Below are 45,435 nucleotides of genomic sequence, written 5' to 3' on the forward strand. Positions count from 1 at the left end.
AGTACCGGATTGGCGCCGGCAACAGAATCGGCCAACGCCGGAGCCACTTGGGCCAATAACAACATAAGATTCATCAGCGGAGACAGTTTTTATATTCCTGAATGGTACGTTCCAATCCCAGATACAAAGCATCGCTAATCAGCGCATGACCGATAGAGACCTCATCCAGCCAGGGTATGTTTTTATAGAAATAATTCAGATTTTCCAGACTCAGGTCATGGCCTGCATTCAGTCCCAGTCCCAGGCTGCGCGCCGTTCTGGCTGCTTCCACAAAAGGAGCTACCGCAGCTTCCGGATTTTTAGGGAATGCCGTAGCATAGGGCTCGGTATAGAGTTCCACCCGGTCGGCACCGGCTTTGGCGGCATACTCTATCATCTCTGCATCGGTAGACACGAATACCGACGTACGGATACCGGCGGTATTGAACGCTTCCAGCACTTCGGTCAGAAACTCCAGATTGGCTTTCGTGTCCCAGCCGGAGTTGGAAGTCAACTGAGTGGGGCTATCCGGAACCAACGTTACCTGATGCGGTTTCACTTTCAGCACCAAGTCGATAAATTCGGGTGCGGGATATCCCTCTATATTAAACTCCGTGCGCAACAACGGACGCAGGTCGTAAACATCGCTCTTACGGATATGTCTTTCATCGGGACGCGGATGCACCGTTATACCGTCGGCTCCAAAACTCTCGCAATCCAACGCCACTTTTACAACATTAGGCACATTTCCTCCACGTGCGTTACGCAATGTCGCTACTTTATTAATATTTACACTTAATCTAGTCATAATTCGGCTTATAGTTTGGGGCAAAAGTACAAATAATAGCAATATGTTGGCAGCATTCTGAGAAAAAAACTATTTTTGCATCTTACAAAAACAGAAAACAATTATGAAATTTGCCATATTCGGAAATACCTACCAGGCGAAAAAGTCATCGCATGCCGAAAATCTTTTCCGCCTGCTGGCTCAGCATCAGGCACAACTCTGTGTCTGCCGCGAGTTCTATAATTTCCTGACTTCCGACCTACATCTCAACATTCCGCCCGCCGAATTGTTCGACGGTAACGATTTCCGCGCCGATATGATTATCAGCATCGGCGGTGACGGCACGTTTTTGAAAGCTGCCAGCCGTGTAGGCAAGAAAAACATTCCTATTCTGGGCATCAATACGGGACGCCTCGGCTTTCTGGCCGACATATCGCCCGAAGAAATGGAAGAAACGATTGACGAAATCTACAACAACCACTATAAAGTAGAGGAACGCAGCGTATTGCAGTTGAAGTGCGATGATGAAAAACTGATGGAATATCCGTACGCCCTCAATGAAATAGCCGTACTGAAACGCGACAGTTCATCCATGATAAGCATCCATACCGCCATCAACGGAGCACACCTCACCACTTATCAGGCCGACGGACTGGTCATTGCCACCCCTACCGGCTCCACCGCCTATTCGCTAAGTGTGGGCGGCCCGGTCATCGTGCCTCACAGCAAGACCATCGCCATCACTCCCGTTGCCCCTCACAGCCTGAATGTACGTCCCATTGTCATCTGCGACGACTGGGAAATCACGCTCGATGTGGAAAGCCGCAGCCACAACTTCCTCGTAGCCATCGACGGACGGAGCGAATCGTGCAAGGAGACTACGCGGCTCACTATTTCACGTGCGGACTATTCCATAAAGGTAGTGAAACGTTTCAATCACATCTTTTTCGATACGTTGCGGAATAAAATGATGTGGGGAGCGGATGTGAGATAACTCCCACGAGGGTATGTCCAAAGATAGTAAAAACGCAAAAGCCCCGCGACTTTCCCTTTCCGGCAAAAGTCTGCGAGGCTTTACTTATTATATTCCAGGTCGTCTCCCGATTAGAGAGCGCCTACTTCTTTCAGAGCAGCATTTGTCTTGTGAACGGCAGCGGCGCTGGCAGCGAATTTAGCTTTTTCGTCAGCGTTCAGTTCCAGTTCAACAATCTTTTCGATACCGTTCTTGCCAAGGATAACGGGAACACCGATGCAGATATCCGATTCGCCGTATTCACCTTCCAGATATACCGAGCAAGGAATCATCTTCTTCTGGTTGTGGATGATAGATTCAACCACATAAGCACCTGCCGCACCCGGAGCATACCATGCAGAAGTACCCAGCAACTTAGTCAGCGTAGCGCCGCCTACCATAGTGGAAGCAACTACTTCGTCCAGTTTTTCCGCGCTCAACAGCGTGCTTACCGGCTGGCCTTTGTACGTAGCCAGACGAGCCAGAGGAATCATGGTAGTATCACCGTGACCGCCGATAACCATACCTTCTACTTCGTTGGCATTGCAGCCCAAAGCCTGAGACAGGAAGTATTTGAAACGAGAGCTGTCCAAAGCGCCGCCCATACCAATGATACGGTTCTTGGGGATACCCAGAGATTTCAAAGACAGATAAGTCATAGTGTCCATCGGATTGGAGATAACCACGAGGATAGCGTTGGGAGAATATTTCAGAATGTTCTGCGCAACCGACTTAACGATGCCTGCATTCACACCAATCAACTCTTCGCGGGTCATACCCGGCTTACGGGGAATACCGGAAGTGATTACCACAACGTCGGAGTTAGCAGTCTTCTCATAATCGTTGGTACAACCTACAACAGTGGTATCGAAGCCCAACAGTTGAGCAGTCTGCATCATATCCATTGCTTTACCCTCTGAAACGCCTTCTTTAACATCCAGCATTACCACTTCGTCAGCCACTTCATTAAAGGCTAACACATTAGCGCATGTAGCACCTACGTTACCTGCACCTACTACGGTTACTTTTGACATAATTTCTAAAGTTTTTGTTTATTAGTGTTCTATAAAGTTGCTACAAAAATACAACGACATTCCTGATTAAAGAAATATTTCCGTAATAATTTTAGTTAAATGAAGAATTTGATTGGGGTTAGTGATTAGCGATTAGTGATTAATGATTATTTTTGCGGCGATTTACGATTATAGAGGGAAGCACCCGTCTGTCAATCACCAATCATTAACCACTAAACACTATCAAAATGGCCAACAAGAAAAATACGCTTCAGGTTGTTGTCGGAAGCATTCTGATACTATTATTAATAGGTGTTACCGTATTGCTGATTTCAGAAAAACGCGCCAACAACGAGTTGGTGCAGGAATTCAACCTGGAAAAGGAAGACCTGGAAAACCAGTACACCGACTTCGCCAAGCAGTACGATGAATTGAAACTCACCGTATCCAACGACTCCCTTTCCGTCCTTTTGGAGCAGGAACAACTAAAAACGCAGCGTTTGCTGGAAGAGCTCCGTACCGTAAAAAGTACTAATGCCACCGAAATACGCCGCTTGAAGAAAGAACTGGCAACCCTGCGTAAAGTAATGATAGGCTATATCAACCAGATAGACTCCCTGAGCCGCCTCACTACCCATCAGAAAGAGGTGATAGCTGATGTTACCCGCAAATACAACGTCGCTTCGCAACAAATCAGCAGCCTTGCCGAGGAAAAGAAAAACCTGAATAAGAAAGTGACGCTTGCGGCCCAACTCGATGCAACGAACATCAACATCTTTGCCGCCAACAAGCGGGGCAAGAAAGCCAAAAAGGTAAAAGACGTCGTCAAGCTGAAAATCAACTTCACAATCGTCAAGAACATAACTGCCGAAACAGGCGAACGCACCCTCTACGTCCGTATCACCAAACCGGACAACGGCGTATTGAGCAAAAGCGATTCCAATACATTTCCCTATGAAAACCGCGAACTGGTATATTCCATCAAGAAATATATAGAATATAACGGCGAGGAACAGAACGTAACGGTGTATTGGGATGTCGAAGAGTTCCTGTACGCAGGAAGCTACCGTGTAGACATATTCTCGGACGGAACGCTTATCGGTTCACAGTCGTTCAATCTGGATTGATTCGGATGATTCGGATTAATTCGGACAGAAGAACAAAAGAACAAATTTGAGGTGTGTCAAAACTAAAATTTGTTCTTTTGTTCTTCTGTCTGAAAAAGATTGTTTTTCTGTTTCTTCCCCTCCCTTAAATCAAAAAATCCGCAATTTATTTTGTAATATCATTGAAACCCTATACATTTGCATCGTTGTTTATGCAATTATTGTTGCTTCATAAAACAATATTTCCACAACATTTACAATGTATAGATACAATGAAAAAGTTCTTCTGTTTCATCTACTTGACCTGCCTGATGCTGCCAACGAGCGCGCAGGGCATCCTGAGCCTGGATAGTTGCCGTGCACTGGCCGTAGCCAACAATAAGGAGTTGCTGATAAGCCGCGAGAAAATCAATGCGGCGCACTACCGTAAAAAAGAAGCATTTACAAACTATCTGCCCAAGATTTCCGCTACCGGCGGATATATGCGCAACCAAAAAGAGTTTTCCTTATTGAACGATGCACAGAAAGGTGCGCTCGGCAGTGTAGGAACACAGGTTAGCGGCGCGTTGCAAAACGGAATCCAGGGAATGATGACCCAATACCCGCAACTGGCACAGAACCCGCAATTCATGGCACTTGTGCAATCATTGGGCAATATAGACATTGCCACCCCGCTCAACGGATTGGGACAATCGCTCGTAGATGCCTTCCGCACCGACACACGCAATATGTATGCCGGAGCGCTGACGCTGACCCAACCTCTCTATATGGGCGGTAAGATACGCGCCTACAACAAGATAACCAGATATGCCGAAGAGCTGGCACGCCAGCAGCACAACAGCGGAATGCAGGAAGTAATTCTGAGCACCGACCAGGCATACTGGCAAGTGGTGTCTCTCGCCAACAAGAAGAAACTGGCAGAAGGCTATCTCGAACTCCTGCAAAAACTGGAAAGTGACATAGACAAGATGATTGCCGAAGGAGTGGCGACCAAAGCGGACGGACTGTCGGTAAAAGTCAAAGTGAACGAAGCCGAAATGACACTGACAAAAGTAAACGACGGTTTGAGCCTTTCCAGAATGTTGCTATGCCAACTATGCGGATTAGACCTTTCCACTCCCGTCACTCTGGCAGACGAGCAGGAAGACGACCTGCTCCCCACCCCGGCCGACAACAGCAGCATTGACATGAATAGTGTATATGCCACACGCCCAGAAGTGCGCAGCCTGGAACTCGCCGCACAAATCTATAAGCAGAAAGTGAACGTGACCCGTTCGGAATTCCTGCCGTCCGTAGCACTCATCGGAAACTATATGGCAACCAATCCGTCCGTATTCAACAGCTTCGAAAACAAGTTCAAGGGCATGTGGAACGTAGGCGTCATGGTCAGCATACCTGTCTGGCACTGGGGAGAAGGCATCTACAAGGTAAAAGCCGCCAAGTCCGAAGCACGCATCAGCCGATACCAACTGGACGATGCCAAAGAAAAGATAGAACTGCAGGTCAGCCAATCGGTTTTCAAGGTAAACGAGGCTGCCAAGAAACTTATCATGGCGGAGAAGAACCTGGAAAAGGCTGATGAGAACCTGCGCTATGCCACTCTCGGATTCGAGGAAGGAGTTATCCCGGCAAGCAATGTATTGGAAGCCCACACCGCCTGGTTGTCCGCCCAATCGGAAAAGATAGATGCGCAGATAGACGTGAAGCTGACGGAAATCTATCTGAAGAAAGCAACGGGAAGTCTGAATATCGAGAATTAGAAACTGAAATCATAAATTACAATAATGGATACAAAATCACAAAACAGTAACATGTTGCTGGCATTCCTCACTCTGACGGGAGTAATCGCCATCGTTGCCCTCGTAGGTTTCTTCATGCTGCGCAAAGGGCCGGAAATCATACAAGGGCAGGCCGAAGTAACAGAATATCGCGTATCGAGCAAAGTACCGGGACGTATCCTGGAGTTCCGGGTGAAAGAGGGACAGAGCGTACAGGCGGGAGATACGCTTGCCATTCTCGAAGCTCCGGATGTGCAGGCAAAACTGGAACAGGCCCGTGCTGCCGAAGCCGCCGCACAAGCCCAAAACGAAAAAGCCTTGAAAGGCGCTCGCCAGGAACAGATACAGGCAGCTTATGAAATGTGGCAAAAAGCCCGGGCAGGACTTGCCATTGCCGAAAAATCGTACAAACGCGTAAAGAACCTGCACGACCAGGGAGTGATGTCCGCACAGAAGCTGGACGAAGTTACCGCCCAGCGCGATGCCGCACAAGCCACTGAAAAAGCCGCACAAGCTCAGTACACTATGGCGAAGAACGGCGCAGAACGCGAGGACAAGGCTGCCGCAGCCGCCCTGGTAGAGCGTGCGAAAGGTGCTGTTGCCGAAGTGGAATCATACATCAGGGAAACCTGCCTGATAGCGCAGACTGCCGGAGAGGTTTCCGAAATATTCCCCAAAACAGGCGAACTGGTAGGCACAGGCGCCCCCATCATGAACATTGCCGTTATGGACGATATGTGGGTCACTTTCAACGTGCGCGAGGATTTATTGCAGGGACTGGGCATGGGAACCGAATTTGAAGCTTTCATCCCCGCCCTCGACAGGAACATCCGCCTGAAAGTATACTACCTGAAAGACCTCGGCACATACGCCGCCTGGAAAGCTACCAAAACAACCGGACAGTTCGACTTAAAGACATTTGAAGTCAAGGCATCTCCACTGGAGAAGACAGAAGGCCTGCGTCCGGGTATGAGCGTGATATTGAATAAGTGACAAGATTGCATAAGGTTGTAAAACAATAAGGTGACAGAGTGATAATGGAGAAGAAAAACAACAAATACATGGCCCTGCTGAATGTGATAAAACGCGAGTTGCGACGGCTCGTTTCGCGCCCGCTATACCTATTCTGCATGGTCATAGCACCTCTGTTCTGCTATATATTCTTCACAACGCTAATGGATTCCGGCTTGCCTACCGACATGCCCGTCGGCGTGGTAGACCGGGACATGACCGCCACTTCACGCCAATTGGTGCGCAACCTGGATGCTTTTGAGCAAACCGCCGTCGTAGCCCGCTATCCCAATATTTCCGATGCACGCATCGCCATGCAGAAAGGAGAGATTTACGGCTTCTACTACATCCCCGAAGGAACAGCCGCCAAAGCACAGGCACAACGGCAGCCTAAAGTATCTTTCTACACCAACAATACGTTGCTCATAGCCGGTTCACTGCTCTTTAAAGACATGAAGATGATGAGCGAACTGGCATCGGGAGCCGCCGCACGCACCGCACTATACGCCAAAGGCGCAACGGAAGAGCAGGCAATGGCATTCCTGCAACCGATTGTCATCGATACCCATCCGCTGAACAATCCGTGGCTGAATTACTCCGTATACCTGTGCAACACTTTCGCTCCGGGCGTACTGATGCTGCTTATCTTTATGATAACCGTCTACTCCATCGGGGTGGAAATCAAGGACCGTACCGCCCGCGAATGGTTGCGCACGGGCAACGATTCCATCTGGATATCCCTTGCCGGAAAGCTGCTGCCGCATACAGCCGTATTCTTCCTTATGGGAATCTTATACAACACATACCTGTACGGTTTCCTGCATTTCCCCTGCAACAGCGGGATACTGCCGATGCTGCTCGCCACGCTCTGCCTGGTGCTGGCATCGCAAGGAATGGGCATACTGATGATAGGTACTCTGCCCACCCTGCGTCTGGGACTCAGCTTTGCTTCCCTATGGGGCGTACTGTCGTTCTCCATGTGCGGACTGTCATTTCCCGCCATGGCGATGCATCCCGTACTGCAAGGCCTGGCAAACCTGTTTCCCCTGCGCCATTACTTCCTTATCTACGCAGACCAGGCCCTGAACGGCTATCCCATGATTTACTCGTGGATGAACTATGTGGCACTGCTTGTTTTCATGATGCTTCCTTTCCTTGTGGCCCGCAGGCTGAAAGAAGCATTGATACACTATAAATACCTACCCTGATGAAACAGATTACCTTCAAACAGAAAGTAGTACAAGGCATATACGACCTGTTCTATGTATGGAAGCAGGAATTACGCAACCTCTTTCGCGATCAGGGTGTGCTGATATTCTTTGTACTCGTTCCGTTGACATATCCTTTGATATACTCGTTCATCTATACCAACGAAACAGTCCGTGAAGTGCCTGCCGTGGTGGTGGACAACTCGCGCAGTTCCCTGAGCCGGGAATATCTGAGGAAAGTGGACGCCAGTCCCGAAACAAGCATCGTGGCGCATTGCGCCGATATGGAAGAAGCCAGACTCATGCTGAAAGAGCGCAAGGCATACGGCATCATCTACATACCCTCCGGTTTCAGCGATGACATAGTCCGGGGCAAACAGACGCAAGTCAGCATTTTCTGCGACATGAGCGGACTGCTCTATTACAAGGCATTGCTCACTGCCAACACCAACGTATCGCTCGCCATGAATGCGGATATTAAAATGGAACGTGCCGGCAATACTACCGCCCGCCAGGATGAAATAACAGCCTACCCCATCGAGTATGAGGACATAGCCATCTTCAACCCCACCAACGGGTTTGCCGCCTTCCTGATACCTGCCGTACTCATACTGATTATACAGCAGACACTGCTGCTGGGTATCGGTCTGGCTGCCGGAACAGCCCGCGAGCAAAACCGGTTCAAAGGACTGATTCCTGACGACCCTCATTACAACGGAACACTCCGTATCGTCATGGGAAAAGGATTGAGTTATTTTATGGTCTACTCGCTGGTAGCCGTGTACATACTATGTGTAGTACCGCGCCTTTTCAGCCTCAACCAGATAGCAATTCCCAGTGTGCTGGCTCTGTTTGCCCTGCCCTACCTGACAGCCTGCATCTTCTTTGCAATGACAGCATCCATTGCCATACGCAACCGGGAAACCTGTATGTTATTGTTTGTGTTTACTTCCGTACCGCTATTATTCCTCTCCGGCATCTCCTGGCCGGGCGCCGCAATGCCCGAATTCTGGAAGTATTTTTCCTATATCTTCCCTTCCACTTTCGGAATCAACGGCTATGTACGCATCAACAGCATGGGAGCCACCCTCAACGAAGTAGCCTTCGAGTATCAGGCCCTATGGATACAAACCGGAATTTACTTCCTCACCACCTGCCTCGTCTACCAGAGAAAGAGAGGTTAGCGATTAGTGTTATCACTAATCCCTAACCGCTAACCTATAGCATACCGGCACTGTGCTGTTGCCTACGCGATAGATGCCGAACTTGAAGTAGTAGCCGTCGTCGTCGTTGCGTCCTATCAGGATTTCTTCGTTATTCACGATATGCTCTTTAACGGTTTTCTTTTTGTCGGCATACTCCATCTGCACATCCAGCTTACCCGGTTTCACGATGGTTTCGGCTTCCTTGCCGTAGGTGGTCCAGTCGATATGAATGCGGAAAGTCACCCAGCAATCTTTGGGGAAGTCGGCAAAAGGCATTTTATAGGCTATCGTAGAAGCCTTGTATTCGGAAGTAACGGGCTTCATTATCGGAGTTTTTTCCGGATTGGCATTGCAACGGTCGTCTTTGTCGGTCAGCCAGCGGCGGTCCGAATTGGCCTTGATGTAGAACCAGCCGCCGGAAAATCCGAAAGCCAGCGGCGGATAACCACCCTGCTCTACCAGCCAGCCGTTTTTCTTTCCTGCCTTATAAACAGGATTTCCCTTTTTATCTTTCACCGGATTTCCCTGCTTATCCAACTTCGCCACCTTTTCATACCCGGTATTCTTCTTGAAGATAGTAGTCTTATCCAGCTCTATGAACTCGTCAACGGTCAGCTTCTTCACCTCACCCGCAGGAGTCTGCACAAGCGTGCGGTCGGGCATGCCGTGCCATTGGGCAAAAATGGTGGACACATTGCTGTCCAAATCAGACGGGATATATACGGAGAACTCATAGTCGCGCGAAGCCCCTTGCGGACAAATGCCTTTTCCGTGATGATATACGGTTTTCGTAATTTGCGCTTTCCGGTAAGCATCCGCCGGCAGTCCGTTAAAATCCGCCGAAGTGGCATAACAATAAGAAAGCTCGGCGCGGCCTTTGGTTTCTCCCTTGCCGTATCCCTCCAATGTATTGTCCTCCCGACGCAGTTCGAAACGGTAAGAAGGCTTGCCGTTGAACAGACATGTAAAATCCCGCTGAATCGCGTGTTTCTTCTTTGCACCGACAGCCACCCAGCGACCGTCTATAATCTGGTCGATACGTGCAGAGTCTGCCTGAACATTCACCCGTTCGGTCAGGGGAACCAACGTTTCAGCGCCTTTGGTTTGTGCGGTCAGCGTTGCCATGCACCCCGCTGCCGTCACCATGCAGATAGCAAAAATGTTTTTCTTCATCCTTATTTGATATTAAACTTAAAAACGATGCGGCAAAAGTACGAAAGCTGCGCCTCACACCTATCCCCTATTTGTTTCGGAAAACCCTATATTTGTGCAAATACTCCACAAGATATAGAAATTCTGAAAGATATTAGTATCTTTGGTCCATCATAAATTTTACGGTTCAATAATGAGTATCCTGAAAAAGATAACAACCATCCTGTTTATTTTATGTATAACGGGAGTCTCTAACGCTTATCCGGAAGCTTGGGGACAGATAAACTTTTCTTATATATCCATTAACGACGGTCTGTCACAAAGCACGGTCTTCTCCATAGCGCAGGACAAGCTCGGCAATATGTGGTTCGCCACCTACGACGGCGTCAACAAGTACGACGGATACACATTTACCGTATATCAGCACGATGAAAACGACCCCAACAGCATCGCCAACGACATCTCCCGCATTGTTATGACCGACAGCAAGGGGCGTGTATGGATCGGCACCCGCGACGGCCTGTCGTATTATGACGAGGAAAAAGACAAGTTCCAGAACTTCTTCCTCGAAAAGAACGGCAAGCACCTGCAAGTCAACGGCATTGTGGAACTTTCGCCGGAGCGGCTGCTTATCAGCACGCTCGAAGGACTGACTATGTTCGACATCCCCGCATCCCGTTTTGTAGACGACATATTCGGCACGGCAATGCACAAAATGGTTGCATCCGCCCTGTACAGACATGACGACCAAATCTATATAGGCACACCGTCGGACGGTCTGTACTGCTATTCCATTCCGAAGAATACACTCGAAAAACTCGCTTACATTCCAAGCAGCAAGCAAATCCAAAGCATCCTGCAGCAATCTCCTACCCGTATATGGGTAGCCACGGAAGGTTCCGGCCTTCTCCTTGTCAACCCCAAGACCCGGGAAGTCAAAACATACAGGCATTCCCCTTCCAACCCGCAATCCATCAGCTCCAACTATATCCGCTCACTGGCACTGGATTCACAAAACCGCTTGTGGATAGGAACTTTCAACGATCTCAACATCTACCATGAAGGCAACGACTCGTTCATGTCCTACAGCAGCAATCCCGTAGAAAGCGGCAGCCTGTCACAACGCTCCGTACGCAGTATCTTCATGGACTCGCAAGGCGGCATGTGGCTGGGAACGTATTTCGGCGGACTGAATTATTACCACCCCATCCGCAATCGCTTCAAGAACATAGAGCACATTCCGTTCAAGAATTCGCTGAGCGACAATGTTGCAAGCTGTATCGTCGAGGACAAACAGAAGAACCTTTGGATAGGAACCAACGACGGCGGCTTGAACCTCTACATCCCCGGCACTCAGAAGTTCATCCACTACGCATTACAGGAAAGCCAGCGCGAAGACGGCTTAGGCTCCAATAACATCAAATCCGTATACGTGGACGAACCGAGAGGACTGGTATACATCGGCGCACATGCCGGCGGCCTGAGCATCCTGCATCGCAACAGCGGACGCATGGAAAACTTCAACCAGCTCAACAGTCCGTTAATCAATGAGAACGTATATGCCATCCTTCCCGATGGAGAGAACAATTTCCTTTTAGGAACATTAAGCGCTCTGGTACACTTCAACCCGGAAAAACGGAGTTTTACCACCATCACTCAGGAAAATGACGGAACGCCAATCAACGTCCAGAAGATTACTACCCTGTTCCGGGATTCCAAAAAGCGTCTTTGGATAGGCGGTGAGGAAGGCGTGTCCGTATTCAACCAGCATGGAACCTCCATACAGAAAGCGGACATTTTACCCGAATCCACCGCTACGAAAGCATTCACCAATTACATCTACGAGGCAAACAACGGTTTGGTCTGGATAGGTACACGCGAAGGATTCTATTGTTTCGACGAGAAAGCCAAGCAGATTAAACGGTATACCAAAGCCGACGGACTGCCCAACAACGTGGTTTACGGCATTCTTGAAGACTCTTACGGCCGCCTGTGGATGAGTACCAACCGGGGTATCTCATGCTTCAATCCGGAAACGGAGAAATTCCGCAACTTCACCGAAGCGGACGGATTGCAGAGCAATCAGTTCAACACCTCTTCCTGCTACCGCACTTCCGATGGCGAGATGTACTTCGGAGGCATAAACGGCCTTACCACATTCCGTCCGGAACTGTTGCAGGACAATCCCTATACCCCGCCGGTAGTAATCACCAAGCTACAGCTTTTCAACAAGACCGTCCGTCCCGACGATGAAACCGGCATTCTGAGCAAGAATATCAGCGACACGGAAAGCATCACGCTGAAATCCTGGCAGACAGCATTCTCCCTGGAGTTTGTCGTATCGAACTACATCTCCGGACAACATAATACATTCGCCTACAAATTAGACGGTTACGATAAAGAGTGGTACTACCTCACGGACAGGCATCCGGTGTCCTACTCCAACCTGCCGCAAGGTACTTATCACTTCATGGTGAAAGCCGCCAATAACGACGGCAAATGGAACACCACGCCTACCGTACTGGAAATCGTTATTCTGCCCGTGTGGTACAAGACCTGGTGGGCTGTCATACTGTTCCTTGCCACTTTTGCCGGCTTTGTCACATTCGTATTCCGCTTCTTCTGGATGCGCAAGAAAATGGAAGCAGAGCTTGAAATCGAACGCCGCGACAAGGAACACCGCGAAGAAATCAACCAGATGAAGATGCGCTTCTTCATCAACATTTCGCATGAACTCCGTACACCGCTTACCTTAATCCTGGCACCGCTTCAAGAGGTCATCAGTAAAATCAACGACCGCTGGACCCGTAACCAACTGGAATACATCCAGCGGAATGCCAACCGCCTGCTGCACCTTGTCAACCAGCTTATGGACTACCGCCGGGCGGAACTCGGAGTTTTCGAACTGAAAGTAAAGAAAGGCAATGCTTATCGCCTGATACGCGAGAACTTCCTGTATTATGACAAGCTGGCACGCCACAAAGAGATACACTATGCTTTCCACTCCGATTTGGAAGAAAAAGAGGAACTTTTCGACCCTAACTATCTGGAACTGATTGTCAACAATCTTTTGTCCAATGCTTTCAAATATACGGACAACGGAAAGAGTATCGCCGTTACCCTGAAAGAGGAAAACAACTGGCTGATACTGCAAGTGAGCGACACCGGTGCCGGCATTCCTATCAATAAGCAGGGTAAAGTGTTCGAACGCTTCTATCAGATAGAAAGCCAGCATATAGGAAGCGGCATCGGACTGTCACTGGTACAGCGTCTGGTCGATTTGCACCACGGACGCATCGAACTGGAGAGCGAAGAGGGCAAGGGAAGTACATTCTCCGTCTATCTGCCGCAAGACCTGGCCGTTTATAAGACCACCGAGCTGGCAGGCTCCAACACTTCCAAGGAAGAAGAGCAGGTGTACTCCACCAACTCCAAAGAAATGTATTTCATCGATACGGAGAAAATGGAGAATGAAGCCATAGAGACGGGCGACAAGAAACGCGGAACCATCCTTATTGTGGAAGACAATCAGGAGATTCGCCATTATCTCAGCAGCGGTTTGGCTGCATTGTTCAACATACTGGAAGCCGGAAACGGTGAAGAAGCCTTGGAAAAACTGAAGAACCATGAGGCGGACATTATTATCACCGATGTCATGATGCCTGTAATGGACGGCATCAAGCTATGTAAGAATATCAAACAGAATATTCGTACCTGCCACATTCCGGTTATCATCCTGTCTGCCAAAACCGACATAAAAGACCAGTTGGAAGGCCTGCAAGTAGGTGCGGATGATTATATCTCCAAGCCTTTCTCCATCGCCGTCCTCACTTCCAAGATACAGAACATGATGCGTACCCGCCGCCACATGCTTGAGAAGTACGCCAAATCCTTGGAAGTGGAACCGGAGAAGATTACTTTCAATGCCATGGATGAAGAGTTGCTGAAACGCGCCGTAAGCATCGTAGAAGAAAACATTGATAATTTTGAGTTCTCTACCGATGAATTTGCGCAAAAGATGAATATGAGTCGCTCCAACCTGCATTTAAAACTGAAAGCGATCACCGGAGAGTCAGCCATCGACTTTATCCGTAAAGTACGGTTCAAAAGGGCTACCGAACTGCTGAAAAGCGGACGTTATACGGTAACCGAAGTCAGCAGCATGGTGGGATTTAATTCATCTTCTTATTTTGCAACTTGCTTTAAGAAGTATATAGGCTGTTTGCCGACGGAGTACATTAAAAAAGTAAAAGGATAGGCCTTATCCCGCAAGGCAATTTTGCTTTTCAAAACACCGCATGTTAGCGTCCGAAACACCGCGTCTTTGCGAGTGAAATGCCGCGCTATAACAGATAAAATCCCTGAGGTTTGCCAAGCAAATGCCTGCACTTTCGGGTGGTAAGGTGTGGAGTTTTAGATGCAACTGTGTAGCATTGCCAATGAAGCTCTACAACCGGGCTTCACCCGCTATCCCGCATGAATAAAGAGTTGTGAAGGGTGAAGGAGGTACAGGCTAACATTTTTTCTGATAAGATACTGATAGAATGCACATAAGAAAGGATGGTTCCTATTCATCCGAACACCCCTCTCAGAATACCCCATGCAGGCTTTTTAAACAAATACGATATTTCATTCAACAAATTTGATAATAAAATTCAGATTTCAAAGAAAGCATAAACAAGACAGATTAGCTCTTAGAAATCAATGTAATATATTTGCGGCAAAGAATTTTTAATTATTGTAACATTTTAGAAAGAGTTATGAAAAACACTGGACTTTTTGTTTTTTTGTTTTCATTGTGTCTCTGTACAACAAGTTGCGTAGATGATGAAGCTGATTTCTCAGGCGGTGGCAACATCGATGTGGAAATGCCGGCAGAACCAGATCCGGATGCAACTATTGACGAGAAAGTTTTTGATGTAATCAATCTCGACTACCCGGGATTAGAAAAGGTAAAAACAGCTTTTGAAGCAGGCGATAAATACACTGCTTTAGTTAAATTGCTGGACTATTATCGTACTCGAGTTGATGTGGTAAACCGAAATGTCAACTTGTTTAATCCTACTATCACAGAAGCCGACCAAAAGATAGCGGACTATGCGTTAGACTACAAATTCTATGTGAAAGGATTTGCGGATAAAGACGGAACACCCTACTCTTTTAAAGGCAAGGACGGACAATTGATTAATTGGGAGTTGGAAGTTGAAGGTGTCACCGACCAAGAATTCCGCTATCAGCGTCATCGCCACCAATGGATGTTACCACAAGCCAAGGCTTATGCTGTAAGTAAGGATGAACGCTACATTGAATCCTGGAAAACTGTTTATCAAGATTGGCTGAAAACCTATCCCTATGAAGACGGAACAAAATTTCCGCCTGAAGGTGGTAGCGAGAATGATAAAGACTATCAATGGAAAGGGCTACAAGTAGCCGAACGTGTCATTTCACAAATTGACATCATGGCTTATTTCATTCAGTCAAAAAACTTCACTCCTGAATGGCTTTCAACATTCCTGGCAGCTTTTGCCAAACATGTAGAATGCATGCGCATCAATTATTACCAAAGTGGTAATATCCTGTTGACTCAGGCACAAGCGGTGACTATGGCAGGCATCCTAATGCCTGAATTTAAAAATGCAGAAATTTGGACAAATGAAGGAGCTGCCAAGCTAACTGAACAGGTCGGAACACAGTTCCTTAATGATGGTGTGCAAATTGAATTAGACCCAAGTTATCACATCAGTGCTATCAATGACGCTTATGATACTTACCTGACCGCTGAAGATAACAATAAATCAGAGCTCTTCCCTGCAGCCTATTTAGCCCAATTAGAAAAGCCGGCTAAATTTGTTATGGATATTACTTACCCAAACTATTCATGGGACAATTTTAACGATACACGTTCTGCCAGTTACTCAGAAAGCGTATTAAAAAGAAACTTCCGTAATTACGCAACCATGTTCCCCGGAAATACAGATTTCCAATTTATGGCTAACGGCAGCGGAACACCACCCAACTATCTTATAGCATCGTATCCCGATGCCGGTTATTACATATTACGCAGTGGCTGGAGTGAGGAAGATGCCATGATGGTACTAAAGAATAACAATGATCCAAATAATTCTTGGCACTGCCAATCAGATAATGGAACATTTGGGCTATACTATAATGGACGTAATTTCTTCCCCGACGCTGGCGTATATGCATATAGTGGTTCAGATCGCACTAAGTATGAACAAACAACTTGGCACAACACACTTTCCATACAAAACAAAGGGATAGCAAAAGGTTTCAGGAATGGAGTACTAAAGCAACTAAAAGAAGATAACGGTATACAAACCCTTATAACTGAAAATCAAACGCAATACCTTGCTGGAGAGAATCCGAATATTCCACTTACTCACCGTCGTACTGTATTCCATGACATAGCAAAGAAAATATTCGTTATTATAGATGAAGCCAAAGGAGATGAATCATATAATTACAATACCAATATGAACTTCCATCCATGTCCTGGCGCAATTGTTGAACCGGCAAACGATAAAAAAACAGCAACAGCTTATACCACATTTGAGAATGCAAATATGAAAATACGTACATTCTCTGATCCTAATAATACTTCCGCTAGTTATAGTGAAAGTAAAAAGGTAAACACCAATGTATCTAATAATATAGGTAATGCAGAAGCACGCACCAGTTACCAAATCACAATGAAACCTGGTAACGGTAAAATCGTTCGTTTTATTTCTGTTATTTGTTTAAAAGATGGAGAGATCTCTGATACCACAATAGACGCTAAATTCGAAAATGATGCTCCAACAGATTTACCTAACAGTACTTCTGTTATAGTTACAGTGGGTGGAGAAGAAAAAACATATACTTACAATCTATAATTATTTAAAGATTATTAATCTTCAAAGACATGAAACATACATTACACACATTGGCATCAAGGTTCTTGGGAATCTTATGGCTTGTAACTTCCGTATGCATGTTCGTATCATGCTCCGATGATACAGACGAAGCCGGAGGAAATTTCAAACTTTATTATCCGGATATGACGGATATAGGTCCGTCTATGACAGACGTTAAGATTCCTGCTCCCACTTTTCAAGGAGCTACCCCTGGTGAATTTGAAATTGTAGCTGTTACTTTAAATGATGAAACAATAGAAAATACCTGTTTCGTAATTGATGCAGCAACCGGTGAAATCACGATTAACAGTACTGCAGACACTCCTGTCGGTGAGTATAAGCTAACAATCTCCTGCTCTGTAGGCGGACAATATTTCACATTCAAAGATATTGTAAAAGTCACTTTCTTGCCACGTGCACCGGAAGGGACAGTAGCAGAGCCTAATCATATATTAGTGATGTACAACGTTGTTAGTGATCCCAACAATATTACCAAATTACCTACTGCACAAGTTAAGACTGCCGGAGAACATGTATCCATTACTAAATATAGTATCGGTACAGTTACTGTAAATGGTGAGATACTTGATAAACCTGAAGAAATGTTTGAGGTATCTTCATCCGGAGAAATTTCTATTCTTAAAAGCGAAAGATTCGAACGCGGAGTAATCTACTCTATATCGCTCAAATTAGAAACAGCAGCAACCGGTGACACTCCCTGCATAGCTCCTGATATTTTAGCAGTAGAAGTAGCTTCGGAACCGTTCTCTTTGGAATATCCTGAATATAATACAGAAGAAGGGTGGAAAATATCCGAGGAAAAGGGTGAGCATAAAAGTAGTTTTGATAGCGGTGAACCCATCTTTATAGGTTCTAAAGATGATATTAAATATTGGATTAAAATAAAAGAAGAAGTAGAAGAAGGAAAGATTCTGATTGATGAAAAGACTGGTCGCATCTCTATTCCTGAAGGACATGGTTTTGCACAAGGTAGCATATTCCACATTTCTGTATTTGTAGCTAACAAATATTTAACAGAAGGGAAAAAATTAGCAGATATAAAATTAGCAGTTACTAAATATTATAAACCCCTGGAAGATACCTTTGAATTCTATATGCCCCAAACAATAGAACAAGCTAAAGCATATACTTTCGAAACAAATGATTGGATAGCTGCAGGATACGAAAATCTTAGTTTTGCACTATTAAATAATTGGGAGAATCTCTTGCAAATAGAATCTACTACAGGGAAAATAACTATATCAGAAGAAAAAATCATCCCTATTAACATGGAAGGTCATAATATTCCGTTCCGTGTTACTAACGGTGATGGCACTACTAAAGATTATACTTTCAAATTAACTGTTACAGAAAATAAAAGCAAGCTACTCTGGGTTAGATGTGGCCATAATTATGGTGAACAATATAAAGGTGAGCAATACGAAAACCAATTTAGATTTAAAACCCCTTCTGAAATGAATAATTTTGAAACTATAATTACAACAAACCTTGATGGAGTTGAAGGGAAAAATATAACTTGGACTATTACTAATTTCGTGCCAACATTAAACGATGCCACAATAAAAATTGAAGATGACAAAAAAATTAAAATGTCTCATTCTGGAAATTCTTTTGTTGCCGAAGGTGGAGTACATGTTGCAATGCTGAAAGGAGTACTGAATAATGGAGAAGCTACAGTAACAATTCCTTTATTTGTTCATTGCAATACAACTGTTGATAATCGTAACATAGAATATACACCTTTTGTTTTCAAAGTAAATCCCAAAGAAGGTGGAAATTCAATAAAGCCCTATATTACAGGAGACATATCAAGTACATTTGCTTTAGATTATCGCCGTTCATTTAGTTATATAACCTATGATATGACAAATGGTAAACTCACAGCTCAATCTATAAATAAGAAGAATGATAACTTTATAACTAAACTTTGGGAACAAAATGCTGGGTTGAGTAAAGAAGGAACAGAAACTAAAGGTCCCTTAGGATTTTATAGTGGTACAAACAAACTAGCAGATTTGACAAAAAACCATATTGGATATGTAAATAATACTCAGGGGACATCCCAATATTCGGTAACTATTATACCAGAAACATGGAAAGTAGGAGAAGAATATGCCAATGGTTTCTTTAGAGGACAAATGACTTTCTTAAACGATTATACAAGTAGTAATGTCAACAATGGTGCTAAAATTTTTCCATTAATGATCTGGTTTGACCCCAACTATTATCCCGTAACAGAATAATACTACAAAAACAAAAGTATGTTCAATAATAATTTTATAAAATCAATCAGCCAAAGAGGGTTCATCGCCCTCTTGGCACTGATGATAGCCATCAGTGTACAGGCACAGGGTATTCAGGTAAAAGGTCTGATACTCGACGAGAATAATATACCTCTTATCGGTGCTACCGTTATGGTAAAAGGCAATTCCGGTAAAGGGGCAGTGGCCGACCTTGACGGTAACTTCACACTAAACGCTAACAAAGGTGATGTCATCGTTGTTTCCTACATCGGTTATAAGACACAGGAACTAAAAGCCGTGTCTGGCAAACGTATGGAAATCAAGCTTGTTCCTGACAGTCAAGCATTGGAAGAAGTAGTGGTAGTGGGTTATGGTGCTATGAAACGTAGCGACTTGACAGGTTCCGTTTCGTCCATTGCAGCCAAAGACTTGGAAGATTTCAAGAGCAGTTCTGTTATGGAAGCATTGGGCGGACAGGTAGCCGGTGTACAGATTACTCAATCTGACGGTACTCCGGGTTCAGGTTTCAGTGTCAACATCCGTGGTGTGGGAACTCTGACTGGTGATGCATCTCCGCTATATATCGTAGACGGTTTCCAAGTAGACAATATCGACTACCTTGCCAACTCGGACATCGAATCTATCGAAGTCCTCAAAGATGCTTCTTCTGCAGCCATCTATGGTAGCCGTGCCGCTAATGGTGTCGTAATGGTAACAACCAAATCGGGTAAAGTAGGACGTCCGGTAATCAACTATAGCGGTTCTGCAAGTTACCGTAAAATTACAAAAATGCTCGATGTATTGAGTCCTTATGAGTTCGTAAAATTACAAGGAGAGATTGATGCTACATTGCTTACAAGCTACTATAAGACCGGTAATGACGAGAATGGCAATCCTTACCGTTATCAAAGTTTAGATGACTACATCGGTGTAGGTGGCGTGAACTGGCAAGAAGAAACATTCAATCCTACCTGGTCTCAAGACCATAACCTTTCTATTGCCGGTGGTAGCGATAATACCAAATACACCGCTTCTTTCTCAAGATATACCGAAAACGGTATTTTCAAAAACAGCGGTTTTGACAAAACAACCGGAAAATTCCGTTTTAACCAAAAGTTATCTAAGGACCTCTCATTCGATGCAACCATCAATTACGTACAAACGACTCGTGAAGGTGTAGGCACATCTGCCGACAACGGACGTTTCAACATGCTTGCACAAATTCTGAGTGCCCGTCCTACCGGTGGCCTGCGATTGACCGATGAAGAGTTGCTGGAAACTGCAATCGACCCCGAAATGCTGGAAGATGGCAGTGAAAGTCTGGCACAGGTAAACCCTGTGAAACAGACAGAATCCGTTACCAACAAAAAACGTTCGGAAATGTGGTCGGGCAACCTCTCCGTCAGTTGGCAAATCATCAAAGGGCTGACCTTCAAGACAGCAGGAACTTACAATACGACCAATACCCGTAATGATGTATTCTATAAAGAAGGTTCTAAAGAAGCTTACCGTAACGGTCAGTCTCCTTATGGACAAACGCAAATGTTGCGCGACGTACGTTGGAGTAACTACAACAACCTGACTTGGAAACAAAAAATCAAAAAGCACAGCTATGATGTAATGTTAGGTCATGAAATCTCATTCCGTAGCAGTGAGTACTTATTGGGACAGGCCATGAACTTCCCTTTCGATAATTTGGGAAATGACAATTTAGGACTGGGTGCTACACCGAGCCGCGTAGCTTCAAGCTATAGCGACAAAACATTGCTCTCATTCTTTGCACGTGCCAATTACAACTACAATAACCGTTACCTGTTTACGGCAACGATGCGTGCCGACGGTTCAACAGTATTCTCCAATAAACATAAGTGGGGATACTTCCCGTCCTTCAGTGCAGCCTGGCGCGTATCCGAAGAAAAGTTCATGAAAAGCCTGCCTTGGATCTCAAACATGAAAGTCCGCTTCGGTTGGGGTATCGTTGGTAACGACCGTATTTCCAACTATCTCTCAATGGACTTGTACGAGGCTGTGAAATATGGTGTAGGCAATAATGTAATGACTGTACTCAATCCCAAACAGTTGAAAAACTCAAATTTGAAATGGGAAGGTTCTTCAACCGTAAACTTGGGAGTTGACTTAGGCTTCTTAGACAACCGCCTGAATGTTACCGCAGACTTCTTTATCAAGAATACCAAAGATTTGCTTCTGGCTCAGTCATTGGCACACGTAACAGGTTTCGACAGCCAAATGCAAAACATCGGTAAAATTCAGAACAGAGGTATCGAATTGAGTCTGAACAGCACAAACATTCAGACTAAAGATTTCAATTGGCAGACAAATTTCAATATTTCATTCATTCGTAATGAACTGAAAGAACTGGCTTCCGGTGTAAATTCAATGTATGCCCGTTCAGGATTTGACTCCAACTTTACTCAATACGATTACATTGCTACCGTAGGTGAATCACTTGGTCTGATTTACGGTTATGAATTCGACGGCATTTACCAAAGTTCCGACTTCAACATTACCCCCGACGGCAAGTATATCTTGAAAGAAGGAATCGTAAATAACACGATGTATGGTAATAAAGTCGGTCTGCATCCGGGTGTGGTAAAATACAAAGACCAAGACGGGAACGGTATCATCACAACCGAAGACCGTACCGTAATCGGTAATGCACTTCCCAAATGGTATGGTGGTATCACAAACACATTCAGCTATAAAGGCATCGACCTGAGCTTTATGTTCCAGTTCAACTATGGCAATGATATTTACAACGCAACCCGCTTGTTTGCTACACAAAGTAAATCAAAGCGTAGAGGTATGCTGGCTGAAGTTGCCGATCGTTGGACTCCGACCAATGCTTCCAACACGGTTCCTGCCTATGACGGCTATATCAACAACGACTTATACTCACGCTTCATCGAAGATGGTTCATTCTTGCGTTTAAAGAACCTTACGTTGGGTTATTCATTCCCGCATAAGTTAACGAAGAAAGCACACATTTCCAAACTGCGTGTATATGCAACAGGCCAGAACCTGTTCTGCATCTCCGATTACAGCGGTTATGATCCGGAGGTGAACAGTGCAAGTAACAATCCGATGACTCCGGGCTTGGACTGGGGAGCTTATCCGAAGAGCAGAGTATTTACATTCGGTCTTGAACTTCAATTCTAAAAACAGCGTATAATGAAAAAGATAATATACTATATAGCACTCTCGGTGATGTGCTTACTTCCTTTCTCCTGCTCGGACATGCTGGAAGAGGAAAACAGAACCGAAATGGAAAAGAAGAACTATATGAATACGGCAGCAGAGGCGGAAAAAGTATTGCTGGGTATATATAGCACTCTCTCCACAGACAATTTGTATGGACTAAACCTGTCTATCCTGTTTAATACAGGAACAGATATGGAACAAGTGGAAGGTACCACTATCGAAGGTCCCCGTATCGTTCCTACCAACGCATTTCCTGCAACGCAACAAGAAGTGCAGGCTACATGGGCTTCGCTTTATACTGCCATCCATAACGCCAATGAGTTTTTGGAACGTATTTCGCTGAAATTAGATACCTATACAGAAACAGATAGAAAGCTGGGTATCATCTATATGGCGGAAGCTCGAACATTAAGAGGCCTTTTATACTTCGAACTTGTACGCCGTTACGGTAATGTCGTATTAATGACTTCATCATTGGATTCATACAAAGACCCTTCTACTTTTGTACAAGCTGACCCTAAAACAGTATATGAATTCATCGAAAAAGACCTGAAGTATGCCATCGACAATCTGCCGTATGCAATTGACGATACATATCGTACCAATACCTCTTACCGCATATCAAAAGGCGCTGCTTTGGGACTGTTGGCAAAAGTGTATGCAACATGGGCAGGATGGCCTTTAAAAGATGAGAGCAAGTGGGAATTAGCTGCAAAAACCGCAGAAATCCTGATTATCTCCGGCAAGCACGGATTGTTGCAGAACTACGAGCAACTCTGGAAAAATACTTGTAACGGTGAGTGGGATCCCAAAGAAAGTCTTATAGAGTTTTCTTTCTATAGTCCTACAGCCAGTGCAGCAAGCGACCCCGTTGGCCGCATCGGCAAATGGAATGGCGTGAAAACCACTCAAATACCCGGTGTCAGAGGCAGATGTTCAGCAATGGTCAAAGTAATTTACACTTTCCTCAAAGACTGGAGAGAGCCTGAAGTAGAATCATATCAGGATGGTAAAACAACCAGATACAGATACAAGAATGGTGTACTTACCGACTACCGTCGCGATTTATCCATCGCCAACTATCAATACACCAATGAAGGCAGTGTATTATACGTTAAAGGCAGTGCAACCGAGGACAAAATCATTGTGGATAAAGATTTAAATCCGAATCTTTCCCAAAAAGAAAAACAAAGTTACACCCCCGCAAAATGGGATATTGAAAAGTATATGACTAACGGCAAGGTTATCAATGACGATAAATCAAATGTCAACTGGTATTTCTTGCGTTATGCCGATGTACTGTTACTTTACGCAGAAGCTTTGAACGAATGGAAAGGTGCTCCTACCGACAAGGCTTATGAGGCAGTCAATATGGTTCGTGCACGTGGCTACGGACATCCTTCTTCAACAAAATACAAAATTGCAGAAGGAATGGACCAAGAACAATTCCGCGAAACCGTTCGCTTGGAACGCGCTTATGAATTGGCTTTCGAAGGTCAACGTCGCCCTGATTTGGTACGCTGGGGAATGTATTATCAGGCAATCCAAAACACTCAAGATGAATTGACTCAATGGTGGACTGAAGCCAGAAACAGCCTGGGAGATAAAAAAGATGAATTGAACGAAAGCGGTGAGCTCAAAATCCCAAGAACTCCCAACTACACAGTTGCCCGCTATACCCAGGAAAACAAACATGAGTTGCTTCCTATCCCACAACGGGACATGGACCTTTGCAGCCAGTTTGTACAAAATCCCGGTTGGAAAGTAGACTGATAATAAAGCCTGATATAAAGTTAATAATCTTCCAATATGCCCCCTCCCCGGGCATATTGGAGATTTTCTAAACTCTTTTCAACAAAAGTGACATTCAAAGAACGCGGATTAATTGCCTTTTCAACATTCTTGCTACAAGAACCATAAAAAATCCGTTAGCTTTGCTTTCGTTACAAAATCTACTAAAATCAATTATTTTAAAAACGAATAACATGAAAAAGAACCTTGTTCTCTTGGCTTTGGGTGCATTGACTTTCGTGTCATGCCAAACACAACCCAAAGAAGACTACAGTTGGATTAAAAAAGGCTTGGACGCAGCCTCTGCGCAACTGCAATTAACCGCAGAAGAAATTTCGTCCACTAATATGCTGCCGCGTTCTATCCGTACAGGCTATGACATGAACTTCCTGTGCCGCCAGTTGGAAAGAGACTCGCTTACTTTCAAAGATTCGCTCCGTGCGCAGCCTACAGCCGACCAGTTGGGAAAACGCCGTTTGTGCAGCGTTTATGACTGGACCAGCGGTTTCTATCCGGGCTCTTTATGGTATGCCTACGAACTGACGGGCAACGATACACTGAAAACATGGGCCATCCAATATACCAACCTGTTGAACCCCGTCCGTTACTACACCGGTACGCACGACCTGGGCTTCATGGTAAATTGCAGTTACGGCAACGCCGAGCGTCTGGCTCCTAACGACACCATTGCAGCCGTAATGAAAGAAACAGCCGACAACCTGTGCGGACGCTTCAACGATTCCATCTCGGCTATCCGTTCATGGGACTTCGGAACATGGAACTTCCCCGTTATCATCGACAATATGATGAACCTGGATTTGCTGTTCAATGTAGCCAAGGCAACCGGCAACAACTCTTATAAAGACATCGCCGTAAAACACGCAATGACTACCATGAACAACCACTTCCGCCCCGACTATACCTGCTGGCACGTAGTAAGCTACAACAACGACGGCACGGTAGAGAAGAAACAGACATTCCAGGGCAAGAACGACGACTCTTCATGGGCACGCGGACAAGCATGGGCCGTATACGGCTATACCGCCTGCTATCGTGAGACGCAAGACACTACTTTCCTGAATTTCGCCGTAAAAGTGGCCGACATGATTATGAACCGTGTCAAGACCGACGATGCCATTCCTTACTGGGACTACGACGCTCCCGTAACCGAAGAGACTCCGCGCGACGCATCCGCCGCTTCCGTAACCGCTTCCGCCCTGATAGAGCTGAGCACAATGGTTCCCGACGGAAAGAAATACCTGGATTATGCAGAGAAAATCCTGAAGAGCCTGTCGGGCGACGCCTATCTGGCAAAGGTTGGCGAAAACCAAGGATTCATCCTGATGCACTCTACCGGTTCGCTGCCTAACGGTTCGGAAATCGACACTCCGTTGAACTATGCGGACTACTATTACCTGGAAGCCCTGAAACGCTTCATGGATCTGAAAGGTATCAGCTACAAAAATCTCTAATAGCCATATTGTAAACCAACAAACATTATGAATAAGACTTTTAAATATATCGTCCTGCTGGCGCTTGCCTGCTTCGTTGGCAAAGCAAATGCCCAGGAATTGAAAACCGAAGTGTTCTCGCTCCTCAACCTGGATTATCCCGGACTGGAGAAAGTAAAGGCCTTGCACCAGGAAGGCAAAGATGCCGATGCAGCCAAAGCATTGCTCGACTACTACCGTGCACGTACCAACGTGAAGACTCCCGACGTAAACCTGAAAAAGGTTACCATCGGCAAGGACGAACAGAAAATGGCCGACGACGCTCTGCAACATACATTCTTTGCCCACAAAGGCTACCAGCCGTCATTCAATTACGGTGAAGACATCAACTGGAGATACTGGCCGGTAAAGGACAACGAACTGCGCTGGCAGTTGCACCGCCACAAATGGTTTACTCCCATGGGCAAGGCCTATCGTGTAAGCGGTGACGAGAAATACGCCGTAGAGTGGACCAAACAGTATATCGACTGGATCAAGAAAAACCCGTTGGTGAAGATTAACAAGAATGAATATGAACTGACAGGCAATACCCAACTGAAAGATGACGCAGAGAATGTACGTTTCGCATGGCGTCCGCTGGAAGTGAGCAACCGTCTGCAAGACCAGACCTCACAGTTCCAACTGTTCCTCCCGTCTCCCTCTTTCACCCCGGAGTTCCTGACCGAGTTCCTGGTAAACTACCACAAACATGCCATCCATATATTGGGCAATTACTCTGCACAGGGTAATCACCTGCTGTTCGAGGCACAGCGTATGATCTACGCCGGCGCTTTCTTCCCCGAATTCAAAGAGGCTGCTGCCTGGAGAAAGAGCGGCATCGACATCATGAACCGTGAAATCAACGTACAGGTGTATAACGACGGCGGACAGTTCGAACTCGACCCGCACTATCACCTCGCTGCCATCAACATTTTCTGCAAGGCACTGAACATTGCCGACCTGAACGGTTTCCGCAACGAGTTCCCGCAGGAGTACCTGGATACAATCGAGAAAATGATTGTATTCTATGCCAACGTTTCTTTCCCCGACTACACCAACCCGTGTTTCAGCGATGCCAAGCTCACCAATAAGAAAGAAATGCTGAAGAACTACCGCAGCTGGAGCAAGATGTTCCCGAAGAACCAGTTCATCAAATATCTGGCAACCGATGGTAAAGAAGGCGCACTGCCCGAATATCTCTCTAAAGGTTTCCTGAAATCCGGTTTCTTCGTATTCCGTAACTCCTGGGGAACGGATGCCATGCAAATGGTTGTAAAGGCCGGTCCGAAAGCATTCTGGCACTGCCAGCCGGATAACGGTACTTTCGAACTCTGGTTCAACGGCAAAAACCTGTTCCCCGATTCCGGTTCTTACGTATATGCCGGCGAGGGCGAAGTGATGGAACAACGCAACTGGCACCGTCAGACCTGCGTACACAACACCGTAACGCTGAACAACAAGAATCTGGACCAGACCGAATCCGTAACCAAGCTGTGGCAGCCGGAAGGCAACGTACAGATACTGGTTACCGAGAATCCGAGCTACAAGAACCTGAAACACCGCCGTTCCGTATTCTTCGTAGACAACAGCTACTTCGTAATTGTAGACGAAATGGTGGGAAGCCAGAAAGGCTCCATCAACCTGCACTACCAGATGCCGAAAGGCGAAATCGCCAACAGCCGCGAGGACATGACTTTCGTCACTCAGTTTGAAGAAGGAAGCAACATGAAGCTGCAATGCTTCGGCCCCGAAGGCATGACGATGAAAAAAGAGCCGGGCTGGTGCTCCACCGCTTACCGCAAACGCTACAAACGCATGAACGTATCCTTCAATGTGAAGAAAGACAGCGAAGATGCAGTACGTTACATCACCGTTATCTGTCCGATAAAGAACAGCGCAGACGCCCCCAAATTGTCTGCCAAGTTCAAAAACAAGACATTCAATGAAAACGGACTGGAAGTAGAGGTGAAAGTAAACGGCAAGAAACAGTCTTTAAATTACAAATTATAATATAAAAGCAACATGACGAAAGGGAGTGCCCAAAAATGAAAAGCCAATCGATAGCGATTTTAGTTTTTGAGCACTCCCTTTCTTCATAATGAAAAGCGATAAATCCCGGTTATGAAAAACAATCTTTCCAATGTACTTCTTCCGTTAGCCACATTAAGCCTCGCTTCCTGTGCCGGCCAGCAAAAAGAAGAACCCAAGCGTCCGAACATTATCTTCATGATGACGGACGACCATACCACACAAGCCATGTCCTGCTATGGCGGCAATCTCCTGCAAACTCCCAACATGGATCGTATAGCCAACGAAGGTATCCGTATGGACAACTGCTACGCGGTCAATGCCCTTTCCGGCCCGTCACGCGCCTGCGTCCTTACCGGTAAGTTCAGCCACGAAAACGGTTTTACGGATAATGCAAGCACCTTCAACGGCGACCAGCAAACATTCCCGAAACTGCTCCAGCAAGCCGGCTACCAGACGGCCATGATCGGCAAATGGCACCTTATCAGCGAACCGCAGGGCTTCGACCACTGGAGCATCCTGAGCGGCCAGCACGAACAGGGCGATTATTACGACCCCGATTTCTGGGAAGACGGCAAACATATCGTAGAGAAAGGCTATGCCACGGACATCATCACAGACAAGGCCATCAAATTCCTCGAAGGCAGGGACAAGAGCAAACCGTTCTGCATGATGTATCATCAGAAAGCGCCTCACCGCAACTGGATGCCGGCTCCGCGCCACTTGGGCATCTTCAACAATACCACATTCCCGGAACCCGCCAGCCTGTTCGACGACTACGAGGGACGCGGCAGAGCAGCCCGCGAGCAGGACATGTCCATCGAACATACCCTGACCAACGACTGGGACTTGAAACTGCTGACCCGCGAAGAGATGCTGAAGGATACCACCAACCGCCTTTACAGCGTGTACAAGCGCATGCCTGCCGCCGTACAGGACAAATGGGACTCCGTATATGCGCAGCGCATTGCCGAATACCGCAAGGGCGACCTGAAAGGTAAGGCGTTAATCAGTTGGAAATACCAGCAATACATGCGCGACTACCTGGCTACCGTGCTGTCTGTGGACGAAAATATCGGCCGCCTTCTGAACTATCTTGAAAAGACCGGAGAGCTGGACAATACAATCATCGTCTACACTTCCGACCAGGGCTTCTTCCTCGGCGAACACGGCTGGTTCGACAAGCGCTTCATGTACGAGGAATGCCAGCGCATGCCGCTTATCATCCGCTACCCCAAAGCCATCAAGGCGGGAAGCACAAGCAATGCAATCTGCATGAATGTGGACTTCGCTCCCACCTTCCTCGACTTTGCCGGTGTGGAAATCCCGTCGGACATTCAGGGAACTTCCTTGAAACCGGTGTTGGAGAACGAAGGCAAGACACCCGCCGACTGGCGCAAGGCTGCCTACTACCACTATTATGAATACCCTGCCGAGCATTCGGTAAAACGTCATTACGGCATCCGTACACAGGACTTCAAACTGATTCATTTCTACAACGACATCGACGAATGGGAAATGTACGACCTGAAAGCCGACCCGCGCGAAATGAACAACGTGTTCGGCAAGCCCGAATACGCCGAAAAGCAGAAAGAGCTGATGCAACTGCTGCAAGAGACTCAAAAACAGTATAAAGACAACGACCCCGACGAAAAAGTAAACGAGCTTTTCAAGGGCGACAGAAGATTAATGAAAAACAGATAAAACCATTAAATTTATTATCATGGATAGAAGAAGTTTTCTAAAAAACACAGGCTGGTCTTTTCTGGGACTGGCAGCTTCGGGAAGCCTGCTCGGCTCTTGCGTGGCAGGAAGCAAAGAAGCAAAGAAGATTATGCCGTCGGCAAGCAACCTGAAAGTATTCTGGGGCGACTTGCACAACCACTGCAACCTCACTTACGGACACGGCGATATGCGCGATGCTTTCGAGGCGGCCAAAGGCCAGCTGGACTTTGTCAGCGTAACGCCCCATGCCATGTGGCCGGACATTCCGGGTGCAAACGACCCTCGTCTGAAATGGGTAATCGACTACCATACCGGAGCTTTCAAGCGTCTGCGCGAAGGCGGCTATGAGAAGTACGTAAAGATGAGCAACGAATACAACAAGGAAGGCGAATTCCTTACCTTCATCGGATACGAGGCCCACAGCATGGAGCACGGCGACCACGTGGCGCTGAACTACGACCTGGATGCGCCGCTCGTGGAATGTACCTCTATCGAAGACTGGAAAGAGAAAGCCAAAGGACATAAAGTATTCGTTACTCCGCACCACATGGGCTATCAGGGCGGTTACCGCGGTTACAACTGGAAATGCTTCACCGAAGGAGACATCACTCCGTTCGTCGAGATGTATTCCCGTCACGGCCTGGCGGAAAGCGACCAGGGCGACTACCCGTACCTGCACGATATGGGTCCCCGCCAATGGGAAGGAACCATCCAGTACGGTCTGGAGCAAGGACATAAATTCGGTATCATGGCTTCCACCGACCAGCACTCCGGCTATCCGGGCAGCTACGGCGACGGCCGCATCGGTGTCCTGGCTCCGTCACTGACCCGCGACGCCATCTGGGAAGCTCTCCGCACCCGCCACGTATGTGCCGCCACCGGTGATAAAATCATCATCGACTTCCGCCTCAACGACGCTTTCATGGGCGATGTAGTCCGTGGCAACAGCCGCCGCATCTACCTGAACGTAACCGGCGAAAGCTGCATCGATTATGTAGACGTTGTCAAGAACGGCCAGATACTGGCACGCATGAACGGCCCGTTGACCCCGGTTGCACCGGAAGGCGATACCGTCCGCTGCAAAGTAAAAGTGGATTTCGGCTGGAACCGCGAAGAGCGCTATGTGCACTGGCAAGGCAAGCTGTCTGTCAACAAGGGCCGTATCGTAAGCGTTACCCCCTGCTTCCGCGGCGCTGCCTTCACCTCGCCTCAGGAGGGCGAAACCGAATTCAAGACACATGTCAACCGCATCCTCTCCGTAGGCGAGAAGGAAACGGAACTGGACTTGTACAGCAGCAAGAACCCGAATACCACCACCGCAGCCATGCAGGCGGTAATCCTCGACCTGGAGATGCCGAAAGACGGTGTGCTCACCGCAGACTTCAACGGCAAGAAGTTCGAACACACACTGGGCGAACTGCTCGAAGGTTCACGTTCGCACTTCATGATAGGCTGGTTGAGCGAAGCCATTCTCTTTAACCGCGCCATGCCCGAAAGCTGCTTCACCGTAGAGCACTACATGGAAGACAAAGAGCCGCAGCGCGACACCGATTATTATTATGTACGCGTGCGCCAGCGCGACGGACAATGGGCATGGAGTTCTCCTATATGGGCTGAAAGAGTTTGACAATCATGAAAAAATACGCTATAGGAATTGACCTTGGCGGTACTTCCGTGAAATACGCCCTTATCGACAATGAAGGCGTATTTCACTTTCAAGGGAAGCTGCCGTCGAAAGCCGATGTATCTGCGGAAGCGGTAATCGGCCAGTTGGTAACCGCCTGCAAAGAGGCAATGGCTTCGGCCCTGCAACTCGGAGTAGCGGTGGAAGGAATAGGTATAGGCACTCCCGGCATTGTGGACGAAACCAACCGCATTGTGCTGGGCGGAGCCGAGAATATCAAAGGCTGGGAGAATCTGAATCTTGCCGACCGCATCGAAGCGGAAACGGGGCTGCCCGTGCAGATGGGCAACGATGCCAACCTGATGGGACTGGGAGAAACGATGTACGGAGCCGGACAAGGCGCACAGAATGTGGTGTTCCTGACCGTAGGAACCGGCATCGGCGGCGCGGTGGTCATCGGTGGCAAGCTGTTCAACGGCTTTGCCAACCGCGGCACCGAACTGGGCCATGTGCCCCTCATCGCCAACGGCGAACCCTGCGCATGCGGCTCTGTGGGCTGTCTGGAACATTACGCCTCCACTTCCGCACTGGTGCGCCGTTTCAGTAAGCGTGCCGCAGAAGCGGGCATCTCGTTTCCGGGCGAGGAAATCAACGGAGAGCTTATCGTACGCCTCTACAAAGAAGGAGACAAGCTGGCAACGGAATGCCTGGACGAGCATTGCGATTTTCTGGGGCACGGCATCGCCGGATTCATCAACATCTTCAGCCCGCAACGCATCGTAATAGGCGGCGGACTGTCCGAAGCCGGCGACTTCTATATCCGGAAAGTCAGCGAGAAGGCACACCGCTATGCCATAGCCGACTGTGCCGTGAACACTCAAATCATGGCTGCATCTTTAGGTAACAAGGCAGGAAGTATCGGCGCCGCGTCACTGGTCTTCTCACTAAATACGAAATAGTATGAAAAAGAATTTAGGAATGCTGGCGCTGATTATGGCGTTCTGGTTCACCATATCGTTTATCACCAATATCCTGGGACCGCTCATTCCGGACATTATCCATAACTTTAACCTGAGCGACCTGGCGATGGCGGGCTTTATCCCGACTTCTTTCTTCATCGCCTATGCCATCATGTCGGTTCCCGCCGGACTGATGATCGACCGTTTCGGCGAGAAACCGGTGCTGTTTCTGGGCTTCCTGATGCCGTTCATCGGCACTACGCTGTTTGCCTGCATACACACTTACCCCATGCTGCTTGCCTCATCGTTCATCATCGGCTTGGGCATGGCTATGCTGCAAACTGTGCTAAACCCGTTGCAACGCGTTGTAGGCGGCGAAGAAAACTATGCTTTCGTGGCGGAAGTGGCCCAATTCGTATTCGGCATCGCTTCGTTCCTGAGTCCGCTGGTATATACGTACCTCATTCACGAACTCAATCCGGACATATACACGGAAGGCAGGAACTTTTTCATCGACCTGCTGGCAGGTATCACCCCGCCCGACCTGCCTTGGGTATCGCTTTACTGGGTATTCACGCTGCTGTTGCTGGTGATGCTGGTTGCCGTAGGGATTTCCCGTTTCCCGAAAATCGAGTTGAAAGAAGATGAGAAAGGCGGTTCGAAAGACTCCTACCTGGCGCTGTTCAGGCAGAAATACGTATGGCTGTTCTTCCTCGGCATCTTCTGTTATGTAAGTACGGAACAGGGAACTTCCATCTTTATGAGTACGTTCCTCGAGCAGTATCACGGAGTGAACCCGCAGGTGGAAGGCGCAAAGGCCGTAAGTTACTTCTGGGGACTGATGACTGCCGGCTGCCTCGTAGGCATGGTGCTGTTGAAGCTCATTGACAGCAAACGGCTGCTCCAACTATCGGGCGGACTCACCATCATCCTACTGCTCACCGCACTCTTCGGAAGCAAGGAAGCATCCATCATTGCCTTCCCTGCCATCGGTTTCAGCATTTCCATGATGTACTCCATCGTGTTCTCGCTGGCGCTGAATTCGGCATCGCAACACCACGGTTCGTTTGCCGGCATCCTGTGTTCGGCAATCGTGGGCGGAGCAGGCGGCCCGATGATTATCAGCATGCTTGCCGATGCCACTTCGCTGCGTACCGGAATGCTGATTATCCTCGTGTTTGTAGGCTACATCACATTCATCGGTTTTTGGGCGCACCCGCTGATTAACAACAAGACGGTAAGCCTGAAAGAGCTTTTCAAGAAGTAAAAGACAAGAACGGCACACAATAAAAAAGAGACCGCAACGGCTTGCTGCCGCATGCGGTCTCTTTACTTTACACAACCCTTTTTATATCTAAAATCTACATAACTGGTTCACTACTTTCCTTCCGCAGCATCCGGCCGGGTATTTATGGTACAGATGCTCACCCGGTTCCAGTCCGGTTCTTCAAACATATACCCCACTCCCTGACCTTCGGCAACAATCCGGTCTTTGGCGATTCTATATCTATTGACCAGCATATTGCGTACGGCCTCGGCACGTTGGCGGGCGATGCGTTCGTTCACCTCCGCACTGCCTTCGGGAGAGGCATACCCTTTGATAACGACTCCCGCTTCCTTATGATTTCTCAGATAAGTGGCGATGCGCTCCACATTGGGCAACTGTGAATTATCGATGCTGATTCTGCCCTGACGGAACGTAATCACCGACTCCAACAGTTTCTTGCTGTTGTCGATAGTATCCTTCACCACTTCCGGTTTCCGGTTCCGGCAAGCTGCCAGTTCACTTTCCAAATCGGAAACTTTCCGGTTGGCATCCTGCAATACTTTGGCGGTATTGTCGGCCTCGGCACGGAGACGGTTGATTTGGGCGTTCAGTTGGTTGACTTCCGCCTGGTCGTAAGGCCTTACTTCGGTGAAGTGATGGCTACCGTTGCTGCATCCGAAATGATAAGTCAGCCCGGCGCTGATTTCCCAGGCTGCACGGTTGGCATGGAAACGCACGGCTTCCGTACCCATAGCGTTCATATCATACACCAAAGCCGGTTTCACAGCCAATGTCCATGCCTTGCTTTCTCCCAGGTTGAAGTTGAAATTCAGTCCCAGTTTGCTGGACATACTGTTACGGTCTTCGCCCATACCGGAGTTTACGTAATAATGCAGCCAGCCGATACCTGCCACAGCCTCAACCTCAAACAGACGGGGAGCACCGTTATACCCCGCAAACAGATTACCTAAGTTGACCAGCCCCAGCAGACTGACGTTTGACGCGTCAAAAGCCGTTTTGCTGCCCGTAGTGTTAAAGCTGCCCATAGCCTCCAGGCTCAGGCCGAAGGTAGGTGTCAGATACTTATCGACATGCACACCCACTACCGGACGCATGTTCTTAAAGAACGAGTGATGCGTCAGCGGAGTCGTTCCACCCGCATTGACACCTATCGCCCAGTTGTCGGCAAACTTGTTTCCGGTCAGCGCCGTTTGTCCGTCAGCATAGCCAACCGCAACACTCAACAATAATAGACTTGCTAAAATCTTCTTCATACAATTTTTCTGTTTTAAGTTAGTACATAAATTTATAATAAATAGATGTTGAAAGCCTGTTTACAGAGCTTCCCAGTACTTCATATTGGTAATTCTTTCCAGCAGCACTTTTCTGTCGCCCTCGCGTACACTGTTGCCTGCCGCAACCGGGATGATGCTTGCCCGTTTGCCTATACCGTGCCATTTCAGCATAGCTGCCGGAACGCCGCGTTCGAGCAATGCCTCATACACTCTTTTGGCACGGCGGTTGGAAAGGTCCGTATTATAAGCGCTGCTTCCCCTTGCATCGGTGTAGCCGGTAATCAGGAAGCGGGCGTCGGGATAGCTTTTCAGAAGCCCGGCCAGCCTGTCGAGCGTCTTTTCCGAAGCAGCCGTGAGCACATCCTTATCAAACTCGAAGTAGATATTATCCAGCAGGTCGCACGCCATTGCTTCGACAGAACCGGCTGTATCCGCCTGCTTCTCTACAATCCGCTCAACAATCTTTTCCACCTCAACAGGTTTCTCTATCTCCACATACTTCACTACCGGAGCTTGCTTTTTGCTCTTTCCGCCAATGCGCCAGATGACGCGGGCAGACACCTGCACAAAGTGAGGAAGATTCTTCTGCACCGGCAGGAGATATTCACCTTGCAGGCCAAGCCCGAAGGAATTGCTTAGCCACGCATTTACACCTGCACCGAACGAAAGCGGAACAAAAGAGTTCTTATCCGATGAGCGCCCGCCGGGATTCCACACATCGGACGATTCCCAGTGCGCCTCTCCCGTGGGGTCGTCCACAAAATTGCCGCCATAGGCCGACGCAAAATTCTTATGCAGGTAATTCACCCCCACTCTGAGGTAGGGTTCCACCCATTGAGACTCAAACAAGGGGGTAAAGCGGAACTGCATACCCAAACCGCCCATATACAGCAGGTCGTGTTTCCGGTCATTGCCCGCAATCCGGTTCTTGTTTTTCGCCACGCCTACCGTACCTTGCAAATCCAGATAAAACCACCGGTTCAGTTCCCGTGCCACATACAGGTTTGCTCCTCCCATCAGGTGGTTGGCCTTCAGGTTGTACATATAATTATCCGGAGTACTCTGAAAACCGGTGACAGACACGCGGCTCCAGTTTATCAACGAACCGCCTGCACCTATTTCCCATGCTTTCTTGTCCTGGCCTCTTCCCGTCAGAGGAACTGACAGGAAGAAGAGGGAGACAAGATATAGTATTGTTTTTTTCTTCATATTAATATGTATTTATCTACCGTAAATCAATCAATCAATCCATCCAGTCTGCCGGACACTCTTTTATCTCCAAAGGTATACGCTTGGTTCTGTCGGCAAAGTCAACCAGGAAATACTGTTCACCTTCTTTCAGCAGGTAGTAAGCAAATCTGCTGCGATATTCGTAAGTCGCACTATATGTTATCTGATTGGTTCCTTTAGTTCTACTCCGGATATCCAGACCTATCCAATTACCCGGATAAGCGCTTGTCAGCATAAAGTGTTTGCCACCTTCCGAAAGCGGTACAGTACCGGTGTGCACAGTGCCTCCCGTTCCGTTAACAAACGTACGCATTTGGATGAATACAGCACGATTTTTTGCCAAATCGGAAGCTGGCAGCTTGCCTTCCGGAAATTTCCAGATACCGGTATCCGGGTCTTTCGTAAACCTATCTTGCCCTGACGGATAAGCATATGTTTTATAGAAATCAGGCAACTGGTCTGTATCGATTTCACCCCATAAAGTGGTTACTCCCTGTTTGATTTCCAAAAAGACAGCTCCTTCCTTGAAGCCCGGTGTCGGATATATTTCCGGAATATGAATCTTATCCTGCAAATATACGGTCTGGCCGTAATCATTATAAGAACCGGCACCGTCACCGAAGTAAAGGCCTGAATAAAACTCGTTCCCATCCCACTCGTATTTTAACAACCCATTAATCGTATCATTCTTTGCCACGTTAGCTTTTTCCGTAGGAGTCAGTACCAAAGGACGCCGTATACGGAGATATGAATAACCGTAATCATAAGTTTGACTCTTATCTTTATCCAAATTCTGTTCATTTACAGGTAGGTTTATGTCCTTAATTTTAGCAGCCTTCATCATATAAGAGTTGAGACTACTTGGATAATCGTCCCATTCTCCGTCTATCTGACGCTCAAATTTAAAAGATATATTTGCATATCTGGTAGCATTTATATCAGACGAGGCGTTGCTCAAATATACCATACTCACCGTAGCCCTCACATTTATTCTATTCGGAACCAGCGTATTATTGGCACTTGTTTCCTGCACCCCGCCAACCGTTACGGTTACACTGCCTGTCCGGCGTGATAAAGGCTGGTTGTCCGGCAACTTATCCCATGCCACCTTGAACTGTCCGTTGTCATCCGTCGTGAAGGTTTCCGTAGCTCCTACTCCGGGCAATCCGCTTACCTGCACACCTGCGGCTACTTTCTTTCCCGTTTTGTCATACACGGTAAAGAGCACCGAACCGTCCGTAGGAATCACATATTCCCGTAACTGGGAGTTCCAATAATCAGGAATGACATTATATTTTCCTACTTGTATTTCAATCACCGAAGACCTACCCGTCAGGAAATCCCAGAAGTCCGTCTGCTTGTTCCGGTCTGCCGGCCATTTCTGGTCGGGTTTATGAGGATTGTCCACTTCACCGGATGCGATGTATTCTTTCCAAAGTTCATAGGCGCTCTTTCCGTTCGTACCATTTGCGCCGTTTGTACCATTTGTTCCGTTTGTACCATCCTTACCGTCTTTCCCGAAAGATGGCTTTCCGGTATCCGTACCGTTGATATACCAGTTACCGTTCTCGCCAATGGCCACTTCCGGAGATTTCCCGTCGGCACCGACGGCTTTCTTACCCGTATCCGTACCGTCTACGAACCAGTTGCCGTTGCCACCGATGGTAATCGTGGGCGACACACCGTCTTTTCCGTCCGTACCCGTGGCCTTCTTACCGGTGTCCACACCATTGACAAACCAGTGGTCGTTATCACCGATGGTTACGGTAGGCGGCACGGCATCTTTACCGTTCGCACCGTCCTTGCCCGCTTCTCCCTGCGCGGCAATGCCTGTATCCTCATTTCCGACAAACCAATGGCCGTTATCGCCGATATGCGGTGTCTGGCCGCTCTCGCCGGTAGCGCCTGTGAGGAAATACCAGAAATCCTGCACCGTATTATTGCCTGCCGGCCATTTGCTGCCGGGGTTGTGCGGATTGTCCACGCTGCCGTCGGCAATCATATCCTTCCACTGGTCAAAAGCACTCTTTCCGTCTTTCCCGTCTTTTCCGTCATTTCCTTTAAGATACTTGAAAAAGTCCGCAACTTCCGTCTGGTCTTTCGGCCAGTCTACCGTTCCGTCCGCTACTTTTTCTTTCCAAAACTCATAGGCCGAAAGCCCGGTATCACCTTTAGGCCCTTTGGGCATGGTGATGTCAACATCGGTACAGGCGGCCATCAACAGGCATACAACTATCCCGTACCATTGTACAAATTTAAATTTACTCATCTGAATTTCAATTGTTTAATTAGCTTATAGTTTGTATATACTGTTTATAAGATGCAAATGGCAAACGGATGTAAGTTTCGGGCAGCAAGAAGTCCTTTTATTTCGTCTGCAAAAATACATACACATTTACAACGCATCATTTCAGATAAAAGACAATTAATTTCCCTTTTCGGACAAAGTGCCCGAAAAAAGAATAAACAAGCGGTAAACATCTGTTTCACACCCATATATACTGAAACAGATGGCAGTTGTCCTTACTCTCCATGATGCCTTTCCGCTTCAATACCGAATACAAGTCCTCGCACGATTTCATGCCTATGCCGTGCAGCTTTGCCAACGCATTGAATCCGTTCTTCTTGACAAAGCGCAGAAGGTCTTCCAGCAGATAGATGTTATACTCCCTGAGCCTGCGCAGGATTCTCGGAGTTATCTCAAGCACTGCCAGAGGCGTCGACAGCATTTTCAGGTATTCAACGGGGATGCCCCGCTCCTTGAACGGTACGACAACCCTCACCGGAGTACGGTCGATGTTCCTTTTGGACAGAAGCGACCGGCAATTCCTGTATCTCACTCTAATCGCCTGAAGCTCCTGCCGTTCCTGCGCCATGGCATCCCAATCGTCCATAATCTCTTCTACCGACCTCTCATACATAGAGGCCAGTTCTTTTGCCGAAAGGCCGTATTTCTCCGCAAGTTCCTGCATGCCGTCTTTCCTTGTCAGCAGCGAGCAGAAAATATCCTGCTCCCTGGGGTCTTTTATCTGCATGGACATCTTCCTGACAAGCCGTTCAAAACTATGCATGCAGTGGTTTTTCTTCTCCATTAAATATTTCATAGTGTTACGATTGTTTTTTGATGTGGCTCTCCTCGCGCAGATGGGTCGGGGTTGTGCCGAACTGTTTCTTGCAGTAGCAGGTGAGGTGCGCGGAAGAGCTGAAACCGAACTCCCTGGCTATTTCCCGGAAAGCGATATCCGGGTTACAGATTTTCTCGTGGATAAGTTCGGCTTTCCGTTCCTGCATCCACTGATAGGGACTTTGATTGAAATAGTGCTGGAACTTCCGGTTGAAGGAGCGTTCCGAAACGCAGCACAGACTGGCAAACTCCTTGACGGTCTTTACCTTCCGGTAATTGTTCAGGATAAGGTCCTCGAACTTGCTCCCCATTCCGGAAGCGCCGGCAAAAAAGCCAGCCAGTTCGTTTTTGGCATAAAAGCCGCGCAGTATCAGAATGACTTCCTGCTGTTTAAGAATATGCATGTGCCTGCACAGCAGTCCCGTTTCCAAATAAAACAGCACCTGCCTCAAGGCATGAAGCAGCGGTTTACGGATGGGCAGGGTGTGGTCATTGGTGGCAATAGGTTTCTCATGAGAAATGGAATCGAAATACATCTTGTCGCACACCGTTATTTCCTTGTTCCAGAACAGCAGGAGGTATTCTGCCGGGGTGATGCCCGTCAAGCGGTTCTCTTCCCGCTGAGGTATGAGCAGCATCCTGTTGGCATGCACGGAGATGGTATGTTCCCTGCCCAGCTCTACCAGCACCTCTCCTTTGAGCACGAACAGTACACAGAAGCAACCGTCATTATCAATCCGGCCTTCTTCGTGTGCAGTTAATTCGTACCGTGAAAATCCGCTTTCATACCTCAGTTGATAATTGAAGCAGGAACGATGCTCTGACAAATAAAATAATCTCATTGATAACTTTTTAATTTATACGCCATAATAACGCATCGCTTTTTTAGATTGTTTTTCACAAAAAAGACATTTATTTATAAATTTAAGACTATCGTAAGGTTTCGCAGGGTTTTATAAGTATTTGAAAGGTGTATTGATTCCGCTCATTAGCAGCAAGATGGCTGCCAATAAAGTCAAAGCAAAAGATTATCCCGTTCCACCGTGGAGTAGTTTTCATTCCACCGTGGTGGAACAAAAACTACTCCGTGGCAGAACAAAACTTTCTCCACGGTGGAACGGATTGGTTCTTGCATGCTTTCTGCCTGATACTTATAGAGGAAACACTCGAAGATGCGCTTTGGAGGGAAAGATAATGGCTGTATTTATTATCCCCATAAATAGGGATTGTTCCATTATGGAATACTTTGTATCTTTGCCACAAAACTAAACGGATGAAACAAGGGTACCTGAAAATAATGAGATGGTTTCTGCCTGTGCTATTTATATCGTACATGGCAGGTATCACACTCTTTACTCACTCGCATGTAGTGAATGGGGTGACCATTGTCCATTCGCACCCGTTTAAGAAAGACTCTCCCCATAGTCACACCACAGTCGAATTTCAATTGATTCATTTGCTGAGCCACGTGGCGACTACCGGAGCCGGTATCTTTTTTCTCTCTTTTCAGTTTATTGCTTATCTGCTCTATACCCTTTCGTGGCGTCCGGATAGGGCAGGATACTGTTCGTCCGTCGTGGGCGTGGTATCTTTGCGGGCACCTCCTGCCGGAAGATAAAACCTCTCTCTCACTGCATTATTTAGAAAAATTTATTTAGTAATTCTACTATCCAAAAATGAAAATGAAGAAATATATATTTTTCCTCGTTGGCCTGTGCTGTGCCCTGTTGCCTGCTATGGCCGACCAACCGGAGCTGCTGGAACTGAAAGCGTCTGATGCCAATATTATCGGTCATGTACTCGATAAAAAAACAGGTGAACACCTCTCTTATATAACAATCGCCCTGAAAGGAACTACCATTGGTACGGTGACGGATGCCACCGGACACTATTTCCTGAAAAACCTTCCCGAAGGGAATTTTGTGCTCGAAGCCAGTTCGGTGGGGTATAAAACCATCAGTCGCAATGTCAGTCTCAGGAAAGGAAAGACACTTGAAGAAAATTTTGAGTTGGAAGAAGATGCCGTGGCGCTTGACGGAGTGGTGGTGTCGGCCAATCGCAGCGTGACCAAACGGCGCCTGGCACCTACATTGGTCAATGTGGTAGATATGAAGATGTTTGAGAATACAAACTCGCCTACACTTTCGCAGGGGCTTAACTTCCAGCCCGGTGTCCGGGTCGAAACGAACTGCCAGAATTGCGGTTTCCAGCAGGTGCGCATCAACGGACTGGACGGTCCGTATACACAGATTCTTATCGATTCGCGTCCCATCTTCAGTGCCCTTTCCGGTGTTTACGGGTTGGAGCAGATTCCTGCCAATATGATTGAGCGCGTAGAGGTGATGCGAGGCGGAGGTTCTGCCCTGTTCGGTTCGTCCGCCATTGCCGGAACCATTAATATCATCACCAAGGAGCCACTGCGCAATTCGGGGCAGTTGGCACATACCCTTACTTCTATCGGAGGCAGCTCGTCTTTCGATAATAATACTTCGCTGAATGCATCGCTGGTGACCGATAATCATCGGGCGGGACTCTATGTGTTCGGGCAGAACCGTCATCGGGATGCGTACGATCATGATGGAGACGGTTATTCCGAAATGCCGAAACTTAAAAACCAGACGGTCGGCTTCCGTTCGTTCCTCAAGACAAGCACTTATTCTAAGTTGACATTCGAGTATCATCACTTACAGGAGTTCCGTCGTGGCGGAAACCTGCTGAACCGTCCGCCTCACGAGGCTGACATTGCCGAGCAGATTCAGCACTCTATCAACGGCGGCGGCTTGAAATTCGATTATTTTGCTCCGAATGAAAAACACCGCCTGACCGTTTATACTTCGGCACAGCATACGGACCGCGACAGTTATTATGGCAGCAAAAAAGACCAGAATGCCTATGGAAAGACAACGGACCTGACCTTTATCGGCGGTTCTCAATATGTGTACAGTTTCGGTAAATGCCTTTTCATGCCTGCCGACCTGACTGCGGGATTGGAGTATAACCGGGATAACCTGAAGGACGATATGTGGGGATACAACCGTTATACGAAGCAGACGGTAAATATCGGTAGTGCTTTTTTGCAGAATGAATGGAAAAACGAAAAATGGAGCATTCTCTTGGGCGGACGTCTGGATAAGCACAATCTGATCGACCATGTTATCTTTAGCCCTCGTGCCAATCTCCGTTTCAATCTTTCCGAGGACATTAATCTCCGCTTGAGTTATTCGTCGGGCTTCCGTGCCCCGCAGGCTTTCGACGAAGACCTGCATATTGAGAATGTAGGCGGAACGGTGTCAATGATTGAGCGTGCCAAGAATCTGAAAGAGGAAAAATCTCAGAGTTTCAGCGCCTCAGCCGATATGTATCACCGTTTCGGTGCTTTTCAGGTGAACTTCCTGGTTGAAGGTTTTTATACCAGACTGTCGGATGTATTTGTACTCGAGAACATCGGAGAGCGGGACGGCATTCTTATCAAAGAGCGGCGTAACGGTTCGGGTGCCAAAGTATTGGGACTATCGATGGAGGGAAAAATGGCTTATCTCTCTTTGTTCCAGTTACAGGCAGGAGTCACCTTGCAACAGAGCCGTTATGACGAACCGGAAAAGTGGAGCGAAACGGCACCGGCCGAGAAGAAGATTTTCCGTACACCGAATACCTATGGATACTTTACGGCAACGTATACGCCGATCAAGCCTCTCTCATTATCCCTGTCGGGCACGTACACCGGCTCGATGCTGGTGCAGCACATGGCCGGTTATATTGACAAGGATGTGGCGGTGAATACACGCGATTTCTTCGATATGGGAGTCAAGGTGGCCTATGATTTCAAACTTTATAAGTCGGTGGACCTGCAATTGAGTGCAGGTGTGCAGAATGTGTTCAATGCTTATCAGAACGATTTCGATCAGGGAGTGGAGCGTGACTCCGGATATATTTACGGTCCGGCTGCTCCGCGAAGCTATTTCGCCGGAATAAAGATCAGCTATTAACTCCATTACATTTGAATGGAAACCGATCTGCTGTTCGGTCGAAATGAAAAAGAGCGTAATGAACGGCGTTTACGCCTGCTCATTACGCTCCGAAGTTATAAAATGCTATTTACTGGTTTGAGGATATTAATTGGGGAATGGATTTATTAATGATTATTCTTTGTTCCGTAACCATGAATATACCAATCGGCTATGCTTAACTTTCCGTCATTATCTAATGTAACGTAGATACGGGAATCGCCACCCCACATGGCACTATACTCATCCATGAACTCTTCGGTTGTTGTCTTTTCGGCTGTATTCTTATCCAAAACGATGCTTACAACACCTACTGCTCCAGCCTCAGGATCGAAGTTTACAAAATAAGGAAGCTCTTTTATATAATTATCAATATCAGTCGGTTGTGCCTCACCAGACCATTTTACCATATAGACCTGCTTCGTATTTTCACCCTTTACAACCTTCAAATCAGCAGTGTACAAGCCTGTTTCTTCATTGGTTCCGGTTGAAACAACAGTCAAAGTAAGTTTACCTGTGCCCTCCCAATCGGTAACCGATATTTCCGGTTCTTCTTCTTTAGTCTTGATGCCATTGGTTCCCTTATTAGCTTTCTCTACCAAGTCAATTATCTCACTCAACTTACCATCCTTATCAACAGTTACAGCACGTAAATAATAGGTAGAGCCCGGAGAAGTAATATACAGACCGCCATTATTTTCTTCAGTCTTTAGCTTAGGCAAATCTGCCGTAGCATACTCATGCCAATGCACGTCTCTTGAATCTTCGTCTGCCATTATTGTTTTAAGGTCCAGAGAACCTGGTCCTGTACCCATATCCCACAATACGCGTACAAACTCTACTTTGTCATTGACACTAATATCCACAAGCAGTTTTTCCGGTGAAATCTGGTCGGGGAAAGTTACAGATGTAATCTCTCCGGTTCCATCGTAAACGGGAGTTCCCGTTGTAACGGACTTATAAACAACCTTGCCGATTTTTCCTTCTTTATCGATAGGAATAGCATATACGATGTATGAAGTATTCGGCACCATATCCTTGCTGGCAAACTCTTTGGAGAACGCTCCGGTATAAGCCAAAGGAACTTCGGCACCCAAGCGGACGATGCTGGCGCAGATTTCCTCCTCAGTCATGTTATCAAAGGATTTACCGCCACTTGCAATCAAGCCTGCACTCGATTGTCCCACATGTATCCTGCTACAATTGGCATCTGCCGTAAAGGTAGCCTCAAAGCTTCTCATCTTTATCTTGTCTTTAGGAACATCGATGGATACCGCTACCTGTCCGGTAATTTCCGGTTCGGGAATGGTAATCTCCTGTGTATAGACTTTGGAATTGCCTTCGGCATCCAGCGCATACACGGCGATAATCATTTTGATTTCGTCCACTTCCAGCGATCTCAGGATGATACCCTTGCTCTCGCTGATGTCTTTGTCTTTCAAGGCATATCTTGACAAAGTTCTCTCTGTGAAAGTGGCGCTGACATCCGACCAGTTATAAGGCTGCATCGGATAGCTTTCGTCAGGATTCAAGGAAGTCTCGGCATTTTCAATAAAGGTAGCCTCCTTATAAATCTCTACGTATTCCTCTTCTCCGGTTGTGGTGTTTGTCCCCATATAGCCTTTCGGAGTCGCCCCGATTACATACTTGGCACATTTGGCGCTCTTCTTCACCACTACATCCATAGAGAAAGCGGAAAGGTTCTTGACTTCAAACTCCACCAGCTCGGTCATGACGTCCTCGCTCTTGAATGTGAATTCCTTTGAAACCTCCTTGCTCTTGCCCGTTTCATTCTCGGCATAAGCAGTCAGCGTATAAGTCACATCCATATCAATGGGAATTTCCAGCTTAGCTTCTTCCTTACCGGTAACAGCCGTATACGCGGCAGCGCTCTGCCCCTTGGGTTCGCATTTCCAATACCACTTTTCCGTTTCTTCGGAAGGTGTAACGGTTACTACAGCCTTGGCGTTGTCGGCGCTAAGGGCGGGTTCACTCACTGCGATGGTCGGTAAAGCAGGTTTGCCGGGTGTCGGATCGTCTTTGTCGTCCGAGCAACTTGCCCATACGCAAGCAGCCATTGCCAGTATGGGAAGCATCGTCTTAAAAATGTTTTTCATACATCATTAAATAATTAGGGATATTCAGTAAATGTCCCTAAAAAATAAGATGGCATATGAAGATGATAGGACATGACCACTTCATATGCCATTCTTATTGCCATTTTTCGGTGCTTTCTCACATAATTCTATC

The 45,435-nt window shown here is 47.2% G+C and carries 29 protein-coding genes (1 of these 29 cut by a window edge); 19 read left to right on the forward strand and 10 right to left on the reverse strand.

Annotation, left to right across the window (positions count from 1 at the left end; genetic code table 11):
- A protein-coding gene (locus H8S52_RS04060) for a MotA/TolQ/ExbB proton channel family protein (RefSeq protein ID WP_005658130.1) crosses the window boundary here: on the reverse strand, positions 1–74 show its start. The gene continues 643 nt to the left of window position 1, outside the view; the window shows 74 of its 717 coding nt (coding positions 1–74); the start codon lies at positions 72–74; its stop codon lies beyond the left edge, outside the window.
- The gene (locus H8S52_RS04065) at positions 74–787 is read right to left on the reverse strand and encodes a pyridoxine 5'-phosphate synthase (RefSeq protein ID WP_005658132.1); all 714 of its coding nucleotides are present in this window, start codon (positions 785–787) and stop codon (positions 74–76) included. Before H8S52_RS04065 ends, H8S52_RS04060 begins: the two co-directional genes overlap by 1 nt.
- A gap of 103 nt (positions 788–890) precedes the next feature.
- On the opposite strand from H8S52_RS04065, the gene H8S52_RS04070 reads away from it, so the two are divergent.
- The gene (locus H8S52_RS04070; protein ID WP_118086688.1) at positions 891–1,760 is read left to right on the forward strand and encodes an NAD kinase; all 870 of its coding nucleotides are present in this window, start codon (positions 891–893) and stop codon (positions 1,758–1,760) included.
- A 110-nt stretch (positions 1,761–1,870) separates the two neighbouring features.
- Here H8S52_RS04070 and mdh read toward each other — a convergent pair whose 3' ends face one another.
- The gene (gene mdh / locus H8S52_RS04075; RefSeq protein WP_005658135.1) at positions 1,871–2,812 is read right to left on the reverse strand and encodes a malate dehydrogenase; all 942 of its coding nucleotides are present in this window, start codon (positions 2,810–2,812) and stop codon (positions 1,871–1,873) included.
- 227 nt (positions 2,813–3,039) lie between these two features.
- Here mdh and H8S52_RS04080 point away from each other — a divergent pair, with 227 nt between their 5' ends.
- From H8S52_RS04080 to H8S52_RS04100, 5 genes are all read left to right on the forward strand, one after another.
- Positions 3,040–3,918 (forward strand): hypothetical protein, encoded by an 879-nt coding sequence (locus H8S52_RS04080; protein WP_005658137.1) that lies wholly within the window; start codon positions 3,040–3,042, stop codon positions 3,916–3,918.
- Positions 3,919–4,169: 251 nt separating this feature from the next.
- Entirely contained in the window at positions 4,170–5,657 is a 1,488-nt protein-coding gene (locus H8S52_RS04085) for a TolC family protein (RefSeq protein ID WP_117902978.1), read from the forward strand.
- Positions 5,658–5,681: 24 nt separating this feature from the next.
- A complete protein-coding gene (locus H8S52_RS04090) occupies positions 5,682–6,668 on the forward strand; it encodes an HlyD family secretion protein (protein WP_162487329.1) in 987 nt (328 codons plus the stop codon).
- A 44-nt stretch (positions 6,669–6,712) separates the two neighbouring features.
- Positions 6,713–7,894, forward strand: coding sequence for an ABC transporter permease (locus H8S52_RS04095; RefSeq protein WP_117985903.1), 1,182 nt, complete (start codon positions 6,713–6,715; stop codon positions 7,892–7,894).
- A complete protein-coding gene (locus tag H8S52_RS04100; protein ID WP_117985902.1) occupies positions 7,894–9,078 on the forward strand; it encodes an ABC transporter permease in 1,185 nt (394 codons plus the stop codon). The genes H8S52_RS04095 and H8S52_RS04100 overlap by 1 nt, the downstream gene beginning before the upstream one ends.
- Before the next feature lie 15 nt (positions 9,079–9,093).
- Here the strand turns inward: H8S52_RS04100 and H8S52_RS04105 are convergent, their stop codons facing one another.
- Entirely contained in the window at positions 9,094–10,272 is a 1,179-nt protein-coding gene (locus H8S52_RS04105) for a heparin lyase I family protein (RefSeq protein WP_117941447.1), read from the reverse strand.
- Between the two features lie 172 nt (positions 10,273–10,444).
- Between H8S52_RS04105 and H8S52_RS04110 the strand changes: the two genes are divergently transcribed.
- From H8S52_RS04110 to H8S52_RS04160, 11 genes are all read left to right on the forward strand, one after another.
- Positions 10,445–14,509 carry a hybrid sensor histidine kinase/response regulator transcription factor gene (locus H8S52_RS04110; RefSeq protein WP_186909335.1) on the forward strand — a complete coding sequence of 1,355 codons (4,065 nt, stop codon included), beginning with the start codon at positions 10,445–10,447 and terminating at the stop codon, positions 14,507–14,509.
- Between the two features lie 502 nt (positions 14,510–15,011).
- Complete coding sequence (hepC, locus tag H8S52_RS04115) at positions 15,012–17,144, forward strand: heparin-sulfate lyase HepC (RefSeq protein WP_186909336.1); 2,133 nt, start codon at positions 15,012–15,014, stop codon at positions 17,142–17,144.
- Between the two features lie 29 nt (positions 17,145–17,173).
- Positions 17,174–19,429 carry a surface glycan-binding family protein gene (locus H8S52_RS04120; RefSeq protein ID WP_186909337.1) on the forward strand — a complete coding sequence of 752 codons (2,256 nt, stop codon included), beginning with the start codon at positions 17,174–17,176 and terminating at the stop codon, positions 19,427–19,429.
- Between the two features lie 18 nt (positions 19,430–19,447).
- A complete protein-coding gene (locus H8S52_RS04125) occupies positions 19,448–22,606 on the forward strand; it encodes a TonB-dependent receptor (protein ID WP_151878204.1) in 3,159 nt (1,052 codons plus the stop codon).
- Positions 22,607–22,618: 12 nt separating this feature from the next.
- The gene (locus H8S52_RS04130) at positions 22,619–24,421 is read left to right on the forward strand and encodes a RagB/SusD family nutrient uptake outer membrane protein (RefSeq protein ID WP_186909338.1); all 1,803 of its coding nucleotides are present in this window, start codon (positions 22,619–22,621) and stop codon (positions 24,419–24,421) included.
- Positions 24,422–24,633: 212 nt separating this feature from the next.
- Complete coding sequence (locus tag H8S52_RS04135; RefSeq protein ID WP_005658163.1) at positions 24,634–25,911, forward strand: DUF4995 domain-containing protein; 1,278 nt, start codon at positions 24,634–24,636, stop codon at positions 25,909–25,911.
- Positions 25,912–25,938: 27 nt separating this feature from the next.
- Positions 25,939–27,939, forward strand: a complete 2,001-nt coding sequence (gene hepC / locus H8S52_RS04140) for a heparin-sulfate lyase HepC (RefSeq protein ID WP_186909339.1) — start codon at positions 25,939–25,941, stop codon at positions 27,937–27,939.
- Positions 27,940–28,050: 111 nt separating this feature from the next.
- A complete protein-coding gene (locus tag H8S52_RS04145) occupies positions 28,051–29,661 on the forward strand; it encodes a sulfatase (protein ID WP_162487330.1) in 1,611 nt (536 codons plus the stop codon).
- 19 nt (positions 29,662–29,680) lie between these two features.
- Complete coding sequence (locus H8S52_RS04150; RefSeq protein ID WP_005658169.1) at positions 29,681–31,309, forward strand: hypothetical protein; 1,629 nt, start codon at positions 29,681–29,683, stop codon at positions 31,307–31,309.
- A gap of 2 nt (positions 31,310–31,311) precedes the next feature.
- Complete coding sequence (locus H8S52_RS04155; RefSeq protein ID WP_117740305.1) at positions 31,312–32,265, forward strand: ROK family protein; 954 nt, start codon at positions 31,312–31,314, stop codon at positions 32,263–32,265.
- Position 32,266: 1 nt separating this feature from the next.
- Positions 32,267–33,532, forward strand: coding sequence for a sugar MFS transporter (locus H8S52_RS04160; RefSeq protein WP_186909340.1), 1,266 nt, complete (start codon positions 32,267–32,269; stop codon positions 33,530–33,532).
- Between the two features lie 110 nt (positions 33,533–33,642).
- Here the strand turns inward: H8S52_RS04160 and H8S52_RS04165 are convergent, their stop codons facing one another.
- The 5 genes from H8S52_RS04165 to H8S52_RS04185 form a co-directional block, all read right to left on the reverse strand.
- The gene (locus tag H8S52_RS04165; protein WP_128129064.1) at positions 33,643–34,806 is read right to left on the reverse strand and encodes an OmpA family protein; all 1,164 of its coding nucleotides are present in this window, start codon (positions 34,804–34,806) and stop codon (positions 33,643–33,645) included.
- A 60-nt stretch (positions 34,807–34,866) separates the two neighbouring features.
- The gene (locus H8S52_RS04170) at positions 34,867–36,036 is read right to left on the reverse strand and encodes an OmpA family protein (protein WP_186909341.1); all 1,170 of its coding nucleotides are present in this window, start codon (positions 36,034–36,036) and stop codon (positions 34,867–34,869) included.
- A 34-nt stretch (positions 36,037–36,070) separates the two neighbouring features.
- Entirely contained in the window at positions 36,071–38,326 is a 2,256-nt protein-coding gene (locus H8S52_RS04175) for a collagen-like protein (RefSeq protein ID WP_186909342.1), read from the reverse strand.
- A 217-nt stretch (positions 38,327–38,543) separates the two neighbouring features.
- Entirely contained in the window at positions 38,544–39,161 is a 618-nt protein-coding gene (locus H8S52_RS04180; RefSeq protein WP_117907508.1) for a hypothetical protein, read from the reverse strand.
- 4 nt (positions 39,162–39,165) lie between these two features.
- Positions 39,166–40,023, reverse strand: coding sequence for a helix-turn-helix transcriptional regulator (locus tag H8S52_RS04185; protein WP_186909343.1), 858 nt, complete (start codon positions 40,021–40,023; stop codon positions 39,166–39,168).
- A gap of 455 nt (positions 40,024–40,478) precedes the next feature.
- On the opposite strand from H8S52_RS04185, the gene H8S52_RS04190 reads away from it, so the two are divergent.
- Positions 40,479–40,799: a hypothetical protein gene (locus H8S52_RS04190; protein WP_016661593.1), complete on the forward strand. Its 321-nt coding sequence runs from the start codon at positions 40,479–40,481 to the stop codon at positions 40,797–40,799.
- Positions 40,800–40,863: 64 nt separating this feature from the next.
- A complete protein-coding gene (locus H8S52_RS04195; RefSeq protein WP_186909344.1) occupies positions 40,864–43,167 on the forward strand; it encodes a TonB-dependent receptor in 2,304 nt (767 codons plus the stop codon).
- A 146-nt stretch (positions 43,168–43,313) separates the two neighbouring features.
- Here H8S52_RS04195 and H8S52_RS04200 read toward each other — a convergent pair whose 3' ends face one another.
- Positions 43,314–45,302 carry a hypothetical protein gene (locus H8S52_RS04200; protein ID WP_186909345.1) on the reverse strand — a complete coding sequence of 663 codons (1,989 nt, stop codon included), beginning with the start codon at positions 45,300–45,302 and terminating at the stop codon, positions 43,314–43,316.
- Positions 45,303–45,435: the final 133 nt, after the last annotated feature.

Origin of the sequence: Bacteroides sp. NSJ-48 (genome assembly GCF_014287405.1) — a bacterium.
GTDB classification, from domain to species: Bacteria; Bacteroidota; Bacteroidia; order Bacteroidales; family Bacteroidaceae; genus Bacteroides; species Bacteroides stercoris.

What these genes read in the sequence shown, in the direction of transcription:
- H8S52_RS04065 (WP_005658132.1), bottom strand. Translation starts at nt 787, where the DNA reads ATGACTAGATTAAGTGTAAATATTAATAAAGTAGCGACATTGCGTAAC.
- H8S52_RS04070 (WP_118086688.1), top strand. Translation starts at nt 891, where the DNA reads ATGAAATTTGCCATATTCGGAAATACCTACCAGGCGAAAAAGTCATCG.
- mdh (WP_005658135.1), bottom strand. Translation starts at nt 2,812, where the DNA reads ATGTCAAAAGTAACCGTAGTAGGTGCAGGTAACGTAGGTGCTACATGC.
- H8S52_RS04080 (WP_005658137.1), top strand. Translation starts at nt 3,040, where the DNA reads ATGGCCAACAAGAAAAATACGCTTCAGGTTGTTGTCGGAAGCATTCTG.
- H8S52_RS04085 (WP_117902978.1), top strand. Translation starts at nt 4,170, where the DNA reads ATGAAAAAGTTCTTCTGTTTCATCTACTTGACCTGCCTGATGCTGCCA.
- H8S52_RS04090 (WP_162487329.1), top strand. Translation starts at nt 5,682, where the DNA reads ATGGATACAAAATCACAAAACAGTAACATGTTGCTGGCATTCCTCACT.
- H8S52_RS04095 (WP_117985903.1), top strand. Translation starts at nt 6,713, where the DNA reads ATGGAGAAGAAAAACAACAAATACATGGCCCTGCTGAATGTGATAAAA.
- H8S52_RS04100 (WP_117985902.1), top strand. Translation starts at nt 7,894, where the DNA reads ATGAAACAGATTACCTTCAAACAGAAAGTAGTACAAGGCATATACGAC.
- H8S52_RS04105 (WP_117941447.1), bottom strand. Translation starts at nt 10,272, where the DNA reads ATGAAGAAAAACATTTTTGCTATCTGCATGGTGACGGCAGCGGGGTGC.
- H8S52_RS04110 (WP_186909335.1), top strand. Translation starts at nt 10,445, where the DNA reads ATGAGTATCCTGAAAAAGATAACAACCATCCTGTTTATTTTATGTATA.
- hepC (WP_186909336.1), top strand. Translation starts at nt 15,012, where the DNA reads ATGAAAAACACTGGACTTTTTGTTTTTTTGTTTTCATTGTGTCTCTGT.
- H8S52_RS04120 (WP_186909337.1), top strand. Translation starts at nt 17,174, where the DNA reads ATGAAACATACATTACACACATTGGCATCAAGGTTCTTGGGAATCTTA.
- H8S52_RS04125 (WP_151878204.1), top strand. Translation starts at nt 19,448, where the DNA reads ATGTTCAATAATAATTTTATAAAATCAATCAGCCAAAGAGGGTTCATC.
- H8S52_RS04130 (WP_186909338.1), top strand. Translation starts at nt 22,619, where the DNA reads ATGAAAAAGATAATATACTATATAGCACTCTCGGTGATGTGCTTACTT.
- H8S52_RS04135 (WP_005658163.1), top strand. Translation starts at nt 24,634, where the DNA reads ATGAAAAAGAACCTTGTTCTCTTGGCTTTGGGTGCATTGACTTTCGTG.
- hepC (WP_186909339.1), top strand. Translation starts at nt 25,939, where the DNA reads ATGAATAAGACTTTTAAATATATCGTCCTGCTGGCGCTTGCCTGCTTC.
- H8S52_RS04145 (WP_162487330.1), top strand. Translation starts at nt 28,051, where the DNA reads ATGAAAAACAATCTTTCCAATGTACTTCTTCCGTTAGCCACATTAAGC.
- H8S52_RS04150 (WP_005658169.1), top strand. Translation starts at nt 29,681, where the DNA reads ATGGATAGAAGAAGTTTTCTAAAAAACACAGGCTGGTCTTTTCTGGGA.
- H8S52_RS04160 (WP_186909340.1), top strand. Translation starts at nt 32,267, where the DNA reads ATGAAAAAGAATTTAGGAATGCTGGCGCTGATTATGGCGTTCTGGTTC.
- H8S52_RS04165 (WP_128129064.1), bottom strand. Translation starts at nt 34,806, where the DNA reads ATGAAGAAGATTTTAGCAAGTCTATTATTGTTGAGTGTTGCGGTTGGC.
- H8S52_RS04170 (WP_186909341.1), bottom strand. Translation starts at nt 36,036, where the DNA reads ATGAAGAAAAAAACAATACTATATCTTGTCTCCCTCTTCTTCCTGTCA.
- H8S52_RS04175 (WP_186909342.1), bottom strand. Translation starts at nt 38,326, where the DNA reads ATGAGTAAATTTAAATTTGTACAATGGTACGGGATAGTTGTATGCCTG.
- H8S52_RS04180 (WP_117907508.1), bottom strand. Translation starts at nt 39,161, where the DNA reads ATGAAATATTTAATGGAGAAGAAAAACCACTGCATGCATAGTTTTGAA.
- H8S52_RS04185 (WP_186909343.1), bottom strand. Translation starts at nt 40,023, where the DNA reads ATGAGATTATTTTATTTGTCAGAGCATCGTTCCTGCTTCAATTATCAA.
- H8S52_RS04190 (WP_016661593.1), top strand. Translation starts at nt 40,479, where the DNA reads ATGAGATGGTTTCTGCCTGTGCTATTTATATCGTACATGGCAGGTATC.
- H8S52_RS04195 (WP_186909344.1), top strand. Translation starts at nt 40,864, where the DNA reads ATGAAGAAATATATATTTTTCCTCGTTGGCCTGTGCTGTGCCCTGTTG.
- H8S52_RS04200 (WP_186909345.1), bottom strand. Translation starts at nt 45,302, where the DNA reads ATGAAAAACATTTTTAAGACGATGCTTCCCATACTGGCAATGGCTGCT.